The sequence below is a fragment of the Pseudomonas sp. rhizo25 genome (assembly GCF_031931935.1).
Taxonomy (GTDB): domain Bacteria; phylum Pseudomonadota; class Gammaproteobacteria; order Pseudomonadales; family Pseudomonadaceae; genus Aquipseudomonas; species Aquipseudomonas synxantha.
The window spans coordinates 1-57,671 of the sequence record NZ_JAUJXA010000020.1 but is presented as its reverse complement, the minus strand read 5'-3'; the positions used below and the strand labels follow the sequence as shown (position 1 = coordinate 57,671).

The following is a 57,671-nucleotide window of genomic DNA, read 5'->3' as shown; positions in this document are numbered from 1 at the left end:
CGACGCGCAAGACGAAATCAACTACGTCGAAAACAAGCGCCAGTTCATCGCCCCCAGCCTCACCTGGCGGCCCAACGACGACACCAGCCTGACCCTGTTCGCCCAGTACCAGAAAGACAAAGGCGTGCCCGAAGCCCAAGGCTTGCCGGCGTCTGGCACGCTGTGGGACAACCCCAACGGCAAGATCAAGCGCGATGTGTTTATCGGCGAGCCGGGTGTCAACCAATACAACCGCGAGCAATACGTGTTGGGCTACGAGCTTTCCCATCGCCTCAACGACGTCTGGACCCTCAAGCAAAACGCGCGCTACGCCGAGGTCGACGACCGCTACACCGCGCCGTTGCACGGCTACCGCTTTGTCGCCAACCCAAATACTGGGGTGCAGGACCAACGCTATCTGCAGCGCTTCGGGGTGGACTGGTCGCAGACCAATAAAGTGTTCGGCGTGGACAGCATCGCCCAGGCTGAATTCGACACGGGCGCGTTGTCCCATACCTTCATCGCTGGCCTGGACTACTACCATTCCAACTCGCAGTTTCATGGCTTGTATGACCGTAACCCACCGGTTATCGACCTGTTCAAGCCGGTGTACGGCCAGCGCCTGAATTTCGGCCAACCGTACCGCTGGGACCGCACGATCACCCAGACCGGCCTGTACCTGCAGGACCAGATCAAGCTGGATAAATGGGTGCTGGTACTCGGTGGCCGCTATGACTGGGCCAATGTGGTGAACAAAGAACCGATCCAGGACACGCGCTTCGCCAGTAAAGACCAGGCCTTCACTGGCCGTGCTGGCCTGGTGTATCTGTTCGATAACGGCGTATCGCCCTTCGTCAGCTATTCAGAGTCCTTCTTGCCGCTGGCCGGCACCGATGCGAACCGGAAACCGTTTGAGCCGTCCACCGGCAAACAATACGAAGTCGGCGTGAAGTACCAGCCACCTGGCCAAAAGAGTTTTATCCAAGCCTCTGTTTACCAACTGGACCAGGACAATGTGCTGACCACCAACCCGGTAGACACCACCTTCAGTACCCAAAGCGGTGCGATGCGCTCGCGGGGTGTTGAACTGGAAGCCAAGGCCGTCTTGAGTGACGCCTGGGAAGTGGTTGCCTCGGCGTCGCGCAATGACATCAAGTACACCAAGGACAACGACGGCCGCCAAGGTCGCCACCCGGCCGGCATTTCCCCGCTCACCGCCTCGATGTGGGTCAACTACACCGTGTTGGGTGACACACCGCTGGCCGGCCTGGGTGCGGGCCTCGGCGTGCGCTATGCCCGTCAAAGCCTGGGCGACTACTACGAAGGCGCCTTCAACGTGCCGTCCTACAGCGTCTACGATGCGAGCCTGCGCTACGACCTGGGCGCCTCGCCGCTCAAGCTCAAAGGCGTGAAACTGGCGATGAACGTGCAGAACCTCACCAACAAGACCTACGTCTCGCAGTGCACCAGTAATCTGGATTGCTACTACGGGGAAGGGCGCACGGTGGTATCGAGCCTGACGTACGATTGGTAACTAAGCGTTTACGTGATATTTGCCGCGGTGCGCACCCGTCAAGGGTGCGCTCTGTTGCCGCCCGAGATCTTTGACCCTACACCAGGTCCGCTGCAAATCGTGTACACACATTGGAAAGCATGCGCACATCGGCACCGCTACAGCCTGCCGCTTCGAAAAAGCCGGAGGCTTCTCGCACGACGGCATACATATCCGTGACGATGGATCTTGCTTCATCCGCCCCCAACCCAAAACGTTCAGGCGTACTCAGCAAATTGCTGACAGACGATACCCTGCCCTCATTCCCGATGATCAACGCCTGCAAGCCTAGTTGCGTGGGGTGGGGCAACACGTCAAATACTGGCGCAAGGGAATAGCCCGAGGCGCTGGTCAGCAGAACCCCGGTTTGTTTCAGGTGGTCGTCGCTATTGCCGATCAGCACATTGAAGGCCATACGCTTGTAAAGCTCACGCATGTCAAAGGTGGCATCGTCGCAGACCTTCTTCAACACGTCGGCGATCCTGGAATAGGAAACGGCACTCTCAACCGCGTCAACGCGCATTCGCGGCTTCTCAGTGCTGATCAACGAATTGCAGCTGACATAGTGCTCGCGCCCAGCCCCCTCATGCCGGTCAAAACGCTCGACCATCAAAACCGGTTTGCCGGCGACCTCTACCAACTTGTGCCCGGCTGCGGGTAGACCTGCCGCATCCGCCATTTGAAGGCTGGCGAATTCAGCACGTGGTTGATCGAAAACATCGTCGCTACGGCCGAATTTAGCAATCCATTCCTTACCTTCGTGAGTCACGGTGACCTTCGGCCTGGCGCCGCCCATGGAACTGCCGAACTCGAATAGTCGTGCGATTTCCGCAGGCAGGTCGACATTACCTTTTTCGACCTGATCAAGGCCCACCATGATTTTCTCAAGGTCTTCAAATCGCGGCGGTTGGTGCAGAGTCGGCAACAGGTTTCTTGACGCACTGAACAGCAGGCAGCCCACTCCCGCACCCCGCGAAGCAAGGAGCCATTCAACTTCGTTTTGTGGATGCTGTTTGTGGGTCGCCAGTAGAGCACGCCGACCCCAATTGTCGGGCGTTGCGTCGTCGAGCACACCAAACATGCGTGTCGAGGAATACTGGTTAGGGGTCAGTGGCAGGCTAAGCGGGTCAATCGCAAATGCTTTGGGGCGCGCAAGCCAGCTGTTGGCGTAGCGAAAAACGAATCCGCTTGCGTGCATGGCCACCTCACCAACAGGGACCGGATCACCGACTGAGTGAGCTGAAAAAACGAATGCGTTACCAATCGGCTTCCAAGACATCAGGTTCCCCTTCTGTGCGAATTCGGTCGGGCTCACGGGCGAGGCTCATGGTAATCCCAACCTGGTCAAGTTCTGGTGACGCAATGCTCGCCATACCTTCTTCCAGGTCCATCGCGCTAAGCACATTCATCAGCACGCCGAGGGATACGCCGGCCTCGCCCTGTCTCAGCCGCTGATACGTCTGTCGTGTAATGCCCGCCCGACTGCATATGGTCGAGATTTTCAAACGGCGACGAATGCGGGCTATTTCGATACCGTTCCCGATACCTCTCATCAGTTCAGCGCTTCTCTCTGAGATATACCCTTTGTGGGGGTATGGCTTGACTGTTTCTTGCATGATATATCACCCTTTAAAGCAGTTTAGGTAACTTATATCATCCAAGTCTCTAAGGCCACCTGCAAAAAATCGGCTCGATGCTAAGGCTTTTTGTAGGAGCTAGCTTGCTCGCGAACAACTCACAGGCGCCGCGTTCAATCAGGAAACACGCGTTATCGTTGACGTTTTTCGCGAGCAAGCTAGCTCCTACAGAGGGCATTAGGCTCTATGCCCGGTTTTTTGCAGGGTTGGAAGACTCAAGGGTTCTGCAAAAACACCACATACCCGCGAAACCACTCATTACCCCGCAGATACCCCGGCTCTTGCCACTCCCCACCCTGAATCAAACCGATCTTGAACGGAACTCCCATTCGGTTCATCCGTGGCAGGTACGCCGCGTAATCCGGGATGCTGTGCCGCCCCTGATACGTCTGCACCACCACTTCATCCACTACGCCTTTGAGCTGGGCGATGGCGGCCGGGTCGGCGTTACTGCTCCAGTCCATCAGGCCGGTGATGCTTAACCGCAGGTCGGCAGGCAGGCGCCGGCGCAGGTCGCGCAGGAAGTTCGCGTATTCGTGCAGGTATTGGGTGCGGGCGTCGAAGTCGATCTGGATGCCAACCACAGGGTTGCCAGCGTCACGCCAGCGTTGCACCTGACCGAGCAGTTGGGTGTAGACCTGTTCCGGCCAGTGCAGGGTGTGGGCGCGGTAGACCACCCAGATTTCGCCTTGGGTAATGCGCGGTACGCTGATGCCCTGGGCGATCAGTTGCACGTCGCGTTGGGGCGCGCGGCGAGTAGAGTTGATCTGGCCCTGGAGGATGTACAGTGTCCGGGCCTGCTTGATCACCGGCTGGGGCGTGACACCACTCCACAGCCAGAAAGCGTCATAGTCGCGGGCGTCGACCGCACCGAAAGCCGGGCCTGCCAGCAACAGCAAACCCAGCCACAGCGACTTCACCAGTAGTACTGCAGCGATTTGCCCCACTGGGTGTCGGCGAAACCGGTCTTGAGCTGGCGGAACCAGGCTTTGCGTACCGCGGGCGCGACGTCTTCGCCACCGCAGCTGTTGTAGCCGGCCGGCGCGTAGCAATTGATGGCGCGGAACAGTGCATAGGCCTTGTCGGTTTTCGGCGCCTTGGCATTGGCGATCACCTGTTTGTAGCCGTCCAGGCGCGAGAAGGTTTCACCCTTGAACTGCGATTCGGTGCTGCCCAGGCTGCCGGCGGCGCGGGGGTGTTCCAGGGGCATGCCGTCCAGGCCGTTGCGCAGGATGAACTCACCGAAGCAGTTCAAGGCGTGGGGGTTTTTGGCCTCATCCTGCAAGGTCGCGGCGGTTTGCGCGATGCTTGGGCAGGCGTAGCCGGATTCGGCTTTGTCACCGTTCCACTGGAACAGCTTCAAGGACTGGCCGCTGGTGTAGGTGTAGCCCAGGCTGGTGCCGAGCTTGTCGTCAGCGAGCGAGGCTTGCTTGAGGTCATCGGCAAAGGTGGCGTACTGGCCGTGCAGCAGGTCTTTATAGAGCAGCACGAATTGCGCACTCTGGCGCTCGGTCGGGTCGCTGGCCTTGGCGATCTGCTGGCGCAGCAGGTCGGGCCCGGCGACGTTGCGCAGCAGGATGTAGCGCACTTGCTTGGCGCTGATCGGCGAATCGGTTGCGAACACCTTGGCCAGTTGGCCGCTGCGCTCATAGTTCATCGCCAGGGCCAGCTCCAGCTGGTCGCGTTGCAACGGCTGCTTTGCCAGGGGCAGCAATTGCAGCCACAGCGCTTCGGCGCCTTGCCAGTCTTGCTTGGCTTCCAGGGCCAGGGCGCGCAGAGTCTGCTGACTGAAGGCGAAATAGTCGAGGCTCGACGGCACGCTGTCGGGCAGATGCTTCAAGGCGTTGTCAGGCTGATGCTCGACGTACAGGGCATACGCCGCTTGCAGGTAGTCGAACAAGGCCGGCTCGTTGGCGAAGGTGCTCTTTTGCTTGTCGAGGTCTTCTCGGCTCAGGAGCGGCGGCGTATGAGCACGCATCGCCATCAGGTCGCTGACCACTTGCAGCATTGGGCTGTTCTGCGCCTTGTTGCCGACCATCAGCAACTTGAGGTCAGCTTCTTCGACCAACTCGTCGACGCTCACATTGCGCTGGGCGTCGGTTGCCTCGGTAAATTGCCAGGTAAAGTCTTCGGCAAGCTTGGCGTCGTCGTTCGCCAGCCAATGCACGCGGCGCAGCAGGCCACGGGCGGACGCAACGTAATCGCCTTGTGGATAATGTTTCAGGTAACCGAGAAAGCCTTCTTCGGCGTCGCTCAAGGCAGACTTATCCACATGCTCGCGTTGCGGCATACCGTACTCATCGAAGGCTTCGGCCTGGGCCCGGTTCAACGAGGTGCGTGCGGTCATGTACAGCGCGGTCTCTTTCAGCCAAGGCAGATCGCTGGTCGCGGCGGCGGCGAAACCGCGCTCGGCGTAAACGAAGCGACCGCCGTAGAAATCGGCGGCGGCCTGCAGGTAGGTGCGAAACAGCTGGGCATTGGCCGAGGGCGTCAACTGCGCGTCCACCACCTGGCCTGTGAAGTCACAGGTGGTCAGCAACTGCAACCGCGCTTTCACCAGCAAGTCGCGCTCGGCTGGCGGCATATCGGCTTTGATCACCTGACTGATAAACGCCGTGGCGCTGTCATCGCTGTTGCTGCGGCAGCGGCTGCCTTCGCCATTCAGGAACGCTTCACCGGCAGTCTTGTATTCCTCGCGCTTGATGCCCAGCGGTTGGAGCAGGGTGTCGAGTTCGGCCGTGCGTGAATCGTCCGCTTTGTTATCGGGCTCATCATTCGCGGCCGGCACCGGCACCAGGCGATACACCGGAAACGGCACCGGTCCGAAACCCTGGGCCAAATCGTCTTCGCCCAAGGCATTGGGCGTCAGCGGCGCGGCTTTTTTGTCGGCCAGCAACAGGCGCAGGTTGACCCGGCTGTCGTTGCCCGGGCTGAGAAAGGGCTGGTTGCTGCAGGGTTCGAGACTGTCACGCGAGACCCGCCAGTCGGGGTAGCACGAGTCGTCGGAACTGGCCTGGGCCTGTAGGGAAATACCGGCCAGCAGAGCCAGTGCCAGAGGTGACAAAAAACCGATGCGCATGACGTGTCCTTGATCCTGAGTCCTTGGAGGGCCCCAATAATAGCCTGTTCTGAGCTGTGCTTCGGTGAGGTCCTACGCAAAATACCGATTTGTCCGATTCCAGCGGCGAAGCCTGGGCTTTTGTCCTAGAGTGGCGGTGTTTGCGCTCAGGCAAGCGAGCTAATGCCAGGGGTATTGAAGTGCGTCGGTCTGTGGTTGAGCAAAACGAAAAAGCCGGAGCGCTGCCAGCCTTGCAGCGCCTGACCTGGCAAAGTGCTGGTCGACTCAGCCGTCTCTGGTGGGTACCGATCCTGGCGCTGGCCATGGCCCTGCGGTTTTATCACCTCACCTCGGCGGCGATCTGGGGCGATGAAGGGTCGAGCCTGTTGCTCAGTGAATACGCCGTGGCCGACCTGTGGTTTCACGCGGCCCATGATGTGCATCCGCCGCTGTATTTCTTCCTGCTGCGCGGCTGGATCGAAGTGTTCGGCGACAGCATCGGGTCCATTCGCAGCATGAGCGCGCTGCCGGGCGTAGCCGTGGTTGGCTTGGGCATCTGGCTGACGCGGCAACTGTCCACCCGGCGCACGGCGGTGCTGGCGGGCATCCTGCTGGCGCTGTTGCCGACGGCGGTGCGCTACAGCCAGGAAGTGCGCATGTATTCGCTGCTGGGCGTGTGGCTACTGGGCGCCACGCTGGCGCTGGTGTACTGGGTGAGGCAGCCTGAACGCGCGCGTTATTTGGCTGTGTATGTGTTGTTGATGAGCGCCGGGTTCTATACCCACTACTTCACCGCGCTGTGCGTATTGGTGCATTGGGCGTACCTGGGGTTGCAGGCGCCAGTTCAACGCTTGATTACGCGGCCTGCCTGGTGGGTCGCCAACGTAGCGATTGTGCTGGTGTATCTGCCCTGGCTGCCCAACCTGCTGGACCTGGTGCAGCACCTGGATCAGCTTAAAGTCGGCGGCGACATTGGTTGGGAAGATCCGGTCAATCTGCTGTCGCTGCCGTCGATGATCTGGCAGTTCCTGCTGCAGGATGACGGTCTTGGCATCTGGCCGCCGCTGTTCTGGCTGTTCCCCCTGCTGCTGGCCGTGGTGGTTGTGCTGACCGCCTGGCGCAATCGCCCGGCGCGCCTGCCGGCATTGTTTTGCCTGCTGCCGCTGCTGCTGGTCTATGGCGTGTCTTTCATCTCGCCGGTGTTTATCGAGCGTTACCTCACGGTGTATGCGTTGGGCCTGCCGATAGTCCTGGCGCTTGCCATCGACCGTTTGCCGTCCCGTTTTTCCTGGCTGGGCGTGGCATTGTTCGCACTGTTTGTTGGCGTAGAACTGTTGGGGTTAAAGAACAACTTCGAGGTGGATGAGCACGACCAGTTCAACGTGCCCGTGGAGTTCGTCAATCGCAACTACCAGGAAGGCGACCGTATCGTCCTCAGTGACATGATGTGGTACCTCAGCTACGTGTATTACGACCAGACCGACGCCCAACTGCAGCTCTACACGCCGCCCAAACCCGACGGCGCTGCCACTCGCCCGAACGCCTATGGTTTCGGCACACTGGTGGACCAGGACGGTGGCCGCATCTATCTGGACCGCCTCTCAGCACTGCCCGCTCAAACGCGCCGGGTATGGTTGATCAGCAGCAACGAAGCCCCGGATGAATTCGCGCCACTGCCCAACGGCTGGCGCGAAATCAGTCGCCAGGATGGCGGTGGCGCCAGGGCGCGGTTGTTCGTGCTATGCAACGCACCGGCGCCGCAACCTGAAGGCTGCCGCTAGACTCACTTCAACCTACTTATGAGGAGCCTTCCATGGAATCGCCAGTGCACAGCCTACCGGCTTTGTTCAAACAGCTTGGCTTGCCGGACGACCCGGTCAGTATCGAGCAATTTGTCGCCTCTCATTCGCCGCTCAAGCCGGAGTTGAAACTCGCGGATGCGTTTTTTTGGACGGAGAGCCAGAGGGCGTTTTTGCGTGAGGAGATTCGCGACGATGCGGATTGGGCGGTAGTGGTGGATGAGTTGAATCTGATGTTGCGGGGTGGACGACGGGTGTAAAAAAATATCCCAATAAAGGCGAGCATGTAAAAAAAAATGGTGAGCGGTAAAAAAAACTGGGCTTTAATCGCTTAAGTGAATTTTTTCTGGAAAAGCTCGCCATGCCAACAGTCGGATACGCTCATCTGTGTGAGGCGCTGGATCTAAAGGTTATCGCACCGTTGCGCGCTGCGATGATCAAGCCGGTGACCAGGATTACCCTGATCGGTGACTGCCTGGCGGTGCCCCATTCTGTGGCGCCTGCCCAACATGCGCTGTTTGAACATGTGCTGTTTGCGCTTAAGCATGAAGGCGTGAACCTGGCGATACTTGCCCAGGTGTTTGAACAGCTTGGCCCAGAACCATTTTTGGCGGCACTGGCTGGCGCGCCCAACGGTGCGTTTATCCGAAAAGCCTGTTTTCTTTGGGAAGGCTTTACCGGGAAAATGCTGGATCACACCCTTCCTGTTCGTGGTCGCGTTGTTCCCTTGTTCGATCCCCAGCGCTATGTAACCGGTCCGAGCATTCGCAACAGTCGTTGGCGAGTGGATTTCAATGGTTTGGGCTCTTTGCATTATTGCGCCACCGTAGAGCGAACGCCTGAGCTGGAAGCGTTGTTGGCGCTTGATGTATTGGCTCGTGCCAAATCCTTCATGGCCACCCTCCCTCCCGAAATGATGGACCGCGCCATCCAGTGGGCATACCTGCACGAAACCCGCGATTCATTTGCCATCGAAAAAGAACAACCCAGCGAAGAAAAATCCCGCCGCTTCGTCCAACTCCTGCGCCAGGCCCACGAAGGCCGGTTGCTCACCGAGGAGTACTTGGTCGAGCTGCAAAACAGCACCGTCTCCAATCCCTTTGACAAAGCCGTCGCGTTTCGCCACGAACAGAACCATCTGCACAACGGGCTGCGCGGCGCTGCCGGTGTGAGCTACGTGCCGCCAGTTCCCGCGCTTTGCCAGGAACTGATGGAAGAGCTTATGGCCTTCGCCAACCAGCCCGTGCGGGACGTCGATCCTTTGGTGGCGGCGGCAGTCACCGCTTTCGGCTTTGTCTTCCTGCACCCGTTCATGGACGGTAATGGGCGCCTGTCTCGCTTCCTGATTCACCAGACGCTTTGCCACTACGGCGCACTGGAAAATGGCTTGTTGCTGCCAGTCTCCGTCGCCATGAAGCATGAAGAGCAAGCCTACCTGGAGGCACTCAAGACCTTCTCCCAACCCATGCGGGAATTCTGGAACGTCACCTGGCTGGACGCCGACCACATGGCGTTCGACTTCATCGGCCACACCTCGATCTACCGCTACTGGGACGCCACCCGCTGCGTCGAATTCACCCTGCAAATGGCCCGCCGAGCCCTGGAAGTGGAACTGCGCGAAGAAACCGAATTCCTCGACCGCTACGACCGTGTGATCAAGGCCGTGAACCAACGCTACGACGTGCGCGGCAGTGAGTTGTCGAAGCTGGTGATGATGTGCCTGGATAACGGTGGGAAGCTTTCGAAGCATCGGCGTAAGCAGTTTCAGTACCGCGTGTCGGAGGAGGTGTTTGGGTTTATTGAGGAGGAGGCGGGGCGTGCTCTGCGCGAAATCGGGAAATTTCCTTTCGACTAAACAGAAACGGGCGATAGTTGCCAGCGTGAGGAGATCGTTATTAACAGGTGCTGGCTACCTGTTCTGGACACAACATGAAACTGACGCGCATGCATGTTTTTTGGTTTTGGGGAGCCATGGATGCCCTTTATCTAATTCGGTATACAGTAGCAAGCGCAATAGAGGGAAGGATTCCCTATTTAAGTGATATTGAAAATGCTTTATGGGTGCTGCGTGATCACAGTCGTGGGCAGTTATACATGCTCGGCATTGCCATGCTGCTGCAAGTTTCGATCCTGATCTCCTGCGTACTGCTCTTCCTCGGACATGAACAGGTGAGGTGGGTTACTTACCTTCAAACACCCTTGCGATTGGCTTTTATCGTGCCTTCTGTTTCGCTGTTGCTGGTAGGCGCTCAGCTTGTTCCTAACTACAACCTGGTGTTGATGGCTGTGCTAGTGGTTATCTCTGAAGTCGTTAAGGTCTGGAGCGTATGGCGTTGGTGCAAAAAATCCTGACCGGCCAATAGGCTTGGCAACCAAAACTCCATCATCTAATCACGTGCGCATGGGTCTCGCTGCGCAATGGCCAGGACATGATGGGCGAAACCCAGCGTCGCCTGGAGGGTCAGGCTGAAAAATAGCCCCCCACATCCGACGCTGATCCAAATGTGGGAGGGGGCTTGCTCCCGATGAGGGCGTGTCAGTAAATGCATCTGTGGCTGGCCCATGCAATCGGGAGCAAGCCCCTTCCCACATTCGTCCTGCGGTGATGCCGCTGAATCGCTCCATCCATCGAGAAATTGTTTCAAAACTTGACGACGACTCGTCCCTCCACCATATTAATAGTTAGCAAACTAACTGTATGCGAACTATCCAGTGCCTCAATCCCTCGAACAACTCCAGATGAACCTCAGCAGCAGCATGGTGGTGGGCGCCCGTAACTGGCGCAAAATCTGCCAGACCACGCTGGTGAGCTATGGCATCTCCGAAGCCTGCGCCGTGCCGTTGTTGATGATCGGCCGCCTGGGAGACGGTGTGCACCAGGTCAAGGTGGCCCAGGCCTCCGGCATGGAGAGCCCGTCGCTGGTGCGCCTGCTCGACCGGCTGTGCAGCGACGGCTATGTGTGCCGCGCCGAAGACATCCACGACCGCCGCGCCAAGGCCCTGAGTCTCACCGAGCGTGGCCGTGAGCTGGTGCAGGCGGTGGAGGCGCAACTGGTGCGCCTGCGTAACGAAGTCCTGGCGGATATCGCCACCCCGGATCTGGAAGCCGCATTGCGCGTGCTGCGGGCCTTCGAGGCGGCCGAGGCTGTGTCATCTTGAGCGGATTTTTTACCGGTTTCCCGCCTGCCCGCGACTGGTTCTATGGGGTCCGTACATTCGCTGCGTCGATGATCGCGCTGTACATCGCCATGCTGATGCAAATGCCGCGTCCGTACTGGGCGATGGCCACGGTGTATATCGTCTCCAGCCCGTTTGTTGGCCCCACCAGTTCCAAGGCGCTGTACCGCGCCATCGGCACTTTCATGGGCGCGGCGGCGGCGGTGCTGTTCGTGCCGATGTTCGTGCAGTCACCTTACCTGTTGGTGGTGGTGATCGCGTTGTGGACGGGCACCTTGCTGTTCCTTTCCATGCACCTGCGCACGGCCAATAATTACGCCCTGATGCTGGCCGGCTATACCTTGCCGCTGATCGCCCTGCCAGTGGTGGATAACCCCTTGGCAGTCTGGGATGTGGCGGAGGCGCGTACCGAAGAAATCTTCCTTGGCATCGCGGTCGCGGCGGTGGTGGGCGCAATGTTCTGGCCACGGCGCCTGATGCCGGTGTTCGATGGCTCGGTGGCCAAGTGGTTCAGCGACGCCCAGGTCTACAGCCAGCGCTTTCTCAGCCGCAAGGTCGACCCGGAAGAAGTCAGCAACCTGCGCGGCGGCATGGTCGCCACCTTCAACACCCTTGAGTTGATGATCGGCCAGTTGCCCCACGAAGGCGCGCGGCCGCAAACGGTGCGCAACACCAAAGAACTGCGCGGGCGCATGATTCACCTGCTGCCGGTGATCGACGCGCTGGATGACGCGGTGTATGCCATCGAACACCGTGCGCCTGAGTTTCTTGATCAGCTCACGCCGCTGCTGGAAGAGGCCAATGCCTGGCTCCAAAGCACCACCGAACAAGCGCCCTTGGATCGCTGGCGCGTGCTGCGCGACAAGATCGACGCCGCGCAACCCCAGGGCGAAGCGCTGGATGACCGCCACACCCTGCTGTTCTCCAACGCCCTGTACCGCCTGGGCGAATGGGTCGACCTGTGGCAAGACTGTCGCAGCCTGCAAGCCGCCATCCAGTGCGAAAGCCAGGACACCTGGCGCGCCGTCTACCGCCACTGGCGCCTGGGCCGGCTCACGCCGTTTCTTGACCGTGGCCTGATGTTCTACTCGGCGTTTTCCACCGTCACCGCGATCATAGTCGCCTCGGTGCTGTGGATTCTGCTGGGCTGGACCGATGGCGGCAGCGCCGTGATCCTGGCCGCCGTGGCCTGCAGCTTCTTCGCCTCGATGGACGACCCGGCGCCGCAGATCTACCGGTTCTTTTTCTGGACCGCCATGTCGGTGCTATTCGCCAGCCTGTATCTGTTCCTGGTGCTGCCCAACCTGCACGATTTCCCCATGCTGGTGCTGGCTTTTGCCGTACCGTTTATCTGCATCGGCACGCTTACCGTGCAGCCAAGGTTCTACCTGGGCATGCTGCTGACGCTGGTGAACACCTCGTCGTTTATCAGCATCCAGGGCGCCTATGACGCCGACTTCCTCAACTTCGCTAACGTCAACCTGGCCGGGCCGGTGGGCCTGCTGTTCGCGTTTGTATGGACCTTGATCGCCCGGCCCTTCGGCGCAGAACTGGCGGCCAAGCGCCTGACCCGTTTCAGCTGGCGTGACATCGTTGGCCTGACCGAGCCCGCAACCCTGAACGAACACCGGCACATGGCCGCGCAAATGCTCGACCGCCTGATGCAGCACCTGCCGCGCCTGGCTCTCACCGGCCAGGACACCGGCAGCGCCCTGCGCGACCTGCGCGTAGCGCTGAACCTGCTCGACCTGCTGGCCTACTCGCCGCGCATCCTCGGCGTGCCACGGGTGCTGCTCAACCAGGTGGTGGAAGGCGTGGGTGGTTACTTCAAGGCTTGCCTCAAGGCCGGTGAACGCTTACCCGCGCCCAGCGGTCTGCTCATGACCCTGGACCGCACGCGCCGCGCCCTCAACGGCCAGGGCCTGCAAGACGAAGACGACACCCGCCTGCACCTGCTGCATGCCTTGGCCGGCCTGCGCCTGGCGCTGTTGCCTGGCGTGGAATTCATTGGCGGCACGGAAATGGAAGCGCCGCTACCCGATGGAGCGCCTTTATGATCGGTGATCTGGATATCAGCGGGGTGTTCCTGCCCACGCTGCTGGTGCTGATGGGCATTACCTATGTGTTGTTTCTGGTGGTGCACGGGCTGTTGACGCGCATGCACTTCTATCGCCTGGTCTGGCACCGGGCATTGTTCAATGTGGGGCTGTACGCGCTGTTGCTGGGCGCGGTGGACTCACTCAGTCGATATTTGATGACATGAAAAAACCTTTTTTGACTATCGGCCGTGTCGTCCTGACGTTGTTGATCGTGACTTTCGCGGTCGTCGTTGTGTGGCGCATGGTCATGTACTACATGTTTGCGCCCTGGACCCGTGACGGCCACATCCGCGCCGACATCGTGCAGATCGCCCCGGACGTGTCCGGGCTGATCCAACGCGTCGACGTGCGCGACAACCAATTGGTGACCAAGGGCCAGGTGCTCTTTGCCGTCGACCAGGACCGCTTCAAGCTGGCCCTGCGCCAAGCCCAGGCCGCCGTGGCTGACCGCCAGGAAACCCTGGCCCAGGCCCAGCGCGAGTACAAGCGTAACCGTGGCCTCGGCAACCTGGTGCCCAGCGAGCAATTGGAAGAAAGCCAGTCCCGCGTGGCCCGCGCCCAATCGGCCCTGGCCGAAGCCCAGGTGACGGTGGACTCTGCCCAACTCAACCTCGACCGCTCGGTGATCCGCAGCCCCGTGGACGGCTACGTCAACGACCGCGCACCGCGCACCCAGGAGTTCGTCACCGCCGGGCGCCCGGTGCTGTCGGTGGTGGACAGCAATTCCTTCCACATCGACGGCTACTTCGAAGAGACCAAACTCGACGGCATCCATGTCGGTATGGGCGTGGACATCCGCGTGATCGGCGACAACGCTCGCCTGCATGGGCATGTACAAAGCATCGTCGCCGGTATCGAAGACCGCGACCGCAGCAGCGGCTCCAACCTGTTGCCCAACGTCAACCCGGCGTTCAGCTGGGTGCGCCTGGCCCAGCGGATCCCGGTGCGCATCGCCTTTGATGATGTGCCGGCGGACTTTCGCATGATCGCCGGGCGTACGGCGACGGTGTCGATCATCGACGACAAAGTTAAAGACGGGGACAAACCATGAAGCGGCTTCTGGCAACCGCTTCCCTGGGGTTGTTGCTGTCGGCCTGCCAAGTGGTAGGCCCGGATTACAAACTGCCGGAACAGGCCGCAGTCAACCGTGGCGACCTGCAAGGGCCGATCATGGGTGAGGGCAGCAACGTGGTCTCGGCGCCGGTGCCGGCTGACTGGTGGAAGCTGTACAACGACCCGCGCCTGGACCAGCTGGTGCAGCAGGCGATGGCCTCCAACACCGACCTGCGCGTGGCCGCCGCCAACCTGCAGCGTTCGCGTTACCAGGTGCAGCAAGCCGAATCCGCTGGCGGCTGGAGTGCCGGCGCCAAGGCTGAGGCCCAGCGCTTGCAAGAATCCGGCGAAGCGTTTTTGCTGCCGGACAAAGTCCCGGTCGGCAATATCGGCAGCGTCGGTATCACCACTTCCTATCAATTCGACCTGTTCGGCACCTTGCAGCGCGGCATCGAAAGTGCCAAGGCCAGCGCAGATGCAACCCAGGCCGCTGCCGATATCGCCCGCATCACCCTGGTGGCCGATGTGGTGCGTTCCTACACCCAGGTGTGCGCGGCCAACGAAGAGCTGGCGATTGCCAACCAGTCTCTCGACCTGCAAGCCCAGAGCACCAAGCTGACCCAGCGCCTGCGCGATGCCGGGCGCGGCGATGAAACCCAGGTGACCCGTTCGCAAACCCAATACAAATCCCTGCGTGCCGATATGCCGCGCTACGAGGCCTCGCGCCAGGCCGGGCTGTTCCGATTGTCGATGCTGCTGGCCAAACCGGTGGACCAGCTGCCGGCCGGCACCAATAGCTGCGCCGAGCTGCCGCACATCGCCCAACTGCTGCCGGTAGGCGATGGCGCCACGTTGCTCAAGCGCCGCCCCGACGTGCGGCAGGCCGAACGCCAACTGGCCGCCGCCACCGCGCGCATCGGCGTGGCGACCGGCGCGCTGTACCCGGATATCAGCATCGGCGCCACGGTAGGCACCGTGGGCCTGCTGGAAAACCTCGGCACACCGGCCACCAACCGCTGGGGCTTTGGCCCGATGATCAGTTGGACGGTGCCGACCAACGGCGCCCGCGCGCGTATCCATGAAGCCGAAGCCGCGACCCAGGGCGCCCTGGCCCACTTCGACGGCGTGGTACTCAACGCCATCCGCGAAACCCAGACCGGCCTGGCGCAATACACCGCCGTGTTGCAGCGCCGCGACGCCCTGGCCGAAGCCGAACAATCCGCGCGGCAGGCAGCGGACCAGACCCACCGCTTCTTCCAGGCCGGCCGCGAATCGTTCCTGGCCGACCTGCAAGCCACGCGCACCTACACCGAAATGCGCGCGCAACTGGCGGCGGCCAACACCCAGGTTGCCATGAGCCAGATCGATCTGTTCCTGGCCTTGGGCGGCGGTTGGGAAAGCGGACGAACGCAAGGTACAAAACCCGGCAAACCGTGAGGTGATTGCTATGCTTTGTCAGGGGAGGTGCCGTGACGCTTCACCCGACAAAGTTTGCGTTTGCTCATGGGGATTCCAATAATGAAAAACCCTTATGCTCCCGCTTTCTGGTGCGTGCTCTTCGCACTGGTCCTGTTATCGGCCGCGTATTTCTATGGCGTCATGCTCGCCCATCAACTCGACAAGGCCATGGTGTTCCTCGACAGCGCCTGCCTGGTGATCGGCACCTTGTCCATCGGCGTCGTTGCCTGGGCCTCCTACCAAAATCAACGGGTGAAGAAAAAGCTCCTCGAGCAAGGCAAGACCCGCGTCGCGATCTGGGACACCAAGGTCGCCCTGCGCCGGGTCGAAACCGTGTTCGACCGCTATTTCTGGGGCAGCTACTGGCAGCCCGGGCGCACCTTCCAGGAAGTCATGGGCGATCTCACCGGCACCCCGCTGGAAAAAAGCCTCGAAGTCCTGAAAAAACAATGCGTGCTGCTGGATCGACAGGTAGCCGACGGTAGGCACTGGCTGAATAACGCGCGGGAATTGTCCGATGTGGCCACGCAAATGGCCCGTGAGCGCTATCAGCTGGAATTCTGCGACCCCAAGGCCGACACTCCCGGCAATGCCGTGATACACCGCGAGTTTGAGGTGTTGGTGTACACCTGGACCGCTCGCTTGAAGAGTTTTGATCACCAGTTGGATGAAATTGAGCTGGAGTACTCCTGAACCATGCCTGAACTGATGCCTCTGAAAGGTTGGGCCGTTTGCGCCCGCCAGTGCTAATCTTCCCCAGCCTTCGGCCCTACGGGCCACTACTGTAGGAGCGAGCTTGCTCGCGAAAGACGTCAACGATAACGCGTGCATCCTGGATAAACGCGTTGCCTATGCGTTCTTCGCGAGCAAGCTCGCTCCTACAGGAACCCCGTCGGGGTTCAAGGAAGACAGCCCACTTCTCACAGGATTTGATCAGGTCACTTCATGAATAAGCCAGCCGTTGTTTTCTTGGGTTTTGTTGTCGCCATCGGCGCCGTCAGTGCGGGCGGTGCCTGGTACACCGGCAAGCAACTGGAGCCGGTCCTGCAGACCGCGATCCAGAACGCCAACAAAGAACTGCAGACCTCCATGGCCGGCGTCGACGGCACCCTGGCCCTGGAGCTGGTGTCCCTGGACCGTGGCGTGTTCAGCAGCACTGCGCACTATCGCCTCAAGGGCCAGGGCAGCGTGTTCGGTGAAGACAACCCGAACCCCGAGTTGCTGTTCGTCGACCACATCGAGCACGGCCCGCTGCCCTTCTCGCGCCTGGTGACCCTCAAATGGCTGCCGGTCATGGCCACCAGTCACTACGAACTGGAAAAGAACCCCACCACGGAAAAATGGTTCGCTGCCGCCAAAGACGTGTCGCCGCTCAAAGGCGTGGCGAATATCGGCTATAGCCGCTCGGTCAGTGGCAACGTCGAATTGCTGCCCCTGGAATTCAAGGACGACACCTCCTCGGTGAGCTTCTCCGGCGCCAACCTGGATTTCGACAGCAGCGCCGAAGGCCAGAAGGTCAAGGCTGACGGTTTCATGAACAGCCTCAAGGTCGCCGCGGTGGATGCCAACGGCGCGCCGTTCGAAGCCGAACTGGCCGGCCTGACCGTGGCCAGCAACCTGGAGAAATCCACCTTCGGGTTCTACACCGGCCAGAACACCGTGGAGCTGACCGACACCAAGGTCACCTTCGGCCCGCAGAAAGCCGTGTTGACCCTCAAGGGCTTCGAGCAGAAAGACTCCACCCAAGCCAAGGACAACAACCTGGCCGGCCGCGTCGACTACAAGATCGACGAGATCGGTTACCAGGGCAAACCTGTCGGTTCGGCCGCCATGGCCGTGAGCATGAAGAACGTCGATATCCCGGCGATGCTGGTGCTGACCAAGCTCTACCAGGACAAGATGCAACCGGTGCAAGCCGCAGCCGCTGCTGGCCAACCAGTGCCGGAACTGCAATTGACCGAAGCCGAGCAGACCCTGGCCGAAGCCAATGTCAACCAGGTGCTGGCCGCCAAGCCGCAACTGGCGGTGGAAAACCTGTCGTTGAAAACCACCCACGGCGAAAGCAAATTCAACCTGGTGGTCGACCTGGCCAAGCCAACGTCCATGGAACTGCCGCCGGTTGAACTGGGCAAGCAAATGGTCGCGCTGCTGGATGCCAACCTGACCCTGTCCAAGCCGATGATCAGCGACGTGGCGGCCCTGCAAGCCCAGGTCGGTGGCGTGACTGACCCGAAGGCCATCGAGCAGCAATCGCAGATGGCGGCCGAGATGGTCAGCAGCATGGCGGTCGGCACCCAATTGGCGACCCTGGTGGGCACCGATGTGGTTTCCAAGCTGCACTATGCCAACAATGAAGTGACCTTCAACGGCCAGAAGATGACTGTTGAGCAGTTCATCAGCTTTGTGATGTCCAAGGTCGGTGCAGTAAGCGGCGCCCAGTAAGCCTGGAATGCGCTAAAAAATGTGGGAGGGGGCTTGCTCCCGATGGCGGTGGGTCAGTAAAAAATATACTGCTGACACTCCGCCATCGGGAGCAAGCCCCCTCCCACATTTGTATTCGTGCCTGGCAAGAAATCCCTGTCAGCCAATTCTGAACAATTGTTCTGAATTGCCCTTCCCCTGACATCGCTAAGGGATAGTTCGCCCAGGAAAGCTAGGTCGGGTCCCGAGACGCCGACACCCTGATGCACAACGCTCAGGATCACCCATCGTTGCAGCTTTCCTTGTAAGGAAGCCGACGACATGTTGCGAATCCATCCACTCAGTGCATCAGGCCAGTTGCGACTGCTCATTGGAGCAGCCTTGTGCGGCCCATTGCTGATGCCGGCCTATGCCGTGGCTGACCCTGCCTACGACGCCCTGATCATCCAGGCCCGCAACGGTCACTTCACGCCCGCCTTGACCCAGTTGCGCCAACTGTCCGCCGAACGCCAGAGCCCAGGCCAGGTCAGCGACCACCTGGTGATCGCCGGCTGGGCCGGGCAAGACGCCGAAGTGCTGAAGGTGTACGAGGCACAAGGCAAGTATCGCAACCTCACCACCCAGGCGCTCGCCACAGTGGCGCGCACCTATCGTAATCAAAAGCAGTGGGCCCAGGCCGAGGCGGTCTATCGACAGGGGTTGCTGCGTGAACCGAATAACGTCGACCTGCAACTGGGCCAAGCCCTGACCCAGGCCGATGGCGGCAAAGCCAATGAGGCGGTGCAACGCCTGCGCACGATGGTGGCGGCGCAACCCAACGACCCCAACCGCCGCATGGCCCTGGGTTATGCGCTGACGCGTGCCGGCTTGAACTACGACGCGCTGTTCGAGTTCGACCAAGCCTTTATCCGCGCCGGCGACAAGCCGGAAGTGGCCCGTGAATACATCGTCGCCCTGCAAAAGGCGCGTATGCCGGAGCCCGCCCTGCGCCTGTCGGCCAAGCGCCCCGGCCTGGTGGATGCGGTGACCCAGCGCCGCCTGGAAGGCGACCTCGCCGCCGAGCGCGTGCGCATGGCCGAGTTCGCCACGCGTACTGAGAAGGAGCGCTATGTCATCGCTGATCGCGCCCTGCAGGATTACGACAAATTGATCAGCCGCTGGGGCCCGGACGCCACTGCCCACGACGACGTGGTGGGCTGGCGCATTGACCGCCTGGGCGCGCTTAAGGCGCGGGCACGCACGGCTGAGGTGATCCGCGAGTACGAAACCCTCACGGCCGAGGGCGTGCAATTGCCGACCTATGCCGTGCGCTGGGTGGCGGCGTCCTACCTCGATCAGCGTCTGCCGGAAAAAGCCGCGCCGCTGTACCGCCAGGCGCTGACCGCAGCGGACGCCGACGTTGGTGATCACGTCAAAGACAGCACTGCTCTGTTCTACGCCCTGTTGGAAAACGACCAGGTGGATGAGGCGCGTGCGGTCGCCACGCAGCTGGCAAGCACCGAGAAGCCTCGGCTCGAACTCAAGGGCCTGCCCATTGGCAACCCCAACGACGAGTGGATGGACGCCCAGCAATTGGCGGCCCAGGCCGGCACCTATGGGGCTGACCTGGATGCCAGCGAACAGAGCCTGGAAGACCTGGGCAGCAAAGCCCCCGGCAGCATCGGTGTGCGCCTGGCACAGGCGGAAATGTACCGGGCCCGTGAATGGCCAAGGCGCGCTGAGGACTCCCTCAAGGAGACTGAAAACCAGAGCCCCCGTGACATCGGTGTAGAAATGTCCCAAGGCTTCACCGCGCTGGACCTGCAGGAATGGCGGCAACTGGATCTGCTCACCGATGACGTTGTCGCCCGTGCCCCGGACAACCGCCAGGTACAGCGCCTCAAGCGCCTGCGCGATGTGCACGACATGGCCGAAGTGCGGGTGGAAGCCTACACCGGTAAAAGCTTCGGTGGCGGCAATAACCAAGAAGCCGGCGCGGTGTCGGGTAGCCGCGACTGGGGCATAGAAAGTGTGATCTACACCCCGCCCATCGACGAAGACTGGCGCGTGTTTGCCGGCGTCGGCTATGGCACTGCCGATTTTGCCGAAGGCACCGGCCATCACCGCTGGCAGCGTGTGGGTGTGGAGCGGCGCACCCGCGACATGACCATCGAAGCCGAGGTGTCCAACCATTCCTATGGCGATGGCTCAAAGCAAGGCGCGAGCGTGTCGATCGCCCGCGACATCAACGACCACTGGCAGTACGGCGGCAGCCTTGGCTATCTGCTTAACACCACGCCATTACGGGCGTTGAATGATGGGGTCACGGCCAACGGCGGCAGCGGTTTTATCCGCTGGCGCGCGAATGAAAGCCGCGAGTGGAAACTGACTGTCAGCCCGTCCCATTTCAGTGATGGCAACGACCGCGTCGAGGCCTTGCTCACGGGCCGCGAAGGCATCTATAGCTCGCCGAAAGTACAAGTGGAGCTGGGCCTGGACGTCGGTGCCAGCCGCAACAGCAAGGAAGACACCATCTACTTCAACCCCAAGTCCGACTTCAGCGTGTTGCCCACCGTTAACGTCAACCATGTGCTTTATCACCGCTACGAAACCCAGTGGAGTCAGCAGTTCCAGATCGGCGCAGGCACCTATAGCCAGAAGGATTACTCCACCGGTGGCGTTGGCTTGATCGGCTACGGCCAACGCTTTCGCTGGAATGACGTGCTGGAAGCCGGCGCCAACCTGAGCCTGGTCAGCCGACCTTATGACGGCGAGCGCGAACGTGATCTGCGCCTGCTCCTCGACCTCACTTACCGTTTCTAGAAGAGCCTGACCATGACCCTCCTCAGCCGTTGCTTTCTGGTCCTGGGTGTAATGCTGGCCGCCGCCTGCGCCCAGCAACCCGCGCCATTCGTTCCACCTGCCGAGCGGCCGATACTGGCCAGCGAAGCGCCGTGGCCGAAGAACCATTTCCTGGGCATTGCCTACCACGACGTCTCGGACAACGACCCCGACCAGGCCGTGGTGGCGGTGCGTACCGAACGTTTGATCGAGCAACTGGCCTGGCTGCGAGAGAACGGCTACCAGGCGGTCAGCGTCGACCAAGTGCTCGCTGCGCGCCGGGGCGGGCCGACGCTGCCGCCCAAGGCCGTGATGCTCAGCTTCGATGACGGCTATTCCAGCTTCTACACCCGCGTGATGCCGATCCTACGGGCCTACAACTGGCCTGCCGTGCTGGCGCCGGTGGGCAGTTGGATCGATACGCCGCTGAACCAGCCGGTGGACTTCGCCGGCACACCACGGGCGCGGGGCGACTTCCTGACCTGGCAGCAGATCCGCGAAGTGTCCCAGTCGGGCCTGGTGGAAATCGCCGCCCATACCGACGCCAATCACAAAGGCATTCTCGCCAACCCCCAGGGCAACCTGGAGCCGGCCGCCACCACGCGTCGCTATGACCCGGCGACCCGTCGCTACGAAACCGAAGCACAGTTCCAGGCACGGATGCGCACGGACGTCGCGGCCATCTCCAACAAGATCCGTACCGTCACCGGCAAGTCGCCGCGGGTGTGGGTGTGGCCTTACGGCGCGGCCGACGGCACCACCCTGGCCGTGGTGGGTGAACACGGCTATGAGATGGCGCTGACGCTCGACGACGGCCTGGATGATTCGAACAAGCTGATGAACAGCCCGCGCTTCCTGGTGGCCTCCGACCCGGATGGCGAACACTTCGCCAGCAGCATGGTCGCGGTGCAGGCCAAGGCGCCGCTGCGCGTGCTGCACGTGGACCTGGATCATGTCTATGACCCCGACCCGGTCCAGCAGGCGCACAATCTCGACGTGCTGGTGCAGCGCGTGGTGGATATGGGCGCAGTCACCGTGTTCCTGCAAGCCTACGCCGACCCCAAGGGCGATGGCCTGGTGCATTCGCTGTACTTCCCGAACCGCCACCTGCCGATGCGTGCCGACCTGTTCAACCGTGTCTCCTGGCAGCTGCATACCCGTGCCCACGCCAGCGTGTTTGCATGGATGCCGGTGCTCAGTTTCGCCCTCGATTCCAAGCTGCCACGCGTCACCCGTTGGGACCCGCAAACCGGCAAGGTCGGCACCGATCCGGATCAATACCAGCGCCTGTCACCCTTCGACCCAAAAGTGCGCCAGATGATTGGCGAGATCTATGAAGACCTGGCGCGCACCAGCAACAGTGCCATCGACGGCGTGCTCTACCACGACGATGCGCTGCTCAGCGACTTTGAAGACGCCAGCCCCGCCGCACTCAAGGCCTACGCCGCACAGGGCCTGCCGGACAACATCGCCGCGCTGCGTGCCGACCCTGCGCTGATGCAACGTTGGACGCGCTTCAAGAGCCGCTACCTGATCGACTTCACCAACGAGTTGACCGTCAAGGTCCGTGCTATTCGCGGCCCGCAGATACTCACTGCGCGCAATATCTTCGCCGAGCCGATGCTCAACCCTGGCAGCGAAGCCTGGTTCGCGCAGAACCTTGATGACTTCCTCCAGACCTATGACTGGACGGCGCCCATGGCCATGCCGTTGATGGAAGGCCAGTCGCTCAAAGACTCCAATGCCTGGCTGGAAAAACTGGTAGCCACGGTCAAGGCGCGCCCCGGCGCCCTGGATAAAACCATCTTCGAGCTGCAAGCCAAAGACTGGCGCACCAAGGCCGCGCCGGATATCAGCGCTACGCAATTGGCGCAATGGATGGGTGTACTCAAACGCCAGGGCGTCACCAGTTTCGGCTACTACCCGGACAACTTCCTGGAGAACTCCCCGGACTTGAAGACCATACGTCCGGCTCTTTCCAACCAGTGGAATCCTTAGATCATGATCGACAGAATCCTGGCTATATTCGTCTTGGCACTGGTGTTGGGCTTGCCCCTGGGCCTGATCTTCCTGGTGACCGGGCAGTTCCTGATGGACTTCGTGTTCTTCTACCCGCTGTTCATGTCGGCGCTGTGGATCGCCGGCGGGCTGTACTTCTGGCTGCACTGGGAGCGCCATTGGCCGTGGGAGGCAGACACGCCTGCGCCGATCCTGGCCGGCGAGCCGCTGATCTCGATCATCATTCCCTGCTACAACGAGGGCGATAACGTCGCCGACACCATGGCGGCCGCATTGGCCCAGGTGTACCCGAATATCGAAGTGATCGCCGTCAACGACGGCTCCAGCGACAACACCGCCGCAGTGCTCGACGCCCTGGCGCTGCAACACCCACGCCTGCGCGTGCTGCACCTGGCGCAGAACCAGGGCAAGGCCGTGGCCTTGCGCATGGGCGCAGTGGCTGCGCGCAGCGAATACCTGGTGTGCATCGATGGCGATGCCTTGCTCGACAAAAACGCGGCGGCCTACATGGTCGCGCCGATGCTCGACAACCCGCGCCTGGGCGCCGTCACCGGCAACCCACGTATCCGTACCCGCTCGACCTTGATCGGCCGGGTGCAGGTGGGCGAGTTCTCCTCGATCATCGGCTTGATCAAGCGTACCCAGCGGGTGTTCGGGCGAATCTTCACGGTCTCGGGAGTGGTGGTGGCGTTTCGCAAGAAGGCGCTGGACCGCATCGACTACTGGAGCACCGACATGATCACCGAAGACATCGATGTCAGTTGGAAGCTACAACTGGATCACTGGTCGATCTTCTACGAGCCGCGTGCGCTGTGCTGGATCCTCATGCCCGAGACCGTCGGCGGCCTGTGGAAGCAGCGGCTGCGCTGGGCCCAGGGCGGCGCCGAAGTATTATTCAAGAACATCCGTGGCATCTGGCAATGGCGCCATCGCTACCTGTGGCCGCTGCTGTTCGAGTACTGCCTGTCCACCGGTTGGGCCTTTACCTTCCTGCTTTCGGTGGTCTTCTGGGCCATGGGGAAATTCGTCACCCTGCCGGCGGCCATTACCGTGGACTCCCTGGTGCCGCCCGCGTTTACCGGCCTGGTGCTGGCGATGGTGTGCCTGCTGCAGTTTGCGGTGAGTATCCTGATCGACCGGCGCTACGAAAAAGACCTGTGGAAAACCCTGTTCTGGACCGTGTGGTACCCGATGGTGTTCTGGCTGGTGAGCCTGTTCACCACGCTGGTGAGTTTTCCCAAGGTGTTGTTCAACCAGCATCAGAAGCGCGCACGCTGGGTCAGCCCGGATCGCGGAATTAAACCTGCCGCAGAGGAGGCGTGAGCATGAAACTGGTCAGAACTCGCCAAAGCCCTGTGATGTGGATCATCGATGTGTTGCTGACCCTGCTGGCCTGGGGCGGGCTGGTCTGGTTGCTGGCACGTGGTATCGGCGCCATGCTCGAAACCCATGGCGGCCCGCGCATCGAAGCGCCGATCTTTGCCGCGCTCAACACCTTGCAGATCTACCTGTGGATCGCCTTGTTCAATGCGTTGATCCTGATCGGCTGGGCACGCTATCAACAACGCCGCGGCCGCCAGTTTGCCCAGCGCCGCGCCGAGGCCAATGCCCTGAGCGATAAGCACTTGAGTGAAAGCTTCAACCTGGGCGATGGCCACCTGGAGCAGTTTCGCAAACCCGGCGTGCTGGTGATCCACAATAACGAGGAGGGCGGTGTGGAAGACGTGAAGTCCCATGTCTCTCGCGACGTCGAACGCCCCGGCCTGGCCCTGGTGCCCGGCACTGACAAAGACAAGGGCATTGGCTGACCTAGGAGTACCCAATGTGGGAGGGGGCTTGCTCCCGATAGCAGAGTGTCAGTCACCCTATATATGACTGACACACCGCGATCGGGAGCAAGCCCCCTCCCACATGTAAGATTTCCAGCCCATTAATTGCAGTGGTTCAGCCCCCTCCCTGGAATTCCGATAAATGGGATCCAATTCACAAAAACCCCGCGAACTTTTCTCCCTTCCTCGGTACTAACCTATCTCGACGAAACTTGATGGCTAAATAATGGCAATCAAAAATTCATTCGTCTAATCGCCATCAAAATAGTCGCCACTTGTCGGAATAATCACTCCGTGTGCCCGGCCAAGACTCTTTTGATGAAAATTTATTATTAATAATCAATAGGTTAAAAGACTAACCCATCGAAAGACCCAACTTCGCCAGTTTCTAGGCTAGCGGGAAGTTCGATGTTAGTTTGCCGGCCCTTGATTTTCGATGGATCGAACATGTCCTCACTATTGCCACGGACTCGGTTTCTTGTATGCGCCTTGCTCACTTGCCTGAGCCTGAACAGCGCATTCGCCGCCCCCACGCCTGGTGACCAGGACCTGATCCGCGACCGGCAAAACCGCCTGCTCGAAGAGCAACAGCGGCGCCTCCAGGAACTCCAGGACCTGCCCGGTAAAGCGGACAAGCCCCAAGCCCCGGCAACGCCCGCCGACACCCGCTGCTTCCCGATCAAAGACATTGAGCTCAAAGGCGCCGACAGCCTGCCGGCCTCCGACCGCGAGCGCCTGCTTAAGCCTTATATCGGCCAGTGCCTGGGCGTGTCCCAGCTCAACGAACTGCTCAAGGCCATCACCGACTACTACCTCGGCAAAGGCCGCGTCACCAGCCGCGCCTACCTGCCGCAACAAGACCTCTCCAGCGGCCACCTGCAAGTGCTGGTGGTCGAAGGCAAGCTCGAAGCCCTGCGCAGCGCCGAAGGCAGCACGGTGACCGATCGCGAACTGGCCATGGCCTTTCCTGGCAAGGTCGGCGAGGCGCTGAACCTGCGCGAGATCGAGCAACTGGTGGACCAGCTCAACCGCCTGCCGTCCAAACAGGCGCAGATGGAACTCACCCCCGGCAAGCAAGTCGGCGGCAGCGACGTGGTGGTCAAGAACACCGCGCAGAAACCCTGGCGCGCCAGCCTGTCGCGCAATAACGACGGCCAGAAAAGCACCGGCGAACAGCAATGGGGCGCCGGCCTTGAGTGGGACAGCCCGCTGGGCCTGGGCGACCAGTTGACGCTGCGCGGCGGCCACGATGCGATCAGCGACCACCAGAAAACCTCGAAAAACACCATGCTCTACTACAACGTGCCGTGGGGCTGGTGGAACTTCAGCTACACCTACAGCGAAAGCGACTACCGCACCTACGGCAGGACCGACGACTACAAATACAAGCAGGACGGCGACAACCAGAACCACCAACTGCGCGCCGAGCGGGTGATCCACCGTGATGACGTGAGCAAGACCTCGGTCAACGTCGGCCTGGCGCACTTGCGCACCAACAACTACGTCCTCGATGTGCGCACCGCGCCCAGCAGCAACCGCCTCAGCGAACTGCAACTGGGCATCAACCACGGGCGGCGTATCGGCAATGCCTTCGTCAACCTCGACCTCGGCATGCAGAACGGCATCGGCTTGTTCGACGCTCAGTCTCAGGAAGAGCGTGACTCCATCGGTCGGCGCCAGCCGAATTCGCGCTACCGCAAATACACCGCCACCGTCAGCTACCTGCAACCCTTCAGCCTGTGGGGCGAGTCGTTCAGCTTCAGCAGCCTGGCCACCGGGCAACGCAGCGAAGACCCGCTGTTCTCGCCCCAACGCATGAGTCTCGGCGGCTCCGCCTCGGTGCGCGGCTTCAAGGACCAACTGCTGACCGGCGACAGCGGCGGCTACTGGCGCAACGAAGTGCGCTGGGCGCGCCCGGTGACCCTCGACTGGATGCGCCCGGCCTTCTTCGAATACGGCGCCAGCGTCGGTTATGACCAGGGCGTGATCCGCAACGACCGTTACAACGACAACGTCCATGGCCGGGTGTCCAGCAACTCCCTGGAGCTGTTCGCCCGCGGCAAAAACGTCAGCACCAGCGTGACCTTTGCCCACTCGCTGGAAAGACCCGGTGTAGTCACCGAGCGCGAAGCGCCGATCTACTTCCGCATGGATTTCTTCCTGTAATTCAACGCCCCGCTGCAACGAGAAACTGACAATGGATGTTCGCCAATTTGCCTTCCTGGCCCGCCAACCTTCTGCTGCCCTGAAGCCGCGCAACTCGTTCTTCGGCCTGCCCAAGCGCGGGCTGGTGCTGATCCTGGCCAATGCGCTGTTCTGGCAGCCGCTGCTGGCCCAGGCCGAGGGCATCGTGGTCAGTGCGCCGGGCACCACCGTGGGTGCGGCGGGCAATGGCGTGCCCGTGGTGAACATTGCCACGCCCAATGGCGCGGGCTTGTCCCATAACCAGTTCAAGGACTACAACGTCGGCCCCAATGGCGTAATCCTCAACAACGCCAACGGCGCCATGGTCAACACCCAGCTGGGCGGCTACATCGTCGGCAACCCCAACCTCAAGGGCGGCGCGGCCAGCGTCATCCTCAACGAAGTCAACGGCGGTAGCCGCAGCCAGTTGCGCGGCTATACCGAAGTGGCGGGGCAGTCGGCCAAGGTCATCGTCGCCAACCCCTATGGCATCACCTGCAGCGGTTGCGGCTTTATCAACACCCCGAATGTCACCCTGACCACCGGCAAACCGGTGATCGACCAGAACGGCCAGCTGCAGCGCTACCAGGTCGATGGCGGCGCCGTGACCATCGACGGCGAGGGCTTGAACGCCAGCAACGTCGAGCGCTTCGACATCATCACCCGCTCGGCCAAGATCAACGCACAGATCAACGCCCGCGAACTCAACGTGATCGCCGGCCGTAACGACGTCGATGCGCAAAGTCTGAAGGCCACCCCCCGCGCCGACGACGGCAGCGCCAAGCCTGAGCTGGCGATTGACTCCTCGGCCCTTGGCGGCATGTATGCCGGCGCGATCAAACTGGTGGGCACCGAAGCCGGTGTGGGCGTGAAGCTCGACGGCACCCTGGCGGCCAGTGGCGGCGACATTCAGCTCGATGCCAATGGGCGCCTGAGCATGGCGCAAACGGTAACCACCGGTAACGTCAAGGTCACTGCGCAAAACGTCGACCTCACCGACAAGGTCTACGCCAACGGCAGCGTGCAGGTCACCAGCGCCCAAGCCTTGGTCAACCAGAAAAGCGTGGCCGCCGGCCAACGCATCGAACTCAACGCGGCCACGCTGACTAACGCCGGCATCATCGAAGCCGGCGTTGCCCCCGACAACAGCCGCAACACCACCGGCGATCTGGTGGTGAATGCGCAGACCGTCAACACCAGCGGCAACCTGCTGGCCAGCCGCGCACTGGCGATCACCGCCGCACAGGCGCTGACCAACCAGGGCGCGATCATCCAGGCCAAGACCGTCGATGTCAGCAGCGCCAAACTGACCAACCAGGGCGCCAGCGCACGCTTGTTCGGCGAACAAAGCCTGGCGATCAGCTCGCCGGCCATCGTCAACCTTGGCGGCCTGATTCGCTTCGGCGAAGGCCAGGCCGCCACGCTCAACAGCGCCTCCCTGGACAACCGCCAGGGCCGTATCGAAATGGCCGGTGGCAGCCTGGTGCTGACCAGTGCCGACCTGAACAACAGCGGCGGCCAAGTCATCGCCAACGACCTGACGGTCAACGCCGGCCAGCTCAATAACCAGAACGGCGTGCTGGTGGCCAAGACCGCCACCGTCAATGCCAGCGACCTCGACAACAGCCTCAAGGGCCTGATCCAGGCCGACGGCGGCGCGCTCAACCTCGCCGTCACCAATGGCTTCAACAATGCCCAGGGCTTCGCCCAGGCCAGCACTGACCTCAACGTCAACGCCGGCACCCTCGGTAGCAACGCAGGCGGCGTACTGAGCGCCGACACCGGCAAGCTGACCCTCACCGCCGCGCAACAGCTCAACAACGCCCAGGGCCGCTTACAGGCCGGGCAGGGCAATATCGAACTGCACGCCGCGAACCTGGATAACCAGAGTGGCGTTATCGTCGGCAAGCAACTGCTGCTCGACGTGGCTGGCGGCGATATCGACAACCGCGCCGGGCGCGTATTGGGTGACCAACTCGACGTGCGCGCCTCCGGCCTCGACAACCGCAACGCCGGCCTGCTGGCCGGTGGCGCCCAGGGCGTAAGCCTGCTGCTCAAAGGCCCGGGCCAGTTGCTCAATGCCCAAGGCCGCATTCAGAGCGAAGGCCTGCTGCAACTGCGCGGCGAACGTTTCGACAACAGCGCTGGCATCCTGCTCGGCCAAACCGTCGATGTGACGGCGCAAAGCTTCAACAACAGCAACAAGGGCGCGCTGGTCAGCGATGGCGGCGACGTGGTGCTCAACGTCAGCGACCTGCTGACCAACGTCGGCGGCCAGATCGACGCGGGCGAAAGCAGTGTGTTGGTCAAGCAACTCACCACTCTCAACAACAACGGCGGCACCCTGCGCGGCAAGCGCCTGGACATCACCGCCCAGCACCTGAATAACAACGACGACGGCCAACTGCTGGCCGGCGCCGGGGGCTTGAACTACAGCGGCCAGGATGTGAGCAACCGCAAGGGCCTGATCCTCAGCGGCGGCGCCCTCACCGAGTTGCACACCACCAGCCTGGATAACCAGGGCGGCACGGTGCAAGGCGACAGCCTGACCGTCACCGCTGACAGCGTGAACAACGGCAGCGGCGGCCTGATGGCAAGCCTGGTCGGCAACCTGCAACTGACCGTCGAAGCCCTCGCCAACCGTGGCGGCAAACTGTTCGGCAAAGAACAAGTGACCGTCAGCGGCGCCAGCCTCGACAACAGTGCGGGCGGCCAGATCAGCGGCAACCAGCTCAACCTGACTTCACGCGCCACCCTCACCAACCAGGGCGGCCTGATCGAAGCCAACCAGGGCCTGAGCCTCAACGGCGGCAGCCTGGATAACAGCGCAAGTGGCCAACTGCGCGCCCTCGGTGGCGCCACCAGCAGCGTCAACCTCAGCGGTGCGCTGAACAACCCGAACGGCACCCTCGAATTCGGCAGCCAGGCCTTCAGCCTCGACGCCGCCAGCCTCAACAACCAGGCCGGCCAGATCCAGCACGCCGGCACCGGCCTGTTCCGCCTCAACACCGCCAGCCTCACGGGCAGCCAGGGCAGCATCAATGCCATGGGCACCGCCGACTGGGCGTTCGGCAAGGTCGACGGCCTGGGCCGCGTGCAGCTCAACGAAGTCCTCACCTACAAGAGCGACCAAGGGCTGGCCCTCAAGGCCGGCGACCGCATGGCCAGCGCCAAGGGCTTGGTCCTCAACGTGGCCAGCCTGGACAACGGCGGCGAACTGCTCAGCGACGGTGACATCAGCATCACCACCGGCGACCTGACCAACAGCGGCCGCGTCTCGGCCCTGCAAACCCTCACCGTCGGCGCCAACAACCTCAGCCAGAACGGCGGCCGCCTGGCCGCCACCAATGCCCGCCTGACCCTGGGCGGCACCCTGGACAACCTCGGCTTCCTCACCGCCCGCCAGCAACTGGACATCGCCGCCGCGCAAATCAACAACCGTGGCACCCTCGGTGCCCAGGGCGCGGTGAACCTCACGGCGGTCAACGGCATTACCAATGCTGCCGATACGCTGCTGTTCAGCGGCGGCGACATGACCTTGCGCAGCAATGGCTTCAGCAACAGCTATGGCGACGTCTACAGCAAAGGCAACTTGAGCTTCGCCGCCCGCGATGGCGGGCGCGCCGTGCTGTTCAGCAACCGTTCCGGCACCGTGGAAAGCGAAGGCTCCATCGGCATCAATGCAGGCTTCATCGAAAACGCCAAAGACGAATTCGAACTCGGCCAGACGCTGACCACCGGCAGCCTGTATTGGGTCTGTGGCCAGCACTGCGACGAGAGCGACAACTGGGAGCGTGGCGAGATCACCATCTACGAGACGTACCTTGAGGCGGCAACAAAGGATTCGGTCGCGGCGCGCCTGGTGGCTGGCAAAAACATGCTGCTGCAAGGCGACAACGTGCAGAACCGCTACAGCCTGATGGCCGCCAATGGCGACCTGAGCATCACCGCCGGTGACCTGCTCAACCAGGGCGCGGCCACGCGCACGGGCCAGCGCAAGCTTGTCATCAGCACGCCAGGGCACGTTCCCGACGATCTGTTCGAACGCATGCGATATGTCGACGTGCCCGCGTTCAATGCGGCCACGGCGGCTGGCAATTTCGACAAGGCGCGCTTCGAAGAACTGAAAAGCCGCTCACCCAATAGCCGGCCTTTCGCCTACGCAAGTGACGTCACCACCTGGACCAACAACGGCGGCCCCGGCTACGACGCCACCCTGCAAGCGGGCGGCACGGTCAACCTCAACGTCGCCCGCACCCTGCAAAACGGCACGCTGCACAACAACACCCTGGCCCAGTTGACCGGCACCCTCGGCGACGACCAGACCGGTATCCCCGTCGGCGGCATCAACATCAACCTGAGCAAACACGCCAACGACCCGAGCGCCCAGGCGCCAGGCAGCGTGTTACCCGTCGTGGGCGTGGCCCCCGGCGGCGGCTTCGTGCCCGTGGACTACACCGGCACCGCCTTCGCCCCGGTCGACCCCACCACCTCGCCCACCTTCCAATTGCCCAAGGGCGAGTACGGCCTGTTCGTCAAGAGCGCCGACCCCACCAGCCACTACCTGATCGAGACCAACCCCGAGTTCGCCTCCGTATCCGGCTTCCTCAGCTCCGACTACATGCTCGGCAAGCTCGGCTACACCTCCGACGACGCCTGGCGCCGCCTCGGTGACGGCCAGTACGAAACCCGCCTGATCCGCGACGCCGTACTCGCGCAAACCGGCCAACGCTTCCTCGCCGGCGGCCTCTACAGCGACGCCGACCAATTCCGCTACCTGATGGACAACGGTCTTGCCAGCAAAGACGCCCTGCGCCTGAGCCTCGGCGTGGCCCTCACCGACCAGCAAGTCGGCGCCCTGACCCACGACATCGTGTGGATGGAAAACCGCGTCATCGACGGCCAGACCGTCCTTGTGCCGGTGCTGTACCTGGCCCAGGCCGACTCGCGCAACGTGCGCGGCAACAGCCTGATCCAGGGCCGCGACCTCAACCTGGTCACCGGCGGCGACCTGATCAACGTCGGCACCCTGCGCGCCAGCAACAACCTCTCTGCCATCAGCAGCGGCAGTATCTACACTGGCGGCTTGGTCGAAGCTGGCAACAACCTCAACCTGCTGGCCCAGGACAGCATCCGCAACGCCATGGCCGGCGAAATTCGCGGCAAGCAAGTCAGCCTCACAGCGCTCAAAGGCGACATCACCAACGACACCACCGCCATCCAGGTGCGTGACGGCGTCGGCATGCGCACCCTCACCGACACCAGCGCCGGCACCATCGTCGCCCGCGAAAACCTCGCCATCGACGCCGGCCGCGACCTCACCAACCGAGGCGCACTCACTGCTGGCAACGACGCTAACTTAACCGCTGGCCGCGACCTCAACCTCATCGCCGCCAGCGACACCAGCGTCAAACACGAGACCCGCGACGGCGGCGAGAAATCCAGCATCACCACCGACGTCAAAAACCTCGCCGCCAGCGTCACGGCGGGCGGCAACCTCAACATGCAGGCCGGGCAAGACGTCAACATCATCGGCAGCACCGCCACCGCCGGCAAAGACCTCAACATCGCCGCCGGCCGCGACCTCAACGTCGCCTCGGTCAGCGACATGCACAACGTTGAGGGCAAGGAAAAGGACGGCAAAAAACGCATCAAGACCTCGGACGACCAGACCACTCAAGTGGCGAGCGTACTGACGGCAGGTGGGGATTTTGTCAGCCAGGCCGGGCGTGACACCACGATCGTGGCGAGCAGGATCAGTGCGGGGAATGAGGCTTATCTGTATAGCGGGGATAAGTTGAGTTTGTTGGCGGCGCAGAACAGCACCTACAGCCTTTACGACATGAAGGAGAAGGGTGGCTGGGGCGCGAAGAAGACCAAACGTGATGAGGTGACCCACGTCACGAATGTGGGGACTGAGATCAAGACTGGTGGTGATCTGTCACTGGTCAGTGGCGGTGATCAGTTGTATCAGCGGGCCAAGCTTGAGGGTGGTAAGGACCTGGCCATCACCAGTGGCGGCGCAGTGACCTTCGAGGCGGTCAAGGACCTGCACCAGGAGAGCCACGAGAAGAGCAAGGGTGACCTGGCTTGGACCAGCGCCAAGGGCAAGGGGAATACCGACGAGACGTTGCGTCAAAGTGAGTTGAAGGCACAGGGTGAGTTGGCGATCAAGGCGGTTAACGGGCTGAAGATCGACATTAAACAGATTGATCAGAACACGGTTAGCCAGACGATTGATGTGATGGTCAAAGCAGACCCACAGTTGGCTTGGTTGAAAGAAGCCGAGAAGCGTGGGGATGTGGATTGGCGGCAAGTGCAGGAACTGCATGATTCGTTCAAGTACAGCCATTCCAGCTTAGGCCAAGGAGCCATGCTGGCGATCATCATCGTAGTGACAGTTTTGACGGCTGGGGCCGCAAGTAGCGTCGCGGGCGCTGCTGCGGGTGCCAGTGCCGGGTCTGGTACGGCAATGGCTGCGGCAGGCAGTTCGGCTATGGTCTCAGCTGGTACGGCGGTTGGGACCGCAGCAGCCGGTTGGGGCAACGTTATGGCAACTGCTGCGTTAACTTCAGTTGCCAGTGGAAGCACCGTCAGCTTCATCAATAACGGCGGAAACATCGGTGCAACTTTTCAAGACATTACGTCAAGCAAAGCCTTGAAGGGGTATGCAACTGGGGCGTTAGCTGCAGGTTTTACCGCTGGCGTGCTTGATCCTGCGTTTGGTGTAACTGGCGACAACGTCAATCACATTACAAAAGGGTTTGACCTCAGTTCCGCGTCTGACATCGGTAGGTTTGCCGTCTATTCGGGGGCGCAAGGAGTTGCCCAAGCAAGTTTAAGCACTGCTATTCAAGGCGGTAGTTTTGGAGACAATCTCGGTAGTTCCCTACGGTCGCAGTTGCAGAGCACGTTGCAAGCGGTCGCCTTTAACGCTGTAGGCGATTACTCGAAAGGCCAAAAATGGTCAGAATCAGGGCCTCAAAAAATCGCTCTGCATGCTTTGGTTGGCGGGCTTTTGAGTGAAGCTGGCGGCGGCAGTTTTGCTACGGGCGCTCTCGCTGCTGGAGCTAACGAAGCACTGGTAACCTCACTGGCGAAAGTGGTAGATGGCGATCCAGCGTTGTTGCTAGCCGCTTCGCAATTGGTCGGAATTGCGGCCGCTGGTGCGACTGACGGTGACGTGCAGAAAGGTGCTGAAATCGCGAAAAATGCCACGGCCTATAACTACCTAAATCACCATGAGGTTGATGATTTGGTTAAGGATTTGAAAGGGTGCCGTGGGGCAGCCAGCCCTTCATCCTGCCGTAGCGATGTAGCTACTAAGTACGCAGGAATCAGTGATAAGAAAACTGGCATTACGCTGCTGAAGTGTGATGATCCTACGAGTTGTAATGCGCAGCGCCTGGACGTGGAGGCGGGTAATGCAGCGCTGGATAAATATGACCAGAGCGGCGGGCTCAACAAAGCAGAACAGTCTATCGTTCGGGGCTTCCAAGATAAGAATCAGGACGACACGCGCCTCGCGGTCCAGCAAACCATGAAGGGTGATCATTCCGAAATGGTTGGCATGATGTTTGGCGGTGGGTTGGGAGGTGCGGGTAAGGTTGCTGGGAAAGTTATTGGCGCTGAGGTTGGAGTAGCCAAGGAAACGACGGCAATCTCAAGCGAGGCCGCTAGCGTTAACGCCCAAGCTGCTTTGAGAGGCAAGCTTTCAGGGCTGCAGAAAGCTCAGGAAAATGCGGCTATCACGAAGACTTTGCCGGATGGCCGAATTCGGTACTACACGCAGGAAGTACCCGCTCGAACAGAGGGTGCTACACGAGGTGCTTCTTTCGCAACTGAGTATAACCCTGCAACTGGCGCCACTAGGCAGTGGATGGAAAGCTATGATCATGCAGGGAACGTAATTCGGGTGCATCCTAAGAGCATTAATGGGCAACCTGTGAGTGCACAGCATTATCCGCCTACAGGTGCAGAATTGAAGAGTTGGAAATAATGTACACACAAAATGATCTTGCTAATGATCTTGAAAAAAAATTATCCGCAGGGTTCGACGTGTTTAAGATTTCTAAATTTGCGTTTGAAATTTATCAACGTCATGGATTAGAGATCACTCCTCCGATGGATCGAATACTTCTCTCATTGATGGCAATGGAAGAAGGGGAAGAGTTTGAGCTGACAGAAACTGAATTTTTAGATTTGATCTCAGAGCTTAGGATTATGGATTGACAGAGCTCAAAATGGAGAAAAGCGGAGAAGGACGAAAAGGGGACAGATTTATTTTAATTTGCGCTGGGAGCTATTAAATAAATCTGTCCCCTTTTTGTTCGTTAGAGTAATAGATATCCTTATTGAGCAAAATATGAAGAATAGGGGTCAGACCACGTTTTTGCGTTTTTTAGAGTTCAGCAGAGTTGCTCTTTAAAAATATGATTTATTTTTTGTAATTATTCTATTTGGTTGGCCTGTTGATGGGCGGCTAAGCTATAAACTCTTATCCAGTTAGGAGGTTATATGGCTCGCCGTCCTAGGGTTTTACTGCCGGGTATCCCGTTGCATATAATGCAGCGGGGAAACAATCGGTCTGCGTGTTTTTATTCAGATGAAGACTACATTTTTTACATTGATACATTAGCCGTGCTTGCTCAATTGTATGGCTGTAAAATTCACGCATTGTGGTTGATGACAAATCACGTTCATTTGTTGTTGACTCCCACCTGCTGCGCAGGGGCTGGCCTACTTATGCAGGGGCTGGGGCAGCGCTATGTTTAATATGTCAATCGAACATAGAGGAATAGGGGTCAGACCACGCTTTTGCGTTTTTTAGAGTTCAGCAGAGTTGCTCTTTAAAAATATAATTTATTTTTTGTAATTATTCTATTTGGTTGGCCTGTTGATGGGCGGCTAAGCTGTAAACTCTTATCCAGTTAGGAGGTTATATAGCTCGCCGTCCTAGGGTTTTACTGCCGGGTATCCCGTTGCATATAATACAGGGGGAATAGGGGTCAGACCACGTTTTTGAGGGGGAATAGGGGTCAGACCACGTTTTTGCGTTTTTTAGAGTTCAGCAGAGTCGCTCTTTAAAAATATGATTTATTTTTTGTAATTATTCTATTTAGTTGGTCTGTTGATGGGCGGCTAAGCTGTAAACTCTTATCCAGTTAGGGGTTTATATGGCTCGCCGTCCTAGGGTTTTACTACCGGGTATCCCATTGCATATTATACAGCGAGGAAACAATCGGTCCGCGTGTTTTTATTCAGATGAAGACTACATTTTTTACATGGATACATTAGCCGTGCTTGCTCAATTGTATGGCTGTAAAATTCACGCTTTGTGCTTGATGACAAATCACGTTCATTTGTTGTTGACTCCCACCTGCTGCGCAGGGGCTGGCCTACTTATGCAGGGGCTGGGGCAGCGCTATGTTCAATATGTCGTTCGAACATATCAACGAACGGGCACATTGTGGGAAGGCCGTTTCCGCTCCTGTTTGGTTCAACAAGAAAACTATGTTTTAGCTTGCCATCGATATATCGAAATGAATCCGGTCAGAGCGGTATGGTTGCTCATCCGGGCGACTATCGCTGGACCAGCTATAGGGCAAACGCACAGGGTGAGCTATCAGGCTTTATAAGTCCGCATGCGGTTTATAGCGAGTTAGGTAGCGGCACCGCACAACGAGCCGAAGCTTACCGATATATGTTCAAGGGTCGGCTTTCATCTGGATTGATAGAAAAAATTCGATCTTCTACAAACGGTAATTACGTTTTAGGCGATCAGAAGTTTGCGTCCGAGATCGCGGAGATATTAGGTAAAGGAGTTTCACCGGGTGCGTCAGGACGCCCGAAAAGTGTGAGTTAAAAGAATAGAAGAATAGTGGTTTGACCCCTATTTTTACTTCTCCAAGCGGATTGAAGACAGAAGGTTATTACGGTAAACCAGACGGTAGGGGCACGACAGCTTGGCCGGTCTATCAAGGGAAAAATTGATAAATATGGCTATGGGTAAAATTCATTTTGTGAAATCTTCTAAACTTAACCGTTTAGACGTTTGGGCCACAGACCCAAACGCGGACCCACGGCTCTCTTCACCAGAAAGTGTTGGCGTTAGAGAAATAGCCGCTTGGCTGTCTGATGACGTGAACAGCCGTTTGTCAGCAGTTGGATGGATTGAGCGATTGGAAGCTTTAGAAAGCGCAGGAGCAAAAGCGTATTTGGGAACAGGTAATGCTCATCACGTGGGGGTCATTAACGAGTACATATTTTTAGAGTGTGAGTTTGTAGACGATTTCAAAGTTTTGATGCATACGAAAAATGTTATTTCAGTATTAAGGTTTTATGTCGGTGCTCATGAAGGGTATGCAGCAAATGTTTGTTTTGATGTGGAGTACGAAATGGAAGGCGAGCAAGCTCTGAATCGCTATCTCGAATTGGGTGGGCGGTTAGGTCTTACCGATACGGAAATAGCCGAAAATACGCGGAAAGTTAAATTGTCACGTAAAAAGAAAGCAGATAAGCATCAACAGCGGTAGGTGGGATGTATATTTTTTCTTCGTCGTCTTAAATATTTTCCGTGAGTGAGTTATTTAACGATTAATAATCAAGGATGGCTATGAAGAATTTGACTGCGATTCTGTGCGCCGTATTTGCATTATGCGGTTGTGTCACAAAAGACCTGAATGTTGAAAACCGACAAAAAATTAAGACGCTCACAATCTTACCTGCCTCGTTCTCGAAGCAGCAGTTCAAATACACAAGCATGGATCAAGCATGCGGTGCCGGCTTGGGCGCGGGTGCCGGGGCAGCTGTAGGAATGGGATCGGATGCATCAAAAGTAGCAACTAGCGCTATGGCAGGAGCTGGATTGGTAGTAGGTGCGAAAATAGCTGCTGGCGGAGCTTTGAGTCCTCGACAGGCAGTTTTGCTGAACTTGAAGCGCAATCAAATAGATCCGGGGCAGTTGTTTAAGCAGGAAGAATAGGGGTCAGACCACATTTTTGGAAGGGAATAGGGGTCAGACCACATTTTTGCGTTTTTTAGAGTTCACCAGAGTTGCTCTTTAAAAATATGATTTATTTTTTGTAATTATTCTATTTGGTTGGCCAGGAATAGTGGTCTGACCCCTATTTTTTTACCCCTATTTTTCTTCGATTTTGTCACATTGCCGGATGGGACTATCAAGGTCAGCCGCCCAAATGTGAATGAGCAATTTTCAACCCATCTGGGGCTTAGCGGGGGGGGGGGAAGTTAAATATGCCGGGTCTATACGCTTTGGTAATAATGACGGTCCAGAGCGAGGAAAAATAACAAGATGGGATAATAGCTCCGGTCATTATCAGCCACCTGCTACCCTAAAGGCTAACTCTGGGTTACCGGAAAACTCATTTAATCCAAGGAAATAGTTTGGTATGGATTCAAGATTGATATCACTCTGTAAAGAGTTGGCGAAAATGACTTCTGATCAGGCGGCAGCTTGGATATTGAGCCGGTACCCGCTTGCTTCAGATAATTGGGGTGAAGCTTTATTACTCCTTCCTCATAGATCTTGGAAAAAACCAGAGCAGAAACGTTTAGCGGATTATTATTTTAAGAAAATTCCGTTCTCTAGCGCTAGAGGATATGAAGCGTTCGCGTCAATTATGTCAGTTAAGTTAATGGTTGCATGCATTAACGATGCTTTGCCCAAAGATCCTAGCAGGCTCGAGTTATTGTTTTATCATCTTGTCCCAGTGCTTAAGCGTTTTGCAAAGAATGATGCAGATCGAAAAATTATTGAGGCTTTCCTTTCGGCTTTTTCGATAAGTTTGCCAAAACATAATTGAGAACAAAAAAATGCGGTTTGTTTGATCTGGCTAGAGAAGTGAAAAAAGGGAGCGGGAAAAAAGAGAGCAGATTTATTTGAGTTAGGGGAATAGGGGAATAGGGGGCAGACCACGTTTTTGCGTTTTTTAGAGTTCAGCAGAGTTGCTCTTTAAAAATATGATTTATTTTTTGTAATTATTCTATTTGGTTGGCCTGTTGATGGGCAGCTAAGCTGTAAACTCTTATCCAGTTAGGAGGTTATATGGCTCGCCGTCCTAGGGTTTTACTGCCGGGTATCCCGTTGCATATAATACAGCGTGGAAACAATCGGTCTGCGTGTTTTTATTCAGATGAAGACTACATTTTTTACATTGATACATTAGCCGTGCTTGCTCAATTGTACGGCTGTAAAATTCACGCATTGTGCTTGATGACAAATCACGTTCATTTGTTGTTGACTCCCACCTGCTGCGCAGGGGCTGGCCTACTTATGCAGGGGCTGGGGCAGCGCTATGTTCAATATGTCAATCGAACATATCAACGAACGGGCACATTGTGGGAAGGCCGTTTCCGCTCCTGTTTGGTTCAACAAGAAAACTATGTTTTAGCTTGCTATCGATATATCGAAATGAATCCGGTAAGAGCGGGTATGGTTACTCATCCGGGCGACTATCGCTGGACCAGCTATAGGGCAAACGCACAGGGCGAGCTATCAGGCTTTATAAGTCCGCATGCGGTTTATAGCGAGTTAGGTAGCGGCACCGCGCAGCGAGCCGAAGCTTACCGATCTATATTCAAGGATCGGCTTTCATCTGGATTGATAGAACAAATTCGATCTTCTACCAACGGCAATTACGTTTTGGGCGATCAGAAGTTTGCGTCCGAGATCGCGGAGATATTAGGTAAAAGAGTTTCACCGGGTGCGTCAGGACGCCCGAAAAGTGTGAGTTAAAAGAATAGAAGAATAGTGGTCTGACCCCTATTTTTCTATTTTTCTTGTGGATAAAGCAGCGGGTACCGGATTTTCCCATTTTGTTGTGGTCGACGGCATTACGACCAGAAATGGCATTTCTGTCGTAGCAATTCGTGATCCTCATGGTAAGCAGTATTTTAGCCCCGCGACTACTTTTGAAAAGAATTTTTCAGGTTATGTTGTTGTTCCAAAGGATGCTCTGAAATGAAATTAAGCATTAAGTTTCCCGAGAATTTGTTAACCCACAGCCTGCTCGAGCAAAGGCTGATTCCTTGCATTTGCAAAATTGCAACGGAGTTTGAAATTGAATTTTTGGACCCTTTGCCAGAAACTGCAGGAACCGTTCTGGAGTGGGATCGTGCAGAACTTGAAAAAAGAGCGATAGGTGGGGTAGGTGGGCAATACTCTCACTATGCACACGGTCGGGTGTCGTTAAAAAAAGTTGATATTGATATCTACCAAATATTGGATCTTGAAATGTTTTATAGGCTTTTTGGATGGTGCAGCATCTTGGAAGATGGCAACTATGCGCCGCCGGGGCAGTTTTGGGATGATGAATAAGTTGAAGAAAAGGGGACTGAAGAAAAGGGACAAGAAAAGAGGGCAGATTTATCTAGGTTAGAGTTTAAAGGCTGTCTAGTCCTGAAACAGGTGTAAACCTATTTCAGGACTAGACAGTCCCCTTTTTTCGTTGATTCGTGACAAAAACATTGGAAGGGATTAAGTCAGAAGCAGTAATCGTAGGTAGTGAAGTTAATAAATGGCTTGCGAAGGACTGAAATGAGATATTACTTAATGCGACAAGATGTAACTGTTTGCGATAGGTGGGTGCTTGGAGATGTACATCATGTAGATAACTGGTATTTCAGTGATCCTCCAGTTAATTTTATGGAGCCAGGCATATATACTCTCGATGTAAGATTCGACGGTAAAGAAGTTGATTATTCCCTTGCTGGATACGCCAGTGTTCCTGTTTTAAGCGAGAGCGCAAAAAACTCGCTCGCCGGTTTGCCAGAGATAGACGAACCTTATCAACGTGTCGTTTTTGAGCCGGTTAAGATAAATAATAAAGTGGTTTGCCAGAGCTATTTTTTGATGATTATAGAAACGCAAGTCGATTGCGTGGATGAAAAGCGCTCTCGCTATAAAAAGTTTGAGGTAGATGATCCTGTTAGGCCAGATATGGCCGGCAACTATCGTGCTTTCTACAATTTGGTGGTTGACCCGGGCAGGGTCGGATCAAGTCATATATTTAGACTTAAAAAATATTTGGGTGCGGTCATAGTAAGTGAAGAGGTGAAACGGCGACTTATGGCGGCTGGTGTTGTCGGCGTACTGTTTGATTCTGTTAATGGTGATCAAGAAACCGTTACCTAGTTGGTCAGGTAGTTGGGGGAAGGCGGCGAATTTGTTTAATTCGTGGTGGTAGTGCAAAGACCATTGATTAAATCTGTCCCCTTTTGTTTTCTTGCAGAATGCTTTCGAGCTAATGACTGATTTGAAAAACCAAGGGCAGAAAAGAAAATGGAATACACACTTGAAATTCGTGAACTCATCAACCATATCACTTCTGCTGAACTGTACGAGGGTGATTACGGAAGCCGCCTGGTTGACCATGAATCTATACTGAGTGGGGTTGATGCAGCGGACCGCGACAGTGTTCCTGTAGACTATCTGGCTTTTCTAGGCACCTTTGGGTTTGGCGATTTAGACAGCGCGCTTTATATCGAAGACGGTCCGGCTAAATACGCTGCTATCGCCGGATGTGAGGTGGATGCTTATAGCCGGATGTATGTGTTTGCGGCTACTTCCAGTGGTGTGCTTTATGCTTTTGATGTAGGTAATAATTGGTCGATAGTAGAGATTGATTCGGAAATCGATGAGGTGGCGGTGTTGGCCGATAACTTTTCAAGCTTCATCCGTAATCAGCTGATTGTGGTGAAAGGTTATGTCGATTGGCGCGCGGAGCAATAAGACGCTGTCAGGTGGGGAGATGTGATTAAAAAGGGACGGATTTATTTAGTTTGCGCTGATCACGCACAAAGCGGGCGACACAAAGGCCGCCCGATTTTCACTCAGGACGGATCGGCGTTAAGCCTGCGACTGATGACATCCAGCAAATCACACCCATCGCGCAGCGGAATGGCCAGCAAATGGGCGAAGTCTGAAAGCACTACGGCATCGCTGCTGAGTTGTTCGCGGAAGGCCAGGTTTTCCAGCAGTTGGGTGACGGCCCGAATGCGGTGCACGGCGGCGTCGTGAAGGACGTCGAGAGGTGCCTGGGTGTCGATGATCAGGGCTGGGACGGTGCAGTCGTGGCCGGTTAGGGGCATGTATCTATTCATGGGTACAACCTCGGTCAGTAAGTGAGGCTGTCACTTGTCGTCGCCAAACGAATGGGTGACAGCTGTACGCAGGTTGGCGAACCGGGACCGAGTTCCGGCAGACCCGAAGGTCTCCCGCGCACAGCTGCCATAAAGCAGCAATGCGGGTACGGAAGCCCCTGCAAGCAAGCAGAAAGCTTTCGCATACGGTCAACGGATCGCCAAATCCGATCGCCCTGTTGAGCGACCGCCGGACTATAAGCCCCTCACCCAAAACCGCGCAAGGCATCACCGCAATGGCACCCCCCGTCACGCAATGGCATCCATCGTGAAGCGTCTTCCCCTTGGGCTTTGAACATTTCGTATATCCCAGTGTCTTTACCCCGCCCACCCGCAATCGGTCGGGCTGCATGGACTGCAGCGTTTTCAATAACATTAAGGATTAATGTGAACCTCTCCCCTTTACGGCCCCCTTTCTGCCACCGCTCGCGGTGCATTGGCTCGCGCCCGGAATTTGCAGGGGCGCCCGGGGGGCCTCATTCGGATCGATTGATCCTTTCGCACAGCACACCTACTACCGCCGGGCGTATTGGCGGCTTTGACTGTAGTTCATGGAGTTTGAAATGAAGCGTAAGCAGTTCCAGAAAAGCCTGTTGGCAATCATGGTCGGCGCCATCAGCACGCAGGTGCTGGCAGTCGAGTTCGACCTGGGGCAGGGTAAGAATATTTGGGCCAGTGAGTCGTTCAATGAGCCGGTGACCATTACCGGTCAGTTTTCCCGCGTGGTCGACACCAACACCACCGACCCCGCCGGCCTGGGATTTGCCAATACCCAAATTCAAGGTTCGCTGATCAATCGCGCAGACATCACGCTGGACTCGCAAGGCCGCACCATCCGTGCGATCGCCATCGACCCGATGTTCTGGACCGGCCCGAGCGGTTTGGCCCCGAGCACTGTCACCGGGGATGTGGTTCAGGCAGGCAACGTGCTGATGCGCAACGGCGCCTATGAAGGGCTTGAGATCGGCCCCACCACCATTGGTGGCAGCCTTATCAACTCAGGCACCATTCGCTCCACGCCTCCGGTGGGTACCGTGACGACGCCCGGCTACCTGGGCGGCGGTGAAGGTATTTACCTGCACGGCACCACCATTGCGGGTGACGTATCCAACACCGGTGTGATCGACATGGCCGGCCCGGGCGCGATTGGGTTGATCCTTGACGTCAACGGCGACACGCCGACCACCATCGGCGGCAAAATCCTCAACTCGGGCTCGATTACCGCCACAGGCGAAGGCGCTTGGGGTGTGGAAGTGGAAACCGACACCAGCCCCCTGCGTATTGAAAACAGTGGCCTGATTTCCGCCAATGGCGATGAGGCCAAAGGGCTGTTTCTCTACGGCGGCACCTTTGATTACATCCTCAACACCGGCACCATTGAAGCCAAGGGCGCGTCTGCCAATGCCTTCGATCTTTCCGGCGCCAGCTTTGCGCAGAACAGCGCCACGGGCGCACGCGGCATCGTCAACCGCGGCCTCATCGCGGCGGACGGTACTGCGATCCATGTGGATACGGCCGAGCAGGTTGCGAGCTTTGAAATCAACCAGCAAGCCGGCGAAATCCGCAGTAACAGCGGTATCGCCGTCGACGCCAACAACCTTGCCAGCCTGAACTGGACCGGTGGCAAAATCACCGGCGATCTGCTCAACCTCAGCGCCGTCAACATCGGCGGTCAGGCAGGTTTCAGCGGTAGCCGTATCATCGCCCCGGTGTCGGTCAACTCGGGTTCGCTGAACCTCTCCGCACCTGGCACCACCATCACCGGCGATCTCAATGTGGCCAGTGGCGCGGGCATTGATATGCACCTGGCCGACAGTGTGGTGCCGACCACGCCGTACCTCACCGTTAACGGCACCGCCAACCTGGCCCAGGCTTCCAAGCTGACAGTCAGCGCCAACCCGGGCGACTTCGCGGCGCCTAAAGCCGGCACGCAATACACCTTGCTGCAAGCCACCAGCGTGCAGAACAACGGTGTGGCCGTCGCCAGCGCGTCGTCGTTGCTGAACGTGCTCAGCTACTCGGCCGATGCGCAGACGGTCAAGGCCGTGGTGGCGGTGAAAAGCGATCAGCAGGTGCAGCAGGAGTTGGCGGGTGTGAGTGCGGGTGCGTCGGCTGCAACCGCAGTCAACGTGTTGAAAAACGATGTGCTCGGCCAGCTCAACCAGAACGACCCAGTGTTCCAGAGCCTGGCCAACGCCGGGACTGCACAGCAACTGGCGCAGCTCGCCGACCAGCTCACGCCCGACGTCAACCGTGGCGCTCTCGACGTGGCCCTGTCGGGGCAAACCGTGGTCAACGGTGCGATCTTCAACCGCCTCACCGACCAGCGTGAAAGCCATCAGGTCGGCGGTGTGTGGGTGCAGGGCCTGAGCAGCAACATGGACCAGGACGGCCGTGGCGGCAACAACGGTTACTCGGCCAATAGCAGCGGTATGGCGGTAGGTGTGGACGGTCGCTTGAACGACACCACCACCCTGGGCGTGGCGTACAGCTACCTGAATTCCAACATTCATTCGGACCTGGGCAACAAGACTGACGTCGAAGGCCATGCGCTGTCGCTGTACGGCAAGTGGGCGCTGCAGAACTGGTTCGTGGATGGCAGCCTCAGCTACGGCCATAACGAGAACGACAGCAAGCGCCACGTCGCGGGCACTACGGCCAAGGGCAGCTACGACAGTAATGTGTTGTCGGCCAGCGTGATCGGCGGCTACAGCTTCAAGCCGACCCAGGCGGTGGTGATCGAGCCGCGGGTGGCTGCACGTTATGCCAACGTGCGCATGGATGGGTTTACCGAGAAAGGTTCGTCGGCGGCCTTGAGCACGGCTTCGCAGCGTTATGAAGTGGGTGAGTTGGGTGCCGGTGTGCGTTTGGCAGCCAACCTGCCGCTGAGCGCCGGTACGCTGCAACCGGAAGCGACCTTGATGGCCTATCACGATTTGATGGGTGACCGCGTGGCGCAAACCTCCAACTTCGTGGCTGGTGGTTCGGCGTTCACCGTCACCGGTGCGTCGGTGGCGCGTGACAGCTACGAGGCCAGTGTGGGTGTGAACTACCAGGTGTCGGACTTCACCGTCGGCGCCAGCTACACCCGCCAGGCACGTAGCGGTTTCGATGCGGACGGCGTGATGCTCAAGGCGCGCTACGCCTTCTAAGCAACACCGCAAAACAAAGTGTGGGAGGGGGCTTGCTCCCGATAGCTGTGAATCAGTCAATGATGTGTTGGCTGACTCACCGCCATCGGGGGCAAGCCCCCTCCCACATTAGATTTGTGTGGATCCGCAGCGTTCGGCACGGGGCAACTTGCGCTGGCTCAGCCCGCTTACGTAGGGCGCGACGCTCTGATACCAGTGTGGGAGGGGGCTTGCTCCCCGATAGCTGTGAATCAGTCAATGATGTGTTGGCTGACTCACTGCCATCGGGGGCAAGCCCCCTCCCACATTGGGTTTGTGTGAATCCGCAGCGTTCGGGTCGGGGCAACTTGCGCTGGCTCAGCCCGCATACGTTGAGCGTGACGCTCTGATACCAGTGTGGGAGGGTGCTTGCTCCCGATAGCGGTGGACCAGCCAATGGATATGTTGACTGACTCACCGCCATCGGGGGCAAGCCCCCTCCCACATTGGGTTTGTGTGAATCCGCAGCGTTCGGGTCGGGGCAACTTGCGCTGGCTCAGCCTGCTTACGTAGGGCGTGACGCTCTGATACCAGTGTGGGAGGGGGCTTGCTCCCGATAGCGGTGGACCTGCCAATGGATATGTTGACTGACTCGCCACCATCGGGAGCGCGCGCCCTCTCACATTGGGTTTGTGTTGGATTTCACTACTCGGGCCGAAACATCTTGAGAACCGCTCTCAACCCCGTAAAATGCCGCAGCCGTTGCATCACAGTCTTTCAGGGAAGAATTCAGGCCAGCGTATTGTCAGGCTGCCTGACTCCTTGGAAAACCCAGCAACGCTGATTTCCTCACCCAAGGAGCACCCTGTGAAGACACTGTCCAAAATCCTGCTGTCGGGCCTCGCCGCCGCGGCGCTGTTGACCGTGGCCGGTTGCGCCACCGAGAGCAACCGCGCGATGCCGGTGGAGCAAGTCGCCAGCGCCCACGTGGCCTATTCCGGCGTGCGTGTGCCGATTGCCGTGGGCAAGTTCGACAACCGCTCCAGCTACATGCGCGGCATCTTCTCCGATGGCGTCGACCGTCTCGGCGGCCAGGCCAAGACCATCCTCATCACCCACTTGCAGCAGACCAACCGCTTCAGCGTGCTGGACCGCGACAACATGGGCGAGATCTCCCAGGAAGCCAAAATCAAAGGCACCGTGCAGAAGCTCAAGGGCGCTGACTACGTGGTGACCGGCGATGTAACCGAGTTCGGCCGCAAAGAAACCGGCGACCGCCAGCTGTTCGGCATCCTCGGCCGTGGCAAGACCCAAGTGGCCTACGCTAAAGTCGCGTTGAATATCGTCAACATCAACACCTCCGAAGTGGTGTATTCCACCCAGGGCGCCGGTGAGTACGCGCTGTCCAACCGTGAAGTGGTCGGCTTCGGCGGCACCGCCAGCTACGACTCCACCCTCAACGGCAAGGTCCTCGATCTGGCCATGCGCGAAGCGATCAACCGCCTGGTGGACGGCATCAACGCCGGCGCCTGGAACCCGCGCAACTGATCAGCAGCACCTCAAGGAGCAGTACACGGATGAGCAAGGCAGTTAAGTTGGCGCTGATGCTGACAGCAATCGCGACGGTAGCCGGGTGCCAGACGGCGCCCCAGCCCCTGTATCAATGGGAGAGCTACCAGCCGCAGGTTTACGAGTACTTCAAGGGCGAGCCCAAGGAAGCGCAGGTGGAAGCACTGGAGCGCGACCTGCAGAAGATCAACGCCAGTGGCCGCAAGGCCCCACCGGGTTACCACGCGCACCTGGGCATGCTGTACATGAACATGGGCAAGGATGACCAGATGGTGCAGGAGTTTCGCACCGAAAAGGCCCTGTTCCCTGAGTCCGCTGCGTATATGGACTTTCTGCTGAAAAACGCCAAAGCCGGAGTGGCCACCAAATGAGCCTGTTAAAACTTACCGGCGCCTTGCTGGCCCTGGCGTTGCTCGGCGGTTGCGCGGCGCCCAAGACGGTTGACTACTCGGCGTACAAACAGGCACGGCCCAAGTCGATCCTGGTACTGCCGCCGATCAACGAATCGCCGGAAGTGCAGGCGTCCTACAGCCTGGTGTCGCAGGTGACGTACCCGTTGGCCGAAGCCGGCTACTACGTGTTGCCGATTGCTTTGGTGGACGAAACCTTCCGCCAGAACGGCCTGACCACCGCCAATGATATCCAGGCGGTACTGCCGGCCAAGCTGCATGACATCTTCGGTGCCGACGCGGCGCTGTACATCACCGTCAGCGAGTACGGCACCAAGTACATGCTGATCTCCAGCGACACCTCGGTGACGGCCTCGGCCAAACTGGTGGACCTGCGCACCGGCACCACCTTGTGGACCGGTACTGCACGGGCCTCCAGCGAGGAGGGCAACAACAACGGCGGCGGCCTGGTAGGCATGTTGATCACGGCGGCGGTCAAGCAGGTGATCAACAGCTCCACCGATGCGGCGCATCCGATTGCCGGTATCACCAGTGCACGCTTGCTGTCGGCGGGGCAACGCACCGGGCTGCTGTACGGCCCGCGTAACCCGAAGTACGGCACGGACTGAACCGCGTCACCTCTGACGACGGTGCTGTTGGATCAAGTCGATGCGGGTGGCCGTGCCCATGGAGTCGCGCTGCCCGTTCACGCTGGCGCCGATGGAGCCGTTGTGCAAGGCCACGATCTCGCCCGTATCGACGCTGATCAGCGGTGAGCCAGAGGTGCCGGGTTTCTTGAAGGCGTCGTGGTAGACCGTGCCCTGATTGCGGCTGTCCTGGTCGTATCCCTTGAGCGTGGTGGGTTGGCCCTTGGCATTTAGAAATGAAATGCCGAGGGCCTCTTGCCCATGGTTGGGCATAAAGATTTTCTGCCCAGGCGATGCTTGGGGGCCGGAGGCTAACTTGAGCGGCCGGAAATGCTCGGCCAAGGCTTTTTTCTCGCCAGCGGGCAAGTCGACACGCAGTTCGGCGTAGTCCAACCGTGCGTCGCCACTGAGCGGGTTGGGGTCCAGCGGCACTTTGCGCTCTACTTTCATCCGGCCGGTGCTGTCTTGTTCGGAGCCCAGCCAAAGCTCGAGCTTGCTGCCTTTGGCCAGCGCGTCGCGCACATGTTGGTTGGTCAGCACGCTGTTGCCATCGTTGATCAGCGAGCCGGTACCCAACGAACGGGTATGCACGCGCTCGTAGCCCCATGAGTCCCGTGTGACGCTCACTTCGCGAATATTGCCCACGGCCCTGGCCGCTGAATGCATCGGTGTGCCCTTAAGGGATGCATTGGCGTAGTTCTGCAAGGAGAACGGCGCCTGTTGCGGCGCGGCTGTTGGCGTGGGATGGGGCTTGTACGGTGCGACATCCGCTGGCGACGGCGGTCGCGGGGTTGGCGGTTGAGGCGTAACCCGGGCGGGTGGGGTCGGCATAGGGTTCGGCTGGGAGGCTCGGCTGATCACGTCGTCTGGCTTGATTGGCCCTTGGCTCTTGATAAACAGGCCGGCTTGGCCCGAGCCGTTCAGGTCAATGGCCAGGCTGTGCTGGCGCGTGTTCGGGTCATAACCGAGCAACGCCTCGCCCGGCCGACCGCTGAAACGACGTACAAACTGCAGGTCCTTGATCCCGGCGGTATGCAGCGCAGCGGACACATCGATCTTGTCCTGCCCACTGGTGAAATCAGTGATCAGGTCGGGGCGCTGTTGGGTCGACTCGCTGGCGCTGTTATACACAAAGGTATCCTTGCCCAGCCCACCGGTAAGGGTGTCCTGGCCCAGGCCACCGGTCAGGCGGTTATCGGCCTGGTTGCCGATAAGTCGATCAGCGCCCGTGCCGCCAATGGCATTTTCCAGAGTCACGCCTTTGGCAATGGAGACGTTGCCTTTCATGCCGCCGACATCGGAGAAGTGTTCAGCCTTCAGGTTGATGGTCTGGTCCTGATGAAACCGCGAGAAATCCAGGGTGTCGTTGCCTCCCCCATCCCACACGCTGAACACGGGTGCGTCGTCCGCTGAGTTGAGGCTGAGGAAGTCACGCCCGGTATTGGAGTTGAAGCCGTACACCGTGTCGGTGTCGCGGGTTTTGTAATTAGCGCCGTAGAGCTTTTGGATGGCGGTGATGTCGTCCATCAGCGGCGCGCTGGCATAGTGGGTTTGGCCGTTCTTGTTGTGGTCATGGCCCAGGTGACCAGCCCACCAGTAACTCATCAGGCTGTAGGCGCGATTGTCCTCGGCATAGCCGGCGCTTTCAGCGTAGCTGCCGCCATTGTTGTATTTGCCGGGGTGCATCAGCCCCAGGGTATGGCCGATCTCATGGGCCAGCAGATAACGGCTGAAACTGCCCTGGGTGAAGGGGCGATTCATGCCATCGGACGCGAACCAGGCCTGTGTGCCATCGCTGTAGATGCCTGGATAAGACGCACGGCCCGAATGGCCGGTCTGGTTCGGGTCATTGCCCAGTAACAGTTGCCCTTTGGCCTCGGGTGCATTCTCAGTGAAGGTGATATTGGCGACATCCGCCCAAGACTGCATGGCGCGCCTGGCCTGCTCTTTTTGCGACGGGGAGAATTCGTTAGCGCCGGCGGGTGTGCTGTACGTGGCCTGCGAAGGTGTGAAAAAACGATAGCCGATGGGTGTGGTGCCATCTTGGTTACGCTCTGTCCAACGATAGCCTGTTCGGGTGATCTGCTCTGCCGCTTGCTCGGTGGTGTAGGACGGCTTGCCTGAAGCGGCCCCGGCATAGCTGGGCCGTTCGGCGAATGAGGGCGGCTGATAGCGGTTTGCGAGGGTGTTTACGGAGTTCATCGCGGTTTCTCTGATTTAAAGCCTCCAAAGCACTCAAGAAACAGACGGTTCTGACAGGGAGGCTGACCCTCGATATGTGGTGGGTGGTGATGGCAGGTTCAGTTGGTTATGTCTCGAAAGGTGACGCAGCGAGCCGACGGCGCAATATCCGCGTTTAACCCGTAGGGAGGTTGGGCTACGTCTGATCGGTTGAACGGATCATTCATTCACGAGGTTCAGCCCATGTCCCGCTCTCTGCTTTTGCTGCGTCCTGCTGCCCAAGGCTTTGCCGTTACCGTGCTGGTGATGCTGGCCGGGTGTGGGCTGTCGTCGTCCCCGGATGTCGCCAAGCCTGTTGAACCGGCGCCCGTCGCCGAGCTGCAAAGCGCGCCGATCCAGGGCGCTATGGTCAAACGCATGGTGATGCCGGCGCCGATGAGAGTGCGGGAAATGGCGACGATGGACTACCGCAGCGAACCTCGCGAGCAATACGCCAACCTGCCGGACAACCCGGTGCATCGCGTCGCCGAAACCCCGGTTTCCACTTTCAGCATCGACGTCGACACTGGCAGCTACGCCAACGTCAGGCGTTTCCTCAATCAAGGTCGCCTGCCGCCCGAAGGCGCCGTGCGATTGGAGGAAATGGTCAATTACTTCCCGTACAACTACGCGCTGCCCACCGATGGATCACCCTTTGGCGTCACCACCGAGCTCGCCGCTACGCCCTGGAACCCGCGCACCCAACTGTTGCGCATCGGCATCAAGGCCTCCGACCGCGCCGTGGCGGACCTGGCGCCGGCTAACCTGGTGTTCCTGGTGGACGTGTCCGGCTCCATGGACCGTCGCGAAGGATTGCCGTTGGTGAAAAGCACGTTGAAATTGCTGGTGGACCAACTGCGCGATCAGGACCGCGTGTCATTGGTGGTCTATGCCGGTGAATCCCGCGTGGTGCTCAAGCCCACCTCCGGGCGTGATAAAAACACGATCCGCAACGCCATCGACCAACTTACCGCCGGTGGCTCCACCGCAGGCGCCTCCGGCATCGAGCTGGCCTACCAGATGGCCCGCGAGGGTTTTATCGACAAGGGTATCAACCGCATCCTGCTGGCCACCGACGGCGACTTCAACGTGGGCATCAGCGACTTTGACAGCCTCAAGCAAATGGCGGTCGAGCAGCGTAAAAGCGGCGTGTCCCTGACCACCCTGGGCTTTGGTGTGGATAACTACAACGAACACCTGATGGAACAACTGGCCGATGCGGGCGATGGCAATTACGCCTATATCGACAACCTGCGTGAAGCGCGCAAGGTGCTGGTGGAGCAACTCAGCTCGACCCTGGCCGTGGTCGCCCGGGATGTGAAGCTGCAGGTGGAATTCAACCCCGCCCAGGTCAGCGAATACCGCCTGCTGGGCTATGAAAACCGTGCCTTGAAGCGTGAAGATTTCAACAACGACAAGGTCGATGCCGGTGAAATCGGCGCAGGGCATACGCTGACCGCGCTGTACGAAATCGTCCCCAAGGGCGAGAAGGGCTGGTTGGAGCCTTTGCGCTATGCTGCCGCGCCTGCGGTTGAAGGTAAATCCGACGAGCTGGCGATGCTACGGGTGCGCTACAAACCTGCAGCAGGTGGCAACAGCCAATTGATCGAACGCCCCATTGCCAACCAGCCCACCCCAGCCAGCGAAGACCTGCGCTTCTCAGCCGCCGTTGCCGCGTTCGCCCAACAGCTCAAGGGCGATGGCCGCTACACTGGCAACATGAGTTTGCAGGACACCGCCAAACTTGCCCGCTCGGCCCGCGGCGATGACCCGTTCGGCCTGCGCAATGAGTTCGTGCAACTGGTCGAACTGGCCCTGAGCCTCAAACACTGATATCGGCCATGACAACAATCAAATGTGGGAGGGGGCTTGCTCCCGATGGCGGAGTGTCAGACAGCACATTTGATACTGATCCACCGCTATCGGGAGCAAGTCGAACCGTCGCGCCGCCCCTCCCACAGTTAGTTCCGCTTCGACTGATAGAAGGAGTTCACCTTTTACATGGCCGTTCCAGACGACTCACCCAGCGACGAATCGCTGCTGGCCCGCTACCGAACCGGTGATGCTGGCGCATTCGAAGCCCTGTACACGCGCCACCGCCAGGGCCTGTACCGCTTTCTCATGTCCCTGTGCAACAAGGCCGAACTGGCCGAAGAAATCTACCAGGACACCTGGCTCAGCCTGATCCGCAGCAACACCCAGCCACAGGGCCGGGCGAGTTTTCGTACGTGGTTGTTCCAGATCGCCCGCAACCGCCTGATCGACCACTGGCGCAAACACGGCATCCACAACCCCTTGCACGACAGCTACGATGAGCAACTGCACGCCCAACCCGACAGCAGCGCCGGCCCAGAGCAACAACTGAGCCTGAGCCGCGACCAGGCGCGCCTCGACGCTGCCCTGCAAGACCTGCCCGAAGACCAGCGCGAAGTCTTCCTGCTGCGCCTGCACGGCGAGCTCGAAGTACCGCAGATCGCCACCCTCACCGGCGCCCCGCTGGAAACCGTAAAAAGCCGCCTGCGCTACGCCCAGCAGAAACTGCGCCGCCTGCTGGCCGAGGAGATACCCGCATGAACGACTCCCGACACGACCCAGACACCGACGACGGGCTGATCCAGCACTTTCGTCAACACAGCAGCGGCGAGCCGCCGGCGTCACTGGACGCGTTCATATTGGCCACCGCCCACCGCGAGGCACCAAAACCATCGCCCAACCTTTGGCAGCGCTGGCTGCGCGTGTGCCAGCAACCGCGTTGGCAAATGGCATTCGCCAGCGTTGCCGGTGTGGCGTTGCTGGTGGGTGTGGTCACGCGCACCAGCGAGTTTGAGCACGTGCCGAACACGCGCCTGGCTGCCCCGGCTGCGTTCTCTGCGCCTGCACCTGCGCCTATGAGCGCGCCGCCACGCGTCGAATCGTTCAGCGCCGAAATGAGCAGCGATGCCTTGCCCCAAGCCAACATGGCCAAGCGCGCTGTGCCGGAACCGCTTGAGCAGGGTTTGCAGGACGTGTTACGCCTGCGCCAGGCAGGTGATGATGCGGCGGCGACGGCAAAACTCGCCGAGCTGCAAAAACGCTTTCCTGCACAGAACCTCGAGGAACGACTCAAGGCATTGCAGCCTCACTGACCCCATGGCGATGGTACCCAGCGGTACCATCGCCGAACGTCTGAAATGCGTCATAAGCATATGAATTTATATTCAGTTGCTCAGGGAGTAATTGCTGCTAGTTTAATAGGCGAAAGACGTCATTGTTCCTGCTGGCCAACAGAGCGGGTCATGTTTCATTGGATGAAAAGTTGCATGCGGACTTCAAGGATTAAAGTCTTCTCAGCATTCGCTACATGGCCACTGGGAAATAGCTCTACCTGTTGGAAGTCCATTCAATTGGATTGATGAACGGTACCTGTATATGACGGCGACGCTGAATTACTCATTGGCACAGGCAGTGCCTGAACTACAACAACCCCTGGATATATTCGAGCTTAAAGAGTCCAACGTACGCTCTTATTGCCGAGACTTTACCGACACGTTCCATACCGCTGAGGGTTCAACGCTGACCAGTGAGCAAGGTCAGCTGTTTATCGACTTTTTCAGTGGTGCCGGTGCCTTGAACTACGGGCATAACAACCCGGTTCTAAAGGCCGCGCTGCTCGACTACATTGCGCAAAATGGCATCACCCACGGCCTGGATTTCAAGACGACCGCCAAGAAAGCGTTCCTCACCGCATTTGAAGAACAGGTCCTGGCGCCGCGCAACCTGCGTTACAAAGTGCAGTTCCCCGGCCCCACCGGCACCAATGCGGTAGAGGCGGCGATCAAGCTGGCGCGCAAGTACACCGGGCGCCAGAACATCGTAGCGTTTACCAATGCCTTCCATGGCATGTCCCTGGGCAGCCTGGCCCTGACCAGCAACCCGCGCAAGCGAGCCGGCGCCGGCGTGACCCTGAGCAATGTCACGTTCATGCCCTATGACGGCTACTTCGGCGACAGTGTGGACACTTCGCTGTACCTGGACAGGATGTTGCGCAGCGGTAGTGGCATCGACAAACCGGCGGCCATCGTGCTGGAAACCGTGCAGGGCGAGGGCGGTGTGAACAGTGCCTCGGCCGCCTGGGTACACACTGTGCAACGCATCGCCCAGGCCCATGACATCCTGCTGATCATCGATGATATCCAGGCCGGCTGCGGGCGTACGGGTGACTTTTTCAGTTTCGAAGCCCTGGGCGTTACCCCAGACATCGTGACGTTGTCCAAGTCGATCAGCGGTTATGGCTTGCCCATGTCGCTGGTCTTGCTGGCGCCCCATCTGGATGTGTGGGAGCCGGGCGAGCACAACGGCACGTTTCGCGGCAACAACCTGGCGTTCGTCACCGGCAAGGCAGTGATCGACCACTATTGGAGCGACGCGGGTTTCACTCAGGCGCTCAAGGCCAAGACGGGCGTGCTACATGATGCGTTGCAGAAGCTGTCCGCAGGTTTCGCCGCCAAGGCGCCCAACCGCCTGAAAGGGCGCGGGTTCTTCAAGGGCATCGAGTTCGAGGACGCGAGCCTGGCGCAGAAAGTTGCTGCGCGCGCCTATGCACATGGCCTGATCATTGAAACCTCCGGCATCGATAACCAGGTCCTGAAGTTTCTTCCGGCCCTGACCATCACTGAGGCGCAGATCAACCAAGGCGTGCAGATTCTCGAGCAAGCGTTTGCCGAGGTAATCACTTCATGACCGATGCCATTATCACCCGGCACGCGTCCCTCGATGACGCCGCTGCCATCGCACCCTTGCTGGATAAATACCGCGAGTTCTATGGTGAAGCTTCCGACCTGGCTCGCTCCCTGGCATTTATTCAACAACGCTTCTTTTTAGGCGAGTCAATTATTATCGTCGCGCAAGTAAACAATGAAGTCATTGGGTTCACGCAACTCTTTCCGAGCTTTTCAAGCGTCACACTAGAGCGCCTGTGGATACTCAATGACTTATATGTTGAAGCCTCAAAACGAAGGGCGGGAGTTGGCCTGGCGTTATTGAATGCCGCCAAGGCATTCGCACAAACAACCGGCGCCAAGCAGTTATTCATCGAGGGCGCAGACGACAACCCAAAGGCACGAAACTTATACACGCGCTTTGGGTTTATCGAAAACACGGCGTATCACTATTACCATCTTCCATTGAAGCCAATCCAGGGATAGGAGCTTTTCCATGTCAGACACTGTTTTCGATATCGTGGGTATTGGTTTTGGCCCCTCCAACCTGGCGTTGGCTATTGGCCTTGAAGAATCCGCTTCTGCGCTGACCTATCGCTTCCTGGACGCCAAGCAAACGCCGGACTGGCAGGATGAAATGTTGCTCAGCGGTTCGGATATCCAGAACAACCCTTTGCGCGACCTGGTCACCCCGCGAAACCCGCGCAGCCACTATGGCTTCGTCAACTACCTGAAAGAAACCGGTCGCCTGTTCGACTACCTCAACCTGCCGCTGACGTATCCGCTGCGGCGTGAATATGCCGAGTACATCAAATGGGTCGCCGGGCATTTTCTGGGCAGTGTCGAGTCCTCTGCGTTCGCGCAAAGGGTCGAGCCGTTGCTATTCAAAGGCGAGCAGGTGTGGAAGGTCACCTATAACGATCAGCGCGTCATTTACGGGCGTAGCCTGGTGCTGGGCACCGGGCGTACGGCGAATATCCCGGCGGTTTTCGAGGGCCTGACTGGCCCTCAGGTGTTCCACCTCAATCACTACCTGGAGCGCCTCAACAAGCTGCCTCCCAGCGTGCAGCGCATCGGTGTAGTGGGCTCCAGCCAGAGTGCCGTGGAGATTGTGCTCGACCTGACCGCCAGGTTCCCGGACAAAGACATCTACTCGCTGCACCGCAGCTTCAGCTTCCGGCTCAAGGACACCAGCCCATTCAGCGACAAGGTGTATTTCCCGGAGTTTATCGACTACTACTTCAACCTGCCGCCCGAGGCCAAGGCGCGGGTGGACAAGCAACTGCGCGGCACCAATTACAGCTCGGCCGATGAAGATGTGATCAACGCCCTCTACGTACGCATTCATGAGGAAAAGTTGCAGGGCAAGCAGCGCATTCACATTCTCAACAACATCGCCATTGAGCAGGCGCAGATCAGTGCATCGGGGCAGGTGGAGCTGGGGCTCAAGGAGGTCAACCAACTGACCCACTCGACCCTGGCGCTGGACGCACTGGTGCTCGCCACCGGCTTCAAGGACATTGCCGCCAAGGAAAATGGCGAGCTCTATCCGCCGCTGCTGGCGCCTTATCACGCACGGTTTCATGCGGACGCCCACGGCGCACTGGTGGTCAACCGCGATTACAGCCTCACGTCTCTTGAGGACTTGCCCGCCGTGTTTCTCAACGGGTTATGCGAAAGCTCCCACGGCCTGGGAGACGCCGGTTCATTCAGCCTGATTTCGCTGCGGGTCGAACACATCCTGGCGTCCCTGGAGGAAAAACTCGCACAGGCCGAAGCCCCGCTGCACGCATTGGCCTGACCTGCCCTCGGCAGCAGCCTGCGCCGGCTGCTGCCTCATACAAGGAGTTCCCATGTTTACAGCAGCATTGATCTATATCCTGGCGGTGATAAGCCCGGGGCCCAACTTCATCATTGTCAGCCGATTTTCTTCGCTGGGGTCGGTCTCGACCGGTATCGGTGCGACCCTGGGCATTTGCACGGTCGGCGTGTTTTTCTCGACCATCTCATTGCTGGGCCTGGCGGCTCTGCTGCATCAGTACCCGGCGTTTTCCAAAGTCGCCACGTTATGCGGCTCGGCGTACCTGCTGTACATCGCCTACAGCATCATCAAAAGCGTACTGGCAAAGAACACCGGCACCGCCGACAGCACCGCCCCGGGCGCGACCAGCTTCGCCAAGGCTTACCGCGTGGGGGTCATCACCAACATCAGCAACATGAAAACCATCGCCTTCATGATCAGTATCTACGCCGGCTTTCTTTCATCGCCGCGTACGGACATCGAAAAAGTCCTGGTGGTGCTGCTGTGCTCGACGCTCGAAGTCATCTGGTACTCCGTGGTGGCCCTGCTCTTCGGTCAGGGCCCGATCAAAGCGCTGTTCCTCAAATACACCCGGCAGATCGACGTGGGCCTGGCCGTATTCCTCGTGGCGTTTTCACTGAACAACGCCATTCCTGTGCTGATAGCCAGTCGATGAGGCTTCGCCATGGAATGGAACGCGTTGCTCAAGGGTGTGGGAGGGCGCTTCAAGCATCGTAGTTGGTTGTTGATTGACCTGGCGCCGGAGGCGTTGGTGCTGAGCGATTTGTCGGGGGAGTTGGTAAGGGATTATCCGGGGGTGACGTTGATTCTGGATTGTCATCTTGAGGGGGTTTTTCGGGTGATTGATGGGTTTGGGCCGGGGGTTAGCTATGCGGCGTCGTTGCAGGCTGCTCGGGGGAAGGGTCACTACGTGACTGCTGTGTTGCCTGGGGAGGTGGCTTTCCAGGACTTTAAATGGGCGTGTTGAGCG

At 58.9% G+C, this 57,671-nt stretch carries 47 protein-coding genes (1 of these 47 running past the window's edge); 41 read left to right on the top strand and 6 right to left on the bottom strand.

Features of this window, described 5'->3' with window-relative positions:
- Positions 1 to 1,513: the 3' portion of a TonB-dependent siderophore receptor gene (locus tag QZR30_RS25600; protein WP_056847284.1), read on the top strand. The gene continues 941 nt to the left of window position 1, outside the view; only the last 1,513 of its 2,454 coding nucleotides appear in the window; the start codon falls outside the window, past its left edge; it ends in the stop codon at positions 1,511 to 1,513.
- Positions 1,514 to 1,589: 76 nt separating this feature from the next.
- On the opposite strand, the gene QZR30_RS25595 is transcribed toward QZR30_RS25600, so the two are convergent.
- The 4 genes from QZR30_RS25595 to QZR30_RS25580 form a co-directional block, all read right to left on the bottom strand.
- Complete coding sequence (locus tag QZR30_RS25595; protein WP_081214389.1) at positions 1,590 to 2,810, bottom strand: type II toxin-antitoxin system HipA family toxin; 1,221 nt, start codon at positions 2,808 to 2,810, stop codon at positions 1,590 to 1,592.
- A complete protein-coding gene (locus QZR30_RS25590; protein WP_311904511.1) occupies positions 2,788 to 3,147 on the bottom strand; it encodes a helix-turn-helix domain-containing protein in 360 nt (119 codons plus the stop codon). Before QZR30_RS25590 ends, QZR30_RS25595 begins: the two co-directional genes overlap by 23 nt.
- 236 nt (positions 3,148 to 3,383) lie before the next feature.
- The gene (locus QZR30_RS25585) at positions 3,384 to 4,088 is read right to left on the bottom strand and encodes a DUF3142 domain-containing protein (protein WP_046070324.1); all 705 of its coding nucleotides are present in this window, start codon (positions 4,086 to 4,088) and stop codon (positions 3,384 to 3,386) included.
- Positions 4,085 to 6,247 carry an outer membrane assembly lipoprotein YfiO gene (locus QZR30_RS25580; protein WP_311904510.1) on the bottom strand — a complete coding sequence of 721 codons (2,163 nt, stop codon included), beginning with the start codon at positions 6,245 to 6,247 and terminating at the stop codon, positions 4,085 to 4,087. The genes QZR30_RS25585 and QZR30_RS25580 overlap by 4 nt, the downstream gene beginning before the upstream one ends.
- A gap of 179 nt (positions 6,248 to 6,426) precedes the next feature.
- Here QZR30_RS25580 and QZR30_RS25575 point away from each other — a divergent pair, with 179 nt between their 5' ends.
- From QZR30_RS25575 to QZR30_RS25445, 28 genes are all read left to right on the top strand, one after another.
- Positions 6,427 to 8,007, top strand: a complete 1,581-nt coding sequence (locus QZR30_RS25575; RefSeq protein WP_059398171.1) for a glycosyltransferase family 39 protein — start codon at positions 6,427 to 6,429, stop codon at positions 8,005 to 8,007.
- A 32-nt stretch (positions 8,008 to 8,039) separates the two neighbouring features.
- The gene (locus QZR30_RS25570) at positions 8,040 to 8,285 is read left to right on the top strand and encodes a DUF2789 domain-containing protein (RefSeq protein ID WP_059398172.1); all 246 of its coding nucleotides are present in this window, start codon (positions 8,040 to 8,042) and stop codon (positions 8,283 to 8,285) included.
- Between the two features lie 101 nt (positions 8,286 to 8,386).
- Positions 8,387 to 9,880, top strand: coding sequence for a Fic family protein (locus tag QZR30_RS25565; RefSeq protein ID WP_056847278.1), 1,494 nt, complete (start codon positions 8,387 to 8,389; stop codon positions 9,878 to 9,880).
- Positions 9,881 to 9,954: 74 nt separating this feature from the next.
- Positions 9,955 to 10,377: a hypothetical protein gene (locus QZR30_RS25560; protein ID WP_177342325.1), complete on the top strand. Its 423-nt coding sequence runs from the start codon at positions 9,955 to 9,957 to the stop codon at positions 10,375 to 10,377.
- Positions 10,378 to 10,764: 387 nt separating this feature from the next.
- Positions 10,765 to 11,184: a MarR family winged helix-turn-helix transcriptional regulator gene (locus tag QZR30_RS25555; protein ID WP_046070329.1), complete on the top strand. Its 420-nt coding sequence runs from the start codon at positions 10,765 to 10,767 to the stop codon at positions 11,182 to 11,184.
- Entirely contained in the window at positions 11,181 to 13,259 is a 2,079-nt protein-coding gene (locus tag QZR30_RS25550) for an FUSC family protein (protein ID WP_046070330.1), read from the top strand. Before QZR30_RS25555 ends, QZR30_RS25550 begins: the two co-directional genes overlap by 4 nt.
- Entirely contained in the window at positions 13,256 to 13,465 is a 210-nt protein-coding gene (locus tag QZR30_RS25545) for a DUF1656 domain-containing protein (protein WP_003187469.1), read from the top strand. Before QZR30_RS25550 ends, QZR30_RS25545 begins: the two co-directional genes overlap by 4 nt.
- On the top strand, positions 13,462 to 14,352 hold the full coding sequence (locus QZR30_RS25540) for an efflux RND transporter periplasmic adaptor subunit (protein WP_071493232.1): 891 nt from the start codon (positions 13,462 to 13,464) through the stop codon (positions 14,350 to 14,352). Before QZR30_RS25545 ends, QZR30_RS25540 begins: the two co-directional genes overlap by 4 nt.
- A complete protein-coding gene (locus tag QZR30_RS25535; protein ID WP_046070331.1) occupies positions 14,349 to 15,791 on the top strand; it encodes an efflux transporter outer membrane subunit in 1,443 nt (480 codons plus the stop codon). The genes QZR30_RS25540 and QZR30_RS25535 overlap by 4 nt, the downstream gene beginning before the upstream one ends.
- Positions 15,792 to 15,872: 81 nt before the next feature.
- Entirely contained in the window at positions 15,873 to 16,505 is a 633-nt protein-coding gene (locus QZR30_RS25530; RefSeq protein ID WP_311904508.1) for an NADH:ubiquinone oxidoreductase subunit N, read from the top strand.
- 252 nt (positions 16,506 to 16,757) lie between these two features.
- A complete protein-coding gene (locus QZR30_RS25525; protein ID WP_056847275.1) occupies positions 16,758 to 18,254 on the top strand; it encodes a YdgA family protein in 1,497 nt (498 codons plus the stop codon).
- 300 nt (positions 18,255 to 18,554) lie between these two features.
- Positions 18,555 to 21,035: a poly-beta-1,6 N-acetyl-D-glucosamine export porin PgaA gene (pgaA, locus tag QZR30_RS25520; protein ID WP_311904507.1), complete on the top strand. Its 2,481-nt coding sequence runs from the start codon at positions 18,555 to 18,557 to the stop codon at positions 21,033 to 21,035.
- 12 nt (positions 21,036 to 21,047) lie between these two features.
- The gene (gene pgaB / locus QZR30_RS25515; RefSeq protein WP_059398179.1) at positions 21,048 to 23,051 is read left to right on the top strand and encodes a poly-beta-1,6-N-acetyl-D-glucosamine N-deacetylase PgaB; all 2,004 of its coding nucleotides are present in this window, start codon (positions 21,048 to 21,050) and stop codon (positions 23,049 to 23,051) included.
- Positions 23,052 to 23,054: 3 nt separating this feature from the next.
- Positions 23,055 to 24,395: a poly-beta-1,6-N-acetyl-D-glucosamine synthase gene (gene pgaC / locus QZR30_RS25510; protein ID WP_311904506.1), complete on the top strand. Its 1,341-nt coding sequence runs from the start codon at positions 23,055 to 23,057 to the stop codon at positions 24,393 to 24,395.
- A gap of 2 nt (positions 24,396 to 24,397) precedes the next feature.
- Positions 24,398 to 24,880, top strand: coding sequence for a poly-beta-1,6-N-acetyl-D-glucosamine biosynthesis protein PgaD (pgaD, locus tag QZR30_RS25505; RefSeq protein ID WP_043049161.1), 483 nt, complete (start codon positions 24,398 to 24,400; stop codon positions 24,878 to 24,880).
- Between the two features lie 468 nt (positions 24,881 to 25,348).
- Entirely contained in the window at positions 25,349 to 27,067 is a 1,719-nt protein-coding gene (locus QZR30_RS25500) for a ShlB/FhaC/HecB family hemolysin secretion/activation protein (protein WP_311904505.1), read from the top strand.
- Positions 27,068 to 27,098: 31 nt separating this feature from the next.
- Positions 27,099 to 35,084 carry a two-partner secretion domain-containing protein gene (locus tag QZR30_RS25495; protein WP_311904504.1) on the top strand — a complete coding sequence of 2,662 codons (7,986 nt, stop codon included), beginning with the start codon at positions 27,099 to 27,101 and terminating at the stop codon, positions 35,082 to 35,084.
- Positions 35,084 to 35,317 (top strand): hypothetical protein, encoded by a 234-nt coding sequence (locus tag QZR30_RS25490; RefSeq protein WP_046070338.1) that lies wholly within the window; start codon positions 35,084 to 35,086, stop codon positions 35,315 to 35,317. The genes QZR30_RS25495 and QZR30_RS25490 overlap by 1 nt, the downstream gene beginning before the upstream one ends.
- Positions 35,318 to 35,602: 285 nt before the next feature.
- Entirely contained in the window at positions 35,603 to 35,860 is a 258-nt protein-coding gene (locus QZR30_RS25485; protein ID WP_311904503.1) for a transposase, read from the top strand.
- A gap of 401 nt (positions 35,861 to 36,261) precedes the next feature.
- Positions 36,262 to 36,723: a transposase gene (locus QZR30_RS25480; protein WP_311904502.1), complete on the top strand. Its 462-nt coding sequence runs from the start codon at positions 36,262 to 36,264 to the stop codon at positions 36,721 to 36,723.
- A 360-nt stretch (positions 36,724 to 37,083) separates the two neighbouring features.
- Entirely contained in the window at positions 37,084 to 37,620 is a 537-nt protein-coding gene (locus QZR30_RS25475; RefSeq protein ID WP_145916447.1) for a hypothetical protein, read from the top strand.
- A gap of 80 nt (positions 37,621 to 37,700) precedes the next feature.
- The gene (locus tag QZR30_RS25470) at positions 37,701 to 38,069 is read left to right on the top strand and encodes a hypothetical protein (protein WP_311904501.1); all 369 of its coding nucleotides are present in this window, start codon (positions 37,701 to 37,703) and stop codon (positions 38,067 to 38,069) included.
- 469 nt (positions 38,070 to 38,538) lie between these two features.
- Entirely contained in the window at positions 38,539 to 38,910 is a 372-nt protein-coding gene (locus tag QZR30_RS25465) for a hypothetical protein (RefSeq protein WP_231989005.1), read from the top strand.
- A 242-nt stretch (positions 38,911 to 39,152) separates the two neighbouring features.
- Positions 39,153 to 39,842: a transposase gene (locus QZR30_RS25460; protein ID WP_080889067.1), complete on the top strand. Its 690-nt coding sequence runs from the start codon at positions 39,153 to 39,155 to the stop codon at positions 39,840 to 39,842.
- Between the two features lie 46 nt (positions 39,843 to 39,888).
- The gene (locus tag QZR30_RS28135; RefSeq protein ID WP_158068765.1) at positions 39,889 to 40,071 is read left to right on the top strand and encodes a cysteine peptidase family C39 domain-containing protein; all 183 of its coding nucleotides are present in this window, start codon (positions 39,889 to 39,891) and stop codon (positions 40,069 to 40,071) included.
- Positions 40,068 to 40,424, top strand: coding sequence for a hypothetical protein (locus QZR30_RS25455; RefSeq protein WP_046070340.1), 357 nt, complete (start codon positions 40,068 to 40,070; stop codon positions 40,422 to 40,424). Before QZR30_RS28135 ends, QZR30_RS25455 begins: the two co-directional genes overlap by 4 nt.
- A gap of 219 nt (positions 40,425 to 40,643) precedes the next feature.
- Complete coding sequence (locus tag QZR30_RS25450) at positions 40,644 to 41,240, top strand: imm11 family protein (RefSeq protein WP_068965916.1); 597 nt, start codon at positions 40,644 to 40,646, stop codon at positions 41,238 to 41,240.
- Between the two features lie 147 nt (positions 41,241 to 41,387).
- Positions 41,388 to 41,837: an SMI1/KNR4 family protein gene (locus QZR30_RS25445; protein WP_046070342.1), complete on the top strand. Its 450-nt coding sequence runs from the start codon at positions 41,388 to 41,390 to the stop codon at positions 41,835 to 41,837.
- A 101-nt stretch (positions 41,838 to 41,938) separates the two neighbouring features.
- Here the strand turns inward: QZR30_RS25445 and QZR30_RS25440 are convergent, their stop codons facing one another.
- Complete coding sequence (locus QZR30_RS25440) at positions 41,939 to 42,196, bottom strand: hypothetical protein (RefSeq protein ID WP_005783616.1); 258 nt, start codon at positions 42,194 to 42,196, stop codon at positions 41,939 to 41,941.
- 614 nt (positions 42,197 to 42,810) lie between these two features.
- Here QZR30_RS25440 and QZR30_RS25435 point away from each other — a divergent pair.
- The 4 genes from QZR30_RS25435 to QZR30_RS25420 all read left to right on the top strand — a co-directional run bounded on the left by QZR30_RS25435 (position 42,811) and on the right by QZR30_RS25420 (position 47,944).
- Positions 42,811 to 45,399, top strand: coding sequence for an autotransporter family protein (locus QZR30_RS25435; RefSeq protein ID WP_311904496.1), 2,589 nt, complete (start codon positions 42,811 to 42,813; stop codon positions 45,397 to 45,399).
- 825 nt (positions 45,400 to 46,224) lie between these two features.
- Positions 46,225 to 46,905, top strand: coding sequence for a CsgG/HfaB family protein (locus tag QZR30_RS25430; protein ID WP_311904494.1), 681 nt, complete (start codon positions 46,225 to 46,227; stop codon positions 46,903 to 46,905).
- Positions 46,906 to 46,934: 29 nt separating this feature from the next.
- On the top strand, positions 46,935 to 47,297 hold the full coding sequence (locus QZR30_RS25425; RefSeq protein WP_046070345.1) for a DUF4810 domain-containing protein: 363 nt from the start codon (positions 46,935 to 46,937) through the stop codon (positions 47,295 to 47,297).
- The gene (locus tag QZR30_RS25420; RefSeq protein WP_046070346.1) at positions 47,294 to 47,944 is read left to right on the top strand and encodes a DUF799 domain-containing protein; all 651 of its coding nucleotides are present in this window, start codon (positions 47,294 to 47,296) and stop codon (positions 47,942 to 47,944) included. Before QZR30_RS25425 ends, QZR30_RS25420 begins: the two co-directional genes overlap by 4 nt.
- A gap of 6 nt (positions 47,945 to 47,950) precedes the next feature.
- On the opposite strand, the gene QZR30_RS25415 is transcribed toward QZR30_RS25420, so the two are convergent.
- Positions 47,951 to 50,164, bottom strand: coding sequence for a M10 family metallopeptidase C-terminal domain-containing protein (locus QZR30_RS25415; protein WP_068965920.1), 2,214 nt, complete (start codon positions 50,162 to 50,164; stop codon positions 47,951 to 47,953).
- Between the two features lie 222 nt (positions 50,165 to 50,386).
- Between QZR30_RS25415 and QZR30_RS25410 the strand changes: the two genes are divergently transcribed.
- The 8 genes from QZR30_RS25410 (at position 50,387) to QZR30_RS25375 (ending at position 57,668) form a co-directional block, all read left to right on the top strand.
- Positions 50,387 to 52,015 (top strand): vWA domain-containing protein, encoded by a 1,629-nt coding sequence (locus QZR30_RS25410; RefSeq protein ID WP_311904493.1) that lies wholly within the window; start codon positions 50,387 to 50,389, stop codon positions 52,013 to 52,015.
- A 168-nt stretch (positions 52,016 to 52,183) separates the two neighbouring features.
- Positions 52,184 to 52,756 carry an RNA polymerase sigma factor gene (locus tag QZR30_RS25405; RefSeq protein WP_046070348.1) on the top strand — a complete coding sequence of 191 codons (573 nt, stop codon included), beginning with the start codon at positions 52,184 to 52,186 and terminating at the stop codon, positions 52,754 to 52,756.
- Positions 52,753 to 53,307 carry a hypothetical protein gene (locus tag QZR30_RS25400; protein WP_046070349.1) on the top strand — a complete coding sequence of 185 codons (555 nt, stop codon included), beginning with the start codon at positions 52,753 to 52,755 and terminating at the stop codon, positions 53,305 to 53,307. Before QZR30_RS25405 ends, QZR30_RS25400 begins: the two co-directional genes overlap by 4 nt.
- 340 nt (positions 53,308 to 53,647) lie before the next feature.
- Positions 53,648 to 54,901 (top strand): diaminobutyrate--2-oxoglutarate transaminase, encoded by a 1,254-nt coding sequence (gene ectB, locus QZR30_RS25395; protein ID WP_201783020.1) that lies wholly within the window; start codon positions 53,648 to 53,650, stop codon positions 54,899 to 54,901.
- Entirely contained in the window at positions 54,898 to 55,365 is a 468-nt protein-coding gene (locus QZR30_RS25390; RefSeq protein ID WP_046070351.1) for a GNAT family N-acetyltransferase, read from the top strand. Before ectB ends, QZR30_RS25390 begins: the two co-directional genes overlap by 4 nt.
- Before the next feature lie 10 nt (positions 55,366 to 55,375).
- Complete coding sequence (locus QZR30_RS25385) at positions 55,376 to 56,680, top strand: SidA/IucD/PvdA family monooxygenase (RefSeq protein WP_056847262.1); 1,305 nt, start codon at positions 55,376 to 55,378, stop codon at positions 56,678 to 56,680.
- Positions 56,681 to 56,732: 52 nt separating this feature from the next.
- Entirely contained in the window at positions 56,733 to 57,356 is a 624-nt protein-coding gene (locus tag QZR30_RS25380; RefSeq protein ID WP_056847261.1) for a LysE family translocator, read from the top strand.
- A gap of 9 nt (positions 57,357 to 57,365) precedes the next feature.
- Complete coding sequence (locus QZR30_RS25375; RefSeq protein ID WP_046070354.1) at positions 57,366 to 57,668, top strand: hypothetical protein; 303 nt, start codon at positions 57,366 to 57,368, stop codon at positions 57,666 to 57,668.
- Positions 57,669 to 57,671 lie beyond the last annotated feature (3 nt).

Excerpts from the sequence above, each read along its gene's own strand:
- QZR30_RS25595 (WP_081214389.1), bottom strand. The coding sequence starts at position 2,810 with ATGTCTTGGAAGCCGATTGGTAACGCATTCGTTTTTTCAGCTCACTCA.
- QZR30_RS25590 (WP_311904511.1), bottom strand. The coding sequence starts at position 3,147 with ATGCAAGAAACAGTCAAGCCATACCCCCACAAAGGGTATATCTCAGAG.
- QZR30_RS25580 (WP_311904510.1), bottom strand. The coding sequence starts at position 6,247 with ATGCGCATCGGTTTTTTGTCACCTCTGGCACTGGCTCTGCTGGCCGGT.
- QZR30_RS25570 (WP_059398172.1), top strand. The coding sequence starts at position 8,040 with ATGGAATCGCCAGTGCACAGCCTACCGGCTTTGTTCAAACAGCTTGGC.
- QZR30_RS25565 (WP_056847278.1), top strand. The coding sequence starts at position 8,387 with ATGCCAACAGTCGGATACGCTCATCTGTGTGAGGCGCTGGATCTAAAG.
- QZR30_RS25560 (WP_177342325.1), top strand. The coding sequence starts at position 9,955 with ATGAAACTGACGCGCATGCATGTTTTTTGGTTTTGGGGAGCCATGGAT.
- QZR30_RS25555 (WP_046070329.1), top strand. The coding sequence starts at position 10,765 with ATGAACCTCAGCAGCAGCATGGTGGTGGGCGCCCGTAACTGGCGCAAA.
- QZR30_RS25545 (WP_003187469.1), top strand. The coding sequence starts at position 13,256 with ATGATCGGTGATCTGGATATCAGCGGGGTGTTCCTGCCCACGCTGCTG.
- QZR30_RS25540 (WP_071493232.1), top strand. The coding sequence starts at position 13,462 with ATGAAAAAACCTTTTTTGACTATCGGCCGTGTCGTCCTGACGTTGTTG.
- QZR30_RS25535 (WP_046070331.1), top strand. The coding sequence starts at position 14,349 with ATGAAGCGGCTTCTGGCAACCGCTTCCCTGGGGTTGTTGCTGTCGGCC.
- QZR30_RS25530 (WP_311904508.1), top strand. The coding sequence starts at position 15,873 with ATGAAAAACCCTTATGCTCCCGCTTTCTGGTGCGTGCTCTTCGCACTG.
- QZR30_RS25525 (WP_056847275.1), top strand. The coding sequence starts at position 16,758 with ATGAATAAGCCAGCCGTTGTTTTCTTGGGTTTTGTTGTCGCCATCGGC.
- pgaA (WP_311904507.1), top strand. The coding sequence starts at position 18,555 with ATGTTGCGAATCCATCCACTCAGTGCATCAGGCCAGTTGCGACTGCTC.
- pgaB (WP_059398179.1), top strand. The coding sequence starts at position 21,048 with ATGACCCTCCTCAGCCGTTGCTTTCTGGTCCTGGGTGTAATGCTGGCC.
- pgaC (WP_311904506.1), top strand. The coding sequence starts at position 23,055 with ATGATCGACAGAATCCTGGCTATATTCGTCTTGGCACTGGTGTTGGGC.
- pgaD (WP_043049161.1), top strand. The coding sequence starts at position 24,398 with ATGAAACTGGTCAGAACTCGCCAAAGCCCTGTGATGTGGATCATCGAT.
- QZR30_RS25500 (WP_311904505.1), top strand. The coding sequence starts at position 25,349 with ATGTCCTCACTATTGCCACGGACTCGGTTTCTTGTATGCGCCTTGCTC.
- QZR30_RS25495 (WP_311904504.1), top strand. The coding sequence starts at position 27,099 with ATGGATGTTCGCCAATTTGCCTTCCTGGCCCGCCAACCTTCTGCTGCC.
- QZR30_RS25490 (WP_046070338.1), top strand. The coding sequence starts at position 35,084 with ATGTACACACAAAATGATCTTGCTAATGATCTTGAAAAAAAATTATCC.
- QZR30_RS25485 (WP_311904503.1), top strand. The coding sequence starts at position 35,603 with ATGGCTCGCCGTCCTAGGGTTTTACTGCCGGGTATCCCGTTGCATATA.
- QZR30_RS25480 (WP_311904502.1), top strand. The coding sequence starts at position 36,262 with ATGGCTCGCCGTCCTAGGGTTTTACTACCGGGTATCCCATTGCATATT.
- QZR30_RS25475 (WP_145916447.1), top strand. The coding sequence starts at position 37,084 with ATGGCTATGGGTAAAATTCATTTTGTGAAATCTTCTAAACTTAACCGT.
- QZR30_RS25470 (WP_311904501.1), top strand. The coding sequence starts at position 37,701 with ATGAAGAATTTGACTGCGATTCTGTGCGCCGTATTTGCATTATGCGGT.
- QZR30_RS25465 (WP_231989005.1), top strand. The coding sequence starts at position 38,539 with ATGACTTCTGATCAGGCGGCAGCTTGGATATTGAGCCGGTACCCGCTT.
- QZR30_RS25460 (WP_080889067.1), top strand. The coding sequence starts at position 39,153 with ATGGCTCGCCGTCCTAGGGTTTTACTGCCGGGTATCCCGTTGCATATA.
- QZR30_RS25455 (WP_046070340.1), top strand. The coding sequence starts at position 40,068 with ATGAAATTAAGCATTAAGTTTCCCGAGAATTTGTTAACCCACAGCCTG.
- QZR30_RS25450 (WP_068965916.1), top strand. The coding sequence starts at position 40,644 with ATGAGATATTACTTAATGCGACAAGATGTAACTGTTTGCGATAGGTGG.
- QZR30_RS25445 (WP_046070342.1), top strand. The coding sequence starts at position 41,388 with ATGGAATACACACTTGAAATTCGTGAACTCATCAACCATATCACTTCT.
- QZR30_RS25440 (WP_005783616.1), bottom strand. The coding sequence starts at position 42,196 with ATGCCCCTAACCGGCCACGACTGCACCGTCCCAGCCCTGATCATCGAC.
- QZR30_RS25435 (WP_311904496.1), top strand. The coding sequence starts at position 42,811 with ATGAAGCGTAAGCAGTTCCAGAAAAGCCTGTTGGCAATCATGGTCGGC.
- QZR30_RS25425 (WP_046070345.1), top strand. The coding sequence starts at position 46,935 with ATGAGCAAGGCAGTTAAGTTGGCGCTGATGCTGACAGCAATCGCGACG.
- QZR30_RS25420 (WP_046070346.1), top strand. The coding sequence starts at position 47,294 with ATGAGCCTGTTAAAACTTACCGGCGCCTTGCTGGCCCTGGCGTTGCTC.
- QZR30_RS25415 (WP_068965920.1), bottom strand. The coding sequence starts at position 50,164 with ATGAACTCCGTAAACACCCTCGCAAACCGCTATCAGCCGCCCTCATTC.
- QZR30_RS25410 (WP_311904493.1), top strand. The coding sequence starts at position 50,387 with ATGTCCCGCTCTCTGCTTTTGCTGCGTCCTGCTGCCCAAGGCTTTGCC.
- QZR30_RS25405 (WP_046070348.1), top strand. The coding sequence starts at position 52,184 with ATGGCCGTTCCAGACGACTCACCCAGCGACGAATCGCTGCTGGCCCGC.
- QZR30_RS25400 (WP_046070349.1), top strand. The coding sequence starts at position 52,753 with ATGAACGACTCCCGACACGACCCAGACACCGACGACGGGCTGATCCAG.
- QZR30_RS25390 (WP_046070351.1), top strand. The coding sequence starts at position 54,898 with ATGACCGATGCCATTATCACCCGGCACGCGTCCCTCGATGACGCCGCT.
- QZR30_RS25385 (WP_056847262.1), top strand. The coding sequence starts at position 55,376 with ATGTCAGACACTGTTTTCGATATCGTGGGTATTGGTTTTGGCCCCTCC.
- QZR30_RS25380 (WP_056847261.1), top strand. The coding sequence starts at position 56,733 with ATGTTTACAGCAGCATTGATCTATATCCTGGCGGTGATAAGCCCGGGG.
- QZR30_RS25375 (WP_046070354.1), top strand. The coding sequence starts at position 57,366 with ATGGAATGGAACGCGTTGCTCAAGGGTGTGGGAGGGCGCTTCAAGCAT.